The following is a 55372-nucleotide window of genomic DNA, read 5'->3' as shown; positions in this document are numbered from 1 at the left end:
TGGGCTCCGAGTCGGCCTCGGCGAAGGCTTCGCGGGCCAGCCGGAAACTGTCCACGGCTGCGGGCACACCGCAATAGATACCGACTTGAAGCAGGATTTCGCGTATTTGCTCACGACTCAGACCGTTACGCAAGGCGCCGCGTATATGCAGCTTGAGTTCGTGTGGGCGGTTGAGTGCGGAAATCATCGCCAGGTTGATCATGCTGCGCTCCTTGAGCGACAAACCGTCGCGGCCCCAGACATGCCCCCAGCAGTATTCGGTGACCAGCTCTTGCAAGGGCCGGTTGAAGTCGTCGGCGTTCTCGATCGATTTGTTGACGTAGTCCTGGCCCAGCACCTGGGTACAGTTCGCACTCGATGATCGCCGTGGCGTTGCCCAGCTCGCTCAGGTGCCAGTCGATGCCCTTGGCCTTGTCTTTGCCCTTGCCGGCGAAAGCGTAGGCTTCGGCGGTTTGCCCGGCGGCCAGCAGGTGAATGGCGAATTGCTTGCTGTCACGCAGGATCGGGTAGGTGTCGGAGGCGTAATTAGGGCAGAACAGCACCAGCGCCGGGTCGAGGGTGGTGACCACGGTGACGCCGGACGGAAAGGAGCCCATCACGTCTTTGTAAATGCCGGGTTCGATCATGGACTGGCGCTCCTAACGCATGACAAAGGGGTCGGGCATGGGCGCGGTGGAGAGGTTGATCCACACCGTATTCAGCTCGGTATACGCCAGCACCGAATCGATGCCGCTTTCACGGCCGTCTCGGCACGCTGGCCGCCCAGGCGCAGGGTGGCGCCTTCGGCCTTGGCCGCGGCGACCAGGTTTTCGACCACGGCCAGTTGCTGGGCGGTAGCCATCGGGCCCATTTCGCTGCTTTCATCCTGCGGGTTGCCGATCTTGATGCGTTTGGCCCGTTCGATCAGGCGCTCGACGAATTCATCGAAGATCTCCTCCTGCACCAGCAGGCGCGAACCGGCCACGCAGCTCTGCCCGGAGGCGGCGTAGATGCCGGCCACCGCACCATTGACCGCGCTGTCCAGGTCGGCGTCGGCGAAAATGATGTTCGGCGACTTGCCGCCCAGCTCCAGCGACAGCTTGGCGAAGTTCTCGGCGCTGCTGCGCACCACATGGCGGGCGGTGGCGGCGCCGGTGCTCGGGCCGTAGCCGGTGACAACGTTGACCACCCCGGGCGGGAAGCCGGCCTCAAGGGCCAGGCGCGCCAGTTCGAGGATGGTCGCCGAGGCGTGTTCGGACGGTTTGATGACAATGGTATTGCCAGCCGCCAGGGCCGGTGCGAGCTTGATCGCGGTCAGGTACAGCGGGCTGTTCCAGGGGATGATCGCCGCCACCACACCGATCGGTTCGTGCACGGTGTAGGCAAACAGGTCGGGCTTGTCCAGCGGCAGGGTGCCGCCTTCGAGCTTGTCGGCAAGGCCTGCGGTGTAGTGGAAGAACTCCGGCAGGTAGCCGACCTGGCCGCGGGTCTCGCGGATCAGCTTGCCGTTGTCACGGCTTTCCAGCTGGGCCAGGCGTTCTTTATGGTCGCTGATCAGGTCGCCCAGGCGGCGCAACAGCTTGCCCCGGGCAGTGGCGGTGATGCCGCGCCAGGCAGGGCTTTCGAAGGCTTTTTGCGCGGCGTGCACGGCCAGCTCGACATCGGCTTCAGCGGCATCGGGCAGTTGCGCCCAGGCCTGGGCGGTGGACGGGTCGAGGCTGGCGAAGGTCTTGCCGCTGAGCGCATCGCGCCACTGGCCGTCGATGCACATCTGGAAAGGTACAAGTGTCATGCAACGATCCCCTTGGCTGAATCGGAGAGGGTTCGGGTGTGCCCGAGAAAGTCCAGGAGCATCTGGTTGACCAGGCGCGGCGACTCTACTCGTAGGTAGTCAGGTAACCCTGCGGATCGTTGCTGGCCAGGGTCTGGCGAATAGCGGCGATCTGCGCGGGGTTGGCCGCCTGGTATTCGCGGCTGAACCAGCGCGCCAGGGCTGCTTCGGCATTGGCGTCGGGGCTGTGTTCGGCGGCCTGGGCAGTGCGTGCAATCACCCCGGCGCGCTGTTCGGCGCTGCGGTTGAACACGCTGTTGAGTACCACCAGCGCGGCCAGGCGCTGTGGGTAATGCAGGGCGAAGGCGCGGGCCACCAGGCCGCCCATGGAGAAGCCGATGATGGTCGCCTGAGGTACTTGCAGGTGTTCGAGCAGCTCGGTCAGTTGCGCGGCATAGCCGGGCAGGCCGGTGCCTGCGGCCGGGCTGTGGCCATGGCCGAGCATGTCGTAGGCGATTACCCGGTAGTCGCTGGCCAGGCCAACGATCTGCCCGCCCCACATTTCTTTGTTCAGGCCCACGCCGTGGATCAGGACCACGGGTTGGCCTTGGCCGGTCGCCAGGTAACTGGTGCCGGCCGGGGTGCGTTCAGCAGTAGGCTGAATCATCGGTCGCTCCTAGGGCGTCATTATTGTTATTGCGCTTTTTCAGCGGCCAGCTCTTCCAGGTCGATGTAGCGGTTGCCAATGCGCGGGTGCAGGCGGCCACCGTCGGCGCAACCGAGCACCACGACGATCTCGTCGGCGCGCGGGGCGTCTTCGATCTGCATCTCCAGGGTGATGTAGTGCGAACGCAGGCCTTCGTCGTCCTTGTGCATCATCGGAATCTGGATCGAAGTGCCCGGGCCGCCGCGCTTGTTGGTGAAGCTCAGGTAGCTCTTGGCCTTGACCGCTTCGCGGTAGTGGTTGCCAAAACGCAGGGAGTGGATCACCGCCGAGGCGTGTTCGATCTCGCCATCGGCGCCGACCACGGCCGCTTTGCCGTACGCCTCGATCTTGTCGGCACCGCCGATGGCCGCGCACAAGCGCTCGACCATCTGGGCGCCGAGGTCCGAGCAGTTGGCGCGGATTTCGGGTTTCAAGTCTTCGACAAAACCGCGACCCAGCCAGGGGTTCTTGATCACCACAGCCAGGCCGACCATGGTCACCGGTTTGTCGCTGGCCTTGCCGCCTTCAATCAGGGTCTGTTCGCTGTAGGTGACGATCTTGCGGATTTCGAAACTTATTGTCTTATGGTATACCATGATATTTGGCGCGCAAGGGCATGCTGCAAATTTCTCTGCTTGGGGGACAGGTGGGAGGTAGAAAAGCATCGCGGGGCAAGTCGAGTCGTCGCCCCGCGATCAGCGCTTACTTGCGCGCTTCAAGAATCAAATTGAACGGCGTCTCGGTCGCCCGGCGAAAGCGCTTGAACCCGGCCTCTTCAAACACTGCCCGCAGCCTCGCTTCCCCCGCCTGGGCGCCAAGCCCCAGGCCAACTTCCTGAGACAGCGAGTTCGGCGTACAGATAAAGGTCGAGGCGGCATAGAACAGTCGCCCGACCGGCGTGCTGTTTTCATCCAGGGTGTCGTTGGCATACGGCTCGACCAGCAGCACCGTGCCATCGGCTTTGAGCGACTCATAGGCATGGCGGGCAGCGCCGACCGGGTCGCCCATGTCGTGTAGGCAGTCGAAGTAGCAGATCAGGTCGTAGTCGTTGCCGGAGAAGTTCTTGGCGCTGGCCTGGACGAACTCGGTACGTTCGGCCACCCCCCCTTCGGCAGCACGTTGGTTGGCGATAGTGATGGACGGGCCGTGGTAGTCAATGCCGCTGAAACGCGAGGCCGGGAACGCCTGGGCCATGATCACTGTCGAGGCGCCGTGGCCGCAGCCGACATCGGCGACCTTGGCCCCGGCCTGCAGCTTGTCGATTACCCCGGTCAGGCTCGGCAGCCATTCGGCCACCAGGTGAGCACGGTAGCCGGGGCGGAAGAAGCGCTCGGTGCCGCTGAACATGCACGGGTGATGGTCGCCCCAGGCCAGGCCGCCATCGCCGCGCATCGCGGCGACCAGTTTGTCTTTGTCATGAAACAGTGCGGCGATCACCGAGGCGCCGCCAGCCGCGTACACCGGTGAATCTTCAATGGCCAGGGCCATGGCCTGTTCTTCCGGCAGGCGAAAGCGCCCGTCGCTGTGTTCCATGTATCCGGAGGCTGCCTGGGCGCTCAGCCATTCGCGTAGCAGGCGGGCATTGCAACCGGTCTTGTCGGCCAGTTGTTCGGGGCTGATGAATTGGCTGTCGGCCATGGCCCGGTACAAACCGAGCTCATCACCGAGGATCAGGTTGGCAAGCATGGCGGCGGCACCCATGTCGGTCACCAGCTTGCCCATGAAGTCATTGAGTCTGGCTTCGTCCATTGCGTGTTCTCCTGCAGAAGTCCAACGTCAACGGGGTTGCCAGCGGGGCCGGCAACCTCGGGCCAATATGTTGCGGGGGCAACTTTTAAGTCTAGTTCGCTTCGAAGAACGCCAGCACTTGTGTGCTGAACGCTTCGTCCGCTTCTTCCATGACGAAGTGCCCGCAGTCGGCGATGACGCTGCCACGCAGGTTGTCGGCATGGGCCTGCAGGGTCTGTAATGGCACCTCGCCAGTAGCATGCTCGGCGCCGATGGCCAGCACCGGCATGCCCAGGCGTTTGCCGGCGCGTTGGCGGTTCTGGGCGATGGTCTGGCTGATCGAGCGGTAGTAGGCCAGCCCGCCACTCAAGCCGCCGGGCTTGCTGTAGGCCTTGATGTAGGTATCGACGGCAACGCGGTCGACATGGTGCGCCCAGCGCTCGAACATGAACGTCAGGTAGCGGTCCTCGCGGCCAGTGATCAACGCTTCGGGCAAGTCCTGTAGCTGGTTGAACAGAAAGTGCCAGATGAAGATGTTCTGCTCGGCACTGACAAAGATTGGCGGCGCCTCGGCCAGGCCTGGAATCACCGCTTCGCTGAGCACCAACTGGCTGACGGCGTCGGGGCAGTCGCTGGCCAGCGCGTAGCCAACCCACATGCCCACGTCATGGCCCGCCAGCCGGTAACGCTGATGCCCCAGTTGGCCCATGGCCCGGTGCAACAGCGCGGCGATGTTGCCGGTGTCATGGCCTTCGGCGGCCGGGTCGGAGAGGCCGGTGCCCGGCAGGTCGACGGCAATGGCCTGGTACCCCTGGCGGGCCAGGGCTTTCATCACATGCCGCCAGGCGTACCAGGTCTGCGGCCAGCCCGGGATCAGCAGCACCGGCTGGCCGCGGCCCAATTGCACGCAATGCAGGCGGCGGCCGGGTTCCAGGATCAAATAGCGATGTTCGAAGTCGGCTTCGGGGGTTACTGACATCTGTTGCACTCCATGTGAAAGAGAGGGATTCAAGCCAGGCCCAGCAGGGTCCGGATCTGTTGCGGGTCGACCGGCGCGCCGGCGAAGTCGTCGAAGGTACGGGTGGTGACCTGGATGATGTGCTCACGGATGAACGCTGCGCCTTCGCGGGCACCGTCTTCCTGGTCCTTGAGGCAGCATTCCCATTCCAACGTGGCCCAGCCGGGGAAGTCGTACTGGGCCAGCTTGGAGAAGATCGCCTTGAAATCGACCTGGCCATCGCCCAGGGAGCGGAAACGCCCGGCCCGTTCGCTCCAGTCGCAGTAACCGCCGTAGGTGCCCTGGCGGCCCGTTGGGTTGAACTCGGCGTCCTTGACGTGAAACATGCGGATGCGCGCGTGGTAAATGTCCAGGTAGTCGAGGTAGTTCAGTTGCTGCAGGACGAAATGGCTGGGATCGAACAGCAGGTTGCAGCGCGGGTGTTGGTCCACCAGGTCGAGGAAGCGTTCGAAGCTGCTGCCGTCGTGCAGGTCTTCGCTGGGGTGGATTTCGTAGCAGAGGTTGATGCCGTGTTCTTCGCAGGCATCGAGGATTGGCCGCCAGCGCCGTGCCAGCTCTGCAAACGCCGCCTCGATCAGGCCCGCCGGGCGTTGCGGGAAGGGGAACAGGTAAGGCCAGGCCAGCGAGCCGGAGAACGTGCCGATGTCGGTCAGGCCCAGGCGTTGCGAGGCCTTGATTGCCAGGTGCAGTTGCTCCAGTGCCCAAGCGGTGCGCGCCTGGGGGTTGCCGTGCAGGGCGGGCGGGGCGAAGTTGTCGCACAAGGCGTCGTAGGCCGGGTGTACCGCGACCAACTGGCCGAGCAGGTGGGTGCTCAGTTCGCTGACCTGCAGGCCGTGGTCAGCAAGCATGCCGCGCAGATCATCGCAGTAAGTCTGGCTTTCGGCGGCACGTTCCAGGTCAATCAGGCGCCGGTCCCAGGCCGGCACCTGCAAGGCCTTGAAACCATGGCCGGCAGCCCAGCGGGCGATCTCGGGGAGGCTGTTGAAGGGGGCTTGCTCCGCGCTGAACTGGGCCAGGTGCAGGCTGGGTCCTTTGAGGGTACGCATGGTGATTTCCTATTGTTTGTCGATCGACAAACAATAGGGCGGCAACAGGCTTGCGTCAACTGTCTTGCAGGGTAGAATCCGCCACACCTGATTTGATGGACACACAACCCATGGCCGGACGTCCCCGGGAATTCGATCGCGACCAGGCCTTGCACAAGGCCCTGGCGACCTTCTGGCAATACGGCTACGAAGGCACTTCGATGGCCTTGCTGGTCAGTGCCCTGGGCATTGCCTCGGCGCGCATCTACGCCGCCTTTGGCAGCAAGGAGCAGCTGTTTCGCGAAGTGGTGGCGCTGTACTTGGCCGAGCAGGGCGGCTTTGCCGAGCGGGTCATCAACCGTGGCCTGCCGGTGTGCCAGGCGCTGGAGCAGATCCTCCTCGATGCCATCGCGACCTACACGGCGGCGGACGGCCCGCGTGGCTGCCTGGCGGTGTCATCGACCGCCAGCGGCGGGCCGGATATCACCGGCGTGCTCGACTGGATGAGCGAGCTGCGCCGCCAGCGCACCCAGTCGATCATCGACCTGCTGCAGCAGGCCCACGGTCGTGGCGAACTCAAGGCCGATGCCGATCCGCAGGCGCTGGGCGACCTGTTTGCCACCTTGCTGCACGGCATTGCCATCCAGGCCCGCGATGGCATTGCCGCGCCGCGCCTGCAGGCGATGATCACACCGGCGTTGAGCGCGCTGCGCGCCGCCCGGGCCTGATTCAGCGCGCCTGGCCGGAGGCCCGTTCCCGCAGGGCCTTGCTGACATTCGCCTGGATCTTGTAGGCCGGCGCTTCGACCGCGTCGAAGTCGCGTGAATAGCGCCGGGCGAATTCCGCCACCCCCCATTGCTGGTACTGCTGCACATGGTGCAGTTCGTGGGCCCAGAGCGCGACGTTGTCCTGGGCGTCGGCTTCGTTGCGAAAGACGATGATGTCGATCAGGGTCACGGCGTTGACGTCGGGGTTTTGCAGCAGGGCATTGGCGCTGTCCAGCGCCTCTTGGTCGCCAACCTTGTAGCGCGCGGCATCGAGCACCTGGAAGTCATAGAACGGCTCGAGCTGGGCACGGATGTGCAACGGGATCGGCAGCACCGTGCCGGCCGCCGCGGTGTCGCGTGCCTGTTGCAAGGCCATGGCCAGGGAGCTGCTGGCCATGCGCCCGAGGTCGTCGAGCACGGTGCCGGCCTGGCCGGGGTCGATGGGCGAGCAGATGCAACTGCCCAGACAGATTTCATACTGGCCGACCGGGCAGGCGGCGAGGGCGGTCAGCGGGGTGCTCAGGGCAAGGCTCAGCAGTAGCGACTCAAGGGGCTTCATGCAAGGCCCCGGTAATAAAGTCGCAGGAGGCCTTGAGCACGTCTTGCTGAATCGGCTCGCTGGCCAGCATGCGCGCAATCACCAGAGCGCCCACGCACTGGCTGAGCAGCGCCCAGGCCAGGGCCGGGTCTTTCAGGGTCTGCGCCCAGGCGTGCTGCAGCTGGCACAGCCAGTGTTCGGCTTCGGCGCGCACCGGTAACTCGGCGCGGGCGATCTCCGCGCCCAGGGCCGGAATCGCGCATCCGCCTTCGACATTGTGCAAATGGGCCATGCTCAGGTACTGCTCCAGGCAGCGCTCCAGCCGTGCGCGGTTTATCGGTTGCTGGGCGATGGGGCTCTGTGACAGTTCGCGGCGCACCACTTCGCTGAACAGGTCGTCCTTGGATGGGAAGTGGTTGTAGAAGGCGCCGCCGGTCAGGCCGATGGCCTTCATCAGCCCGGCCACGCCGGTGCTGCCGAAGCCCCCGCGCTTGGCCAGGGCGCCGCTGCTTTCCAGCAATTTTTGCCGGGTTTGTTCCTTATGGGTGGTGGAGTAGCGCACGCCGACAATCTCCGCTGGGCTGGCTTGACGAAGCCTGGATCATAGCATAGCGTTCGTTTACTAAATGATCGTTTACTAATGGAGGCGACAGATGACCCAAGGCAAGAAGGTGGTACTGGTGGTAGGGGCCGGCGATGCAACCGGCGGCGCGATTGCCAGGCGTTTTGCCCGCGAGGGGTATGTCGCCTGCGTGACCCGGCGCAGCGCCGACAAGCTGCAGCCGCTGGTGGACGAGATCCGCGCCGCCGGTGGCGAAGCCTACGGTTTTGCCTCGGATGCGCGCAAGGAAGAGGAGGTCGCGGCGTTGGTCGAGGAGATCGAAAGCAGCCTTGGCCCGATCGAAGCCTTTGTCTTCAATATCGGCGCCAACGTATCCTGCAGCATTCTCGAGGAGACCGCGCGCAAGTACTTCAAGATCTGGGAAATGGCCTGTTTCGCCGGCTTTTTGACCGCTCAGGCGGTCGCGCGGCGCATGGTCACCCGCGAGCGCGGGACTATCCTGTTTACCGGTGCCACCGCTGGTTTGCGCGGCGCTGCGGGTTTTGCCGCCTTTGCCGGTGCCAAGCACGGTATTCGCGCCCTGGCCCAGAGCATGGCCCGCGAGCTTGGGCCGCGCAATATCCATGTCGCCCATGTGGTGGTGGACGGGGCCATCGACACCGCGTTCATCCGCGACAGCTTCCCCGAGCGATATGCGCTCAAGGACCAGGACGGCATTCTCGACCCGCAACACATCGCCGATAGCTACTGGTTCCTGCACAGCCAGCCTCGCGATGCCTGGACCTTCGAGCTCGACCTGCGGCCGTGGATGGAACGTTGGTAAGCCCCTCACCACAACAAGAAAGGAAGCGCTGCAGATGAGCAAGACCGTCGAATTCTTCTTTGACCTGGGCAGCCCGGCCAGCTACCTGGCCTGGACCCAGTTACCGCAACTGTGCGCCGAACACGATGCGCAACTGCTGTACCGGCCGATGCTGCTGGGCGGGGTGTTCCAGGCCACCGGCAATGCCTCGCCGGTGATGGTGCCGGCCAAGGCCCGGCATGTGTTCGTCGACTTTCAGCGCTATGCCAAACGCTATGGCGTGACCCTGGCTTTTCCACCGGGCTTTCCGATCAATACCCTGGGCCTGATGCGCGCGACCGTTGCCGTGCAGCGCTATCAGCCAGAGCGTTTCCAGGCCTACCTGAGCGCGATGTTCGAGGCCCTGTGGGTTCGCCAGCGTAATCTTGGCGACCTGCAGGTCCTGGCGGGTGTGTTGCAAGAAGCCGGTTTCGACCCCGAGCAGTACCAGGCCTGGACCGCCGCGCCCGAGGTCAAGGCCGCGCTCAAGGATGCGACCGAGGAAGCCGTGCGCCGTGGCGTGTTTGGCGCGCCCACCTGTTTTGTCGGCGAGCAGATGTTCTTTGGCCAGGACCGCCTGGAGTTCGTCGTCGAGGCGCTGGTGGAGCAGGACAGTCAAGTGTAGCGGCATTATTTTCACTAACTGTATGGTCGAGGTGGATCAGGACTCCGTTAGTGTCAGTACAGCCAATAAAAAAACTGGATGCCTGCCATGCTCGGCTCACTGGACCTGATCACTGCCTTCGTGTTGTTCGCCTTTGTCTCCTCGATCACCCCGGGGCCCAACAACACCATGTTGCTGGCCTCCGGGGTGAACTTCGGCGTGCGCCGTTCGATTCCCCATGCGCTGGGCATCAGCGTGGGCTTCATGGTCATGGTCCTGGCGGTGGGTTTCGGCCTGGGCGAGGTGTTCAAGGCCTACCCGCCGATCTACACCGTGCTGCGCTATGTCGGCGCCGCCTACCTGCTGTACCTGGCGTACAAGATCGCCACCTCCGGGCCGCTGTCGGTCAGCAATCCCGAGAGCCGCAAGCCCTTGGGCTTCTGGGGCGCGGCGGCTTTTCAGTGGGTCAACCCGAAAGCCTGGGTCATGGCTGTGGGCGCGATTACCACCTACACCCCGGCCCAGGGTTACGTCACCAACGTCATCGTCATTGCCTCCGTGTTCGCCCTGGTCAACCTGCCCAGCGTGTGCGTCTGGGTGATGTTCGGCAGCGCCTTGCGCACGGTGCTGCAGAACCCGCGCTGGCTGATGCTGTTCAATCTGTTGATGGCGGCGCTGCTGGTGATATCCCTGTACCCCTTGCTGTTTGTAGAATCGAGCTTTTCCTGACATGAGTGCGCTGGCACATGCAGTTGATTCCCTGGTCCCATGACACAAGTGCTGGCTTCACCCTGCGCGGCTGGCGCTCCCCAGCCAGTGGCAAACCGTTGCTGCATTTTCTCCACGGCAACGGTTTTTGCTGCCTGGCCTACCAGCCATTGCTGGCGCGCCTGGCCGAGCGGTTCGACCTGTGGCTGTGCGATGTCCAGGGCCATGGCGACAGTGATCATGGTGGCCCGTTCGCCGGCTGGAACCGCAGCGCGCAGCTGGCCATCGAAGCCTTCGAGGCCGGGCGTGGCGAATACGGCGAGGTGCCGCGGTTTGCCGTCGGCCACAGCTTTGGCGGGGTACTGACCGGCTTGATGCTGGCGCAGCAACCGCAGTTGTTCCAGCGCGCGGTGCTGCTCGATCCGGTGCTGTTCACCCGCGCGATGATGGGCATCATGGGCGCCGCCGCCCTGGTTGGCCTGCACCGTCGACATGCCCTGGCACGCAAGGCCGCTACCCGCCGCAGCCACTGGCCGGACCGCAGCGCGGCGCGGGCGTCGCTGGAGGGGCGGGGGATCTTCAAGGGCTGGAGCGATTCGGCGTTGCAGGCCTATATCGAACACGCCATCGGCGATTGCGGCGAAGGCGTGGTGCTCAAGTGCCGGCCCAGCCGTGAGGTGGAAATCTTCAGCTCCTTCCCGCGGCGCATGTGGGCTTCGCTGACCCAGGTGACAACCCCGAGCCTGGTGCTTTATGGCCAGTCCACCTATCCCTTCGTGCCGCAGTCGGTGCAGCGCTGGGCCCAGACCAACGACCATGTCACTGCCAGCCAGGTGCCGGGCGGACACTGCTTCATGCAGGAAGACCCGGCGGCGTGCTGCGAGCAGGTCGAGACCTTTCTGTTGAAGTGATCTAGTCGTTGTCCATTTTGCGACGATAGATGGCCTGATCACGAGCGAACGACAACGCGCCATTCCCTAAGCTGCCCCTCCACAGACAACAACAGGAGAGGCAGCATGGGACAGGCGCGTTGGCCGTTGCTGTGCGCAGGCATGTTACTGAGCGGGGCGTGTAGCCAATTTGACGAGGGCCGGGCGTTGGCACCGGCACCGCGGCCTGACGTCGAACTGAGCCGTACCGCCGGCACGCATGCGCAGACGTTGCCGCAGGATTGGTGGTCGCTGTACCACGACCCGCAGCTGGATCGGCTGGTGCAAGCCGCCCTTGCGCATAACCGCGAGCTGGCCGCTGCCCAGGCTAATGTGCAGGTATTGCTCGGTGGCTTGCGCAGCGCCGCCGCCGGCCGCTGGCCAACGACGCGGCTGGGGTATGGCTATCGCTATGGCCGCGATGGTGATGACCAGACCCTGGCACAAGCCAGCGACCGCCATGCTGACAGCCAGTGGCAGCATGAAGCGCAATTTGGCCTGGACTACGAACTTGACCTGTGGGGCCGGGTTGCCGCCAGCATCGTGGCCGCGCGCGCCGATGCCGAGGCGGCGCAGGCTGCCCGTGATGGGCTGCGGGTCAACGTGGCGGCCCAAACCACACGCGCCTACTTGCGCGTGTGCGCCCTCGGCGCTCGCCGCGAGGTGCAGCTTCAATCAGTGGCGTTGCTGCAAGGCAGCCTGGCCCTGACGCGTCAGCAACAGGCCGCCGGGGTCCTCACGGCGCTGGACATCAGCCGCCAGCAAAGCCTGCTGGAGCAGACCCGGGCACTGTTGCCCCGGTTGCAGGGCCAGCGCCAGGCCGTCTTGTTCGAGCTGGCGGTACTCAGTGGCCAGCCGCCGCAGCACCTGGATCAACAGGCCAGCCATTGCCAGCGCCTGCCCAGCATTGCCCGGCCATTGCCAGTGGGCGATGCCTGGAGCCTGTTGCAACGCCGCCCGGACATCCGCCAGGCCGAACGCCAGTTGTTCGCCGCGCGGGCACGGATCGACACGGCCAAAGCGCAGCTGTATCCGCAGGTGCAGTTTGGCGCGGCGCTGGAGTCTTCAGCGGCCACCTTCGGCGCCATGGGCGACAGCAAGGCGCTGACCTTTGCCATCGGCCCCATGATCAGTTGGCGCTTTCCCAACCGCGCGCAGGCCCATGCCCGGGTCGAGCAAGCACACGCGAGCAGCGACGGCGCACTGGCGCGCTTCGACAGCGTGGTGCTGGGGGCTTTGCGCGATGTCGAGCAGGCCTTGGCGCTGTATGCCGGCGAACGCCAGCAGCGCGCGGCCCTGGCCCGCGCCACCGCCCAGAGCCAGCGCGCCTTCGAGCTTGTCCGGCTGAACCTGGACGCTGGCGCCGTGGATGGCCTGGCGCTGCTCGACAGTCAACGCACCCTGGTCCGCCAGCAGGCCGAGCTGGCCGAAGCCGACTTGCGCCTGTTGGAGCGCCAGGTCGAGCTGTTCCGTGCCCTCGGTGGCGGCTGGCAGCGTGCCGACACTCCTCAATCCCTTGCCTTGCACACCGGAGCCCACCCATGAACCAAGTCGTTACCCCCGATCCGCAGCTTGTCGGCGCGCAATTGACCCGCCGCCGGCACGCCCGCTTTGCGCTGGGCACCGCCGGGCTGTTGGCCGTGCTGGCCTATGGCGGTTACTGGTGGAGCAGCGCACGCTTTTTCGAACAGACCGATGATGCCTACGTGCGCGCCGACTGGGCGCCGGTCAGCGCGCGGCTGGCAGGTTATGTGGCCGAGGTGCGGGTGGCCGACAATGCCAGGGTCAAGGCCGGCGATGTGCTGGTGCGCCTGGATGCCCGCGACTACCAGCAGCGCCTGCGCCAGGCCCGCGCGCAACAGGCCGCCAGCGCCGCGGCCGTGCAGGCACAACAGGCGCGCCTGAGGACCTTCGCTGCGCAACTGGACGAGCAACGCCAGGCCATCGCCCGCGCCCAGGCCGAGCATGCCGCCTGTGCAGGCGAAGCGCGGCGTGCGCAGCTTGACTGGCAGCGCTACCGGCAATTGGCCGGGCAACAGGCCGCCAGTGCCCAGCGCCTGGAAAGCGCCACCGCCAGCCGGGTCAAGGCTCAAGCGCTGGTACGCGCGGCCGCCGCCGAGCTTGAGCGTCAGCAGGCGCGGCAGCAGGTACTGAGCAGCCAACGGCAACAGGCGCAGGCCGATCTGGCCGCACGCCAGGCCGCGCTCGAACAGGCCGAGGCCGAGCTGGGCCTGGCCGAGAACGCCTTGGCCGACACCGAAATCCGCGCACCTTTCGATGGCGTGATCGGCCAGCGCAAGGTGCGCCAGCAGCAGTACGTCACCCCCGGTTTGCCGTTGCTGGCAGTGGTGCCGGTGGCCCAGGCCTATGTGGTCGCCAACTACAAGGAAACCCAGCTTGAGCACCTGCGCCCCGGCCAGCGGGTCAGGCTTGAGGTCGACACCTTCGGCCGCCACTGGCAGGGCACGGTCGACAGCGTGTCGCCCGGCTCCGGTGCGGTGTTCGCGCTGTTGCCGCCAGACAACGCCACCGGCAACTTCACCAAGATCGTCCAGCGCTTCCCGGTGCGCATCCAGCTCGATCCGCCGGCCGCCGGTGAAGCGCAACTGCTGCCGGGCATGTCGGTGATCGCCACGGTCGATACCCGGGAGGCCGATCATGGCCGCTGAAGACAAGGTCTCGCTGCGCGCCTGGGTGGCGGTGATCGGCGGCCTGTTCGGCTGCTTCATGGCCGGGATGAACGTGCATGTCACCAGCGCCGCCTTGCCGGAGATCGAAGGCGCGCTGGGGGCCAGCTTCGAGGAAGGCTCGTGGATCTCCACGGCCTACCTGGTCGCGGAAATCAGCATGATCCCGCTCACTGCCTGGCTGGTGCAGGTGTTCTCCCTGCGCCGGGTGATGCTGGTGGGCTCGGTGGTGTTTCTGCTCAGTTCGGTCAGTTGCGCCCTGGCGCCGAGCCTGCAGGCGATGATCGCCCTCCGGGTGATTCAGGGCGCCTCCGGGGCGGTGCTGATCCCGCTGTCGATGCAGCTGATCATCACCGAACTGCCGGCCAGCAAGATCCCGCTGGGCATGGCCTTGTTCAGCCTGTCCAACAGCGTTGCCCAGGCGGCCGGGCCATCGATTGGCGGCTGGCTCACCGACGCGTACTCATGGCGCTGGATCTTCCTTCTACAGTTGCTGCCGGGCGTGGCGCTGATCGCAGCGGTGGCCTGGTCGATCGGCGCTCAGGCCGGTGACCGCAGTAAACTGCGCCAGGCTGACTGGCTGGGCATCGCCGCCATGGCCCTGGGCCTGGGGGCGTTGCAGATCGTCCTGGAGGAGGGCGGACGCAAGGACTGGTTCGACTCCTCGTTCATCATCGGTTTCAGCCTGTTTGCAGGTGTCGCCCTGGTGCTGTTCATCCACCGGCAGTTGTGGGGTGAGCGGCCCTTTATCAACCTGCGCCTACTGGCCAGTTACAACTTTGGCGTCGCCAGCCTGGCCATGGCGGTGTTCGGTGCGGCGACGTTCGGCCTGGTGTTTCTGGTGCCCAACTACCTGTCGCTGGTGCAGGGTTACAACGCCCGCGAGATCGGCATCAGCCTGATCGCCTATGGCCTGGTCCAGTTGCTGCTGGCGCCATTGCTACCGCGGCTGATGCGCTGGCTCAATGCCAAGCTGCTAGTGGCCAGCGGCTTTGCGATCATGGCCTTGGGGTGTTGGCTGGGGGCGCATTTGTCGGACGATGCCGCCGCCAACGTGATCATCCCCTCTACCGTGGTGCGCGGCCTCGGCCAGCCGCTGATCATGGTGGCGCTCTCGGTGCTGGCGGTCAAAGGCCTGGACAAGGCCCAGGCGGGTTCGGCCTCGGCGCTGATCTCGATGCTGCGCAACCTCGGCGGCGCGGTGGGCACGGCGTTGCTCACGCAGTTGGTGTCCCAGCGTGAGCGCTTTCATTCCGAGCGTATCGGCGAGGCGGTGACGATGTTCGACGGCGCCTTGCAGCAGCGTCTGCCGCGCGGGCTGGTCGATGTGCAGGCGCCGCAGGTGATGCAGACGCTGAGCCTGATCGATCATAGCGTGCGCCAGCAGGCTAACCTGATGGCTTATTCGGATGCCTTCTACCTGTCGTGCCTGGCCTTGGCCGCCTGCGCCCTGGCCTCGTTGCTGCTGCGTCAGACAGACGGCTGATCAGTCCGGCTGCGCCGTGCCATAGGCCTGGGCTTTGCCGAAATAGGCTGAGGGCGATACCCCCAGGGTGCGGCGGAACATGGCGCTGAAGGCGCTGGGGCTGTCGTAGCCCAGGTCCAGCGCCACATCGAGGATGGGATGCCCGGCGGCCAGCGAGTCGAGGCTGGCCAACAGGCGCATGCGTCGCAGCCACTGGATGAAGCTCAAGCCGGTTTCACGCTGAAAGGCGCGGGTCAGGGTGCGGGCGCTGGTGCCGATCAGGCGGGCGGCGCGCGCAAGGTTCCAGTCTTCACTGGGCGCATCCCGCAGGGCCTGGCACAGCTCGGCCAGTTGCGGATCGCGGGGGGTGGGCACGTGCAGGGCCATGATCGGCAGCACGCGGATCTCATCGAGGATCAATTGCATGACCCGCTCGTCGCGACCTGCGCGCGGGTAGTCGGCGGGAATGTCCATGGCGCTGATGATCAACTGGCGCAGCAGCGGCGAGATGTCGATCACCTGGCAGCCCTGGGGCAGATCCGTGCGCGCTTGTGGGTCGATGAACAGGGTACGCATGCGTACCGCGCCGGCCATCTTCAGGTCGTGTTCGACCGCCGTCGGCACCCACACACCACGCCCTGGCGGCACCACCCAACTGCCCTGCAGCGAGTTGACCGTGATGACCCCGCTCAAGGCGTGGATCAACTGTGCGCGGTTGTGGCAATGGGCAGCGATGCGTTCGCCGTGGCGGTAGTTTTCGGCCAGGGTGAGGATGGGCGGGTTAGTCACGGTGGTAGGCATTCATCCGCTGACCCGAAGGTGGCATAGTTGTTGGATCCAAGGTTCTAAAATGCCATTATTGATGGGTCCTTCTATCTGAATCAAGAGTTACGCATGGCCCAGGCGCTCAACACCCTCGTCAGTTTCGCCACCAGTTGGGGAACCCGTTTCGGCGGTATAAACAGTTTCAACTATGACCTGTTGGGGGCGTTTGCCACCTTGTGCTGCCGGCAAGTCGAAACTGTCTGCGTCGTGCTCTGGGCAAACGACGAGGATGTTGTCGATGCGGCAAACAAGCAGGTTCGCCTGATTTCGCTCGGACTGGAAGGGCAGAAGCATTTTTCTCACGAGCTGAAATCGAACGTACGCAACGCGCTTGATGCTAAAAAAGTGAGCTTGGGGAAGGATACGGTCTGGCTGGGCCATGATCGTATTACCGGGGACATCGCCGTGGCTGCGGCGCGCGAATGGAAGGGGCGGTCGGCGCTGATCCACCACATGAGTTACAGCCATTATGAAGCGTTCGCGGAAAACAGCGTGGATGCTCGCGGTAAGGAGGATCAGCAGCGGGCGTTGTTTCAATCTGCCGATGTGGTCATGGCCGTAGGCCCACTGTTAAGAGATGCGCTTCTCGATCTGCGCGAAGACGGCGCCGTTGCGATGCTGGTGCCCGGGTTGCCGGAAATTGATGCGAAAGGAGCGGCGCCGCGTAATTTCAAAGCGATCCTGAGTGGGCGCTTGAGTGAGGACGCGCGCAAGATCAAACAGGCTCATCTGGGGGTCGCAGCTTTCTCCCAGGCCATACGAGTCGCGGACACCACGCCTCATCTGGACAACGTGTTCCTTGCCAAAAGGCAGCCGAGCTTGTTGCTGCGTGGCGTCGACTTCGAAAAAAGCGAAAGTGAACAGATCGCCGAAGCAGAACTTGAACTGCGCTGCTTCGCCGAGCAGCACGCGGACCGTGCGTACAACCTTAAGGCGCTGCCATTTACCACAGATCGCAAGGCGTTGTTCACGGATATCCGCAACGCCAGTGTGGCGATGATGCCGTCCTGGCATGAAGGCTTCGGCTTGGTTGCCTGGGAAGCTATCGCGGCGGGTGTGCCAGTTGTCATCAGCGACAAAAGTGGTGCTTACCAGATGCTGGAGGAATGGCAGGAAGGTTTGTACAAGGGGCATGTAACGTCTATCGATGTGCGGGGTAGCAATATCGATCCTTTTTACAAGGAGCAGGACATACAACAGTTGGTCGGCGCGTTGAATGTGGTCGGCAATGATTCGTCCAAGCGCAGGCAGGCCGCTAGTTTGCGTGAGGCGCTGGCAGCTGAGTTTACCTGGACCGCGTGTGCCAGAGCCTGTGCGAACGCATTGGGTTGGGACATTTCTGAATCGGCAACTACATCAGTTCCCAGCGTGTCCACAGCGGCGCAAACGCCACTTGAATTTGACTGGCTCAGTTGCCCTGGCCGATCGAGCGCCGCAATGGGCCACAGCGATAGCCAACTGCTGCGCGCGGAAGCGGCTGTGGTGCCTTTTGACAAAGATCGCGAGCCGTTCTTGAAGCTTCAGTTGGACTGGGTCAAGGCCCCCACCCATTCATTGGCAATCAGGCTACTCACCGGTGCTGGAGGGGTGGGGAAAACCCGCCTGGCATTAGAGTTGTGTAAGCGCTTGCGGGAGAGTGGCTGGCTCAGCGGCATACTGTCCAGCGAGTTTACCGCCAGCAGCATGGCCCGGGTGGCTGATCAGCTGAAGGCTGCCAAGCAACCTTCGCTGATTGTGATCGACTATGCCGAAACCCGACAGGACGTATTGCTGGCACTGATTAAAATCTTGCACAACGGTCGGTTCGAACAGCCGATACGTATACTGCTTCTTGCCCGAGATGGCGGCGAATGGTGGCGGCGGCTGCCAGAACACGACAGCGAGTGTGAAGGCGTGCTTAGCGGGTCGCAAACGAGCGGCCCTTATCAACTACCTATGCTTCATGAGTCTGTGGCCAGTCGTCAGCGCGCGTATCAGGAAGCCTCGCTGGCATTTGCTCAGCATTTGAACATCGGCGCAGTTGATCTTCAGCCCAATCTTGAAGCCGACCATTTTGATCGGCCGTTGTTCATCCAGATGGCGGCGCTGATGACGTTGCGAGGGGAGTCTGCAAAGTCAGCCGAGGGATTGCCCAGGGCGGTGCTCAACCATGAGTCGGAATATTGGCAGAAGACCTTGGCAGCACAGGGGTTGGCGGACGTCCAGTCGCTCCGTCAAGCGACAATGCTGATGACCTTGTCGACGCTAGTCAGTGGCATACCGACCGCTCGGGTACTCGATGATATTCTCGATTTGAAAGCTGAGGAACGCGCCAACCTTAAGCGTCTCTACGATGTCTTGACCCCGCTCTATCCTGATCGACAAGGGCTGCAAGCACTGCGCCCTGACTTGTTGGGAGAAGCGCTGGTGGCGAAAGTATTGCTGGAGCACGGCGGTTCTGTGTTCGAGCGCGTGCTGGCCGAGGGCAGCGGCAGCCAGGTACGTTCTGCATTAACGGTTGTTGCACGGATGCTGCGCTATCGGGAGGATCTTGCGCCTGCGGTGTCTGAGGTGATTGATCGGCAGTTTTCAGCCACCATGGACGGGTGGATTGCTGTTTGTCTGGAAACCCGCAGCCCACTGCCTGGCATCCTGGAAGGTATTTTTTCGCAGATGAGTCCTAAGCGAAAAATACAAGTGGCCGGTGCGTTGAAGGACAAATTACAGGTTGAAATGATCGCGTTACTTGGATTGCGCCAGCAGGTAGGGGAAGTGCTGGTCGGACACTTTAGTGACAAAAATGACAAGGCTGGACGTAAGGGCGATGTTGCACGGTCGTCCGCCTTGAAATGGCACTCGAAAACGCTTCGCTACATTGGTCAGTCGGTGGTGGCGAAGGACACAATGGAGCAGGCATTGAGTGTCTCGCGATCCATTGCTCAGCGAGATCCAAGGCATACCCCGACCCTGATAGACCTTCTTTGCGACATCTCTCAGCATCGTGCCGAGTTTGGCATGTCGGACAGTGCCATGTCCGCGATTGAGGAAGCGCTGGTGTTGGTTCGCAAGCATCGCACGATCATGGTACAGCAACGGGCAAAGGTGCTTGGCTTGTATGCACTGCGACTGGATGAGTGCGGGCAGGGCGACAAGGCCATTGACTACGTCAAGCAGTCCTTGGAACTGCATCGAAGTGCCAGCCAGGCCAACAGTTCGCAGTACCATAAAAATATGGGGATTGCGTACAATCGTTACAGTAATTTGTTGGGGAACAACGGATGCGATGAAGATGCCCTTCAGACCGCCAAATGTTCATTGGAGTCTTACCGTCAGCTTATCGAATGCCGCGGATACCCTGATGATCCGGACTGGGTTATCGCACTGAATAATTATGCCAATCGGTTGTCGCAGCAGGGCGACATGGAAGAGGCCATTTCGTATATCGAAGAAGGGCATTCGATTGCCTCCAGGCTGGCGGAGGCCAAACCTGAGCGCTTCACAATTGATCTGGCTGACGCGGGGTACAGCTACTCGTTGATTCTCGGCGAGCATGGTGATATTGCCAAGGCGCTTGAGGTGGGCGACGTTGCGTTGAAGGGCTATCAAGGGCTGAATGAAGCTCATCTGCTGTATCGGCACGGCATCGAACGAGAGAAATGTCGATTGTTAGTGGCCATGTGGCGCTGGCTGGACTCCGGCCAGGACCTGTATGCCGAAGCGAGAAAACCTTTGGAAATGGAAACGCATCCCGAGGCTCAAGGTATTGCTTTTCAGCGCTTGTGGTTGTGTGCGATAGCGGTTCCCGATCAGGCGCATTTGCAAAGCGCTTTCGAGCATTGGGAAAGCCTTAATCGTGCTGATCAACATGCGTGGAAAACAGGCTATTTCTTGATATCGGCATTGGCTGAACATTTTCTGGGTGCAGACGACGCACCCTCCGAATGGCGTACGGAATTCCTGACGTATCTACAAAAGCGCAACGGTCATTTGCCGTTTTGGATGAGCGAAACGCTCAAACGTCTGGGTTGCTCGTTTCCAACGCCATAAGGAAATAGCGGACATCCCCTTACGCTATATCACTGGCCTCGAACTCCGCCGCGAGAAAATCCAGCAAGCTGCGCACCGACGGCAGCAATCCGCGGCGCGAGGCAAACACCGCATGCACCACGCCGCACTCCGGTGCCCAGTTCGGCGTGGCTTGCACCAGCCGGCCGGCTTCGAGTTCTTCGCGAATCACCACCAGCGGCAGGTGCACCACACCCACGCCGGCCACGGCGGCCTGGCGCAATACCACCAGGTCATCGGTCACCAGCCGCGGGTTGTGCCGCAGGCTGGCGCGGGCGCCGTCGGGGCCGAGCAGGTGCCAGTGATAGTCGCGCTGCGGATAGCCCCAATGCAGGCTGGGCAGGCTGCTGAGGTCGGCAGGCACCGGCCGCTGCGGCAGGCGCTCAAGCACTGACGGCGCCGCGACCAGGTACTGGGTGCTGCGCGCCAATACCTTCATCACCAGGTCGCTGCTTTCCAGCGGCGGTACGCGCACACGCAGGGCGATGTCGATGCCTTCCTGGATCAGGTCGACCTGACGGTTGGTGCTTTCGATATACAACTGCACCAGCGGACACTGGACCATGAAGCGGGTGAGCATGGCCCCCACCCAGAAATCCAGCAGCGCCGTCGGGCAACTCAAGCGCACAATGCCCTGGGGTTCGGCACGGTTGCGCTCGATCAGTTCGGCGGCGCCCTCGGCTTCGACCAGCATGGCCAGGCAATGGCGATAGTAGGCCTGGCCGATTTCGGTCACTGAAAAATGCCGGGTCGAGCGCTGGATCAGGCGCACGCCCAGGCGTTCTTCCAGCCCGGCAATGCGCCGGCTGAGCTTGGACTTGGGCATGTCCAGGGCGCGGCCGGCGGGGGCAAAGCCGCCGTGATCGACCACCTGGGCAAAGTAGTAAAGGTCGTTGAGGTCTTCCACCAGTGTTCTCCAAATGGAACGCTGAGGGCAGTTTAACCGATCTACCGCCGATGTCGTTGCGCTCGTATGGTTATAGCCATGCACGAGAGGAGGCATCTGATGAAAAAGATCCAAGGCGTCTACAGCAGCCCGCACCCGCATTGGGTGGGTGATGGCTTCCCGGTCCGTAGCCTGTTTACCTACGATAACCTGGCCCAGCACATCAGCCCGTTCCTGCTGCTGGACTATGCCGGCCCCCACGACTTCACCCCGACCACCGCACGTCGCGGGGTCGGCCAGCATCCTCATCGCGGTTTCGAAACCGTGACCATCGTTTACCAGGGAGAACTGGAGCACCGCGACTCCACGGGTGCCGGCGGCCTGATCGGCCCGGGCGATGTGCAGTGGATGACCGCTGCCGGCGGGATTCTCCACGAGGAGTTCCACTCGCCAGCCTTCGCCGCCAAGGGTGGCACCCTGGAGATGGTCCAGCTGTGGGTCAACCTGCCGGCCAAGGACAAATCGGCGCCGGCCGGTTACCAGACCCTGCTCAGCACTGACATCCCACTGGTGCCGCTGGGTAACGGCGCTGGCACCTTGCGGGTGATTGCCGGTGCGTTCCGTGGCCATCAGGGCCCGGCGCAGACCTTTACGCCCATGGATGTCTGGGACCTGCAACTGAAGGCCGGCGCGCCGCTACGCCTGCCTAGCGCCGCCGGGCGCAGCACGGCGCTGGTGGTGTTGCGTGGCCAGTTGCTGGTCAACGGCGAGCGCCAGGTCGGTGCCGCGCAACTGGTGCTGTTCGACCGCGCCGGTGACGAGCTACTGCTTGAAGCACAAAGCGATGTATCGGTGCTGCTACTGAGTGGCGAGCCGCTGGACGAGCCGATTGTCGGTTACGGCCCGTTCGTGATGAACAGCGATGCCGAAATCGCCGAGGCCTTCGACGATTTTCGTGCCGGGCGCTTCGGCCAGATGAGCGGGCAGGCCGGGCCGCGTCACCACAACTAGTCTCATAAACCCGAAGGAGAATATGCCATGAGTACATTTGCCAACGTTGCCAACTTCAACGGCCAGGTCCCGCGCATTGACCCCGATGACGCTGCGATGCTGCTGATCGACCATCAGAGCGGCCTGTTCCAGACGGTCAAGGACATGCCCATGACCGAGCTGCGGGCCAATGCCATCACCCTGGCCAAGATCGCATCGCTCGCCAAGATCCCGGTCATCACCACCGCTTCCGTGCCGCAGGGCCCCAACGGCCCGTTGATCCCGCAAATCCACGAAGCCGCGCCGCACGCCCAGTACGTGGCACGCAAAGGTGAAATCAACGCCTGGGACAATCCTGAATTCGTTGCCGCCGTAGAGAAGACCGGACGCAAGACCCTGATCATCGCCGGCACCATCACCAGCGTGTGCATGGCCTTTCCGAGCATCAGTGCGGTCAATGCCGGCTATAAAGTATTTGCGGTGATCGATGCCAGCGGCACCTATTCGAAGATGGCCCAGGAAATCACCCTGGCGCGCATCATGCAGGCCGGTGTGGTGCCGATGGACACCGCCGCGGTGTGCTCGGAAGTCCAGCGCACCTGGAACCGCGAAGACGCCCAGCAGTGGGCCGAAGCCTACAGTTCTGTGTTCCCGCATTACCAATTGCTGATCGAAAGCTACCTCAAGGCGCAACAGGTGGCCCGCGACAACGAACTGCTCGATTCCCAACGCTGATCCCTCATGTCCGGTGCCCGGCACCGGCGTCTCAACGCAAGGAGTAAGACCATGACCAAGCCCTACGTCCGTCTGGACAAGAACAACGCTGCCGTCCTGCTGGTCGACCACCAGACCGGCCTGCTGTCGCTGGTTCGAGACATCGACCCGGATCGCTTCAAGAACAACGTGCTGGCCGTTGGCGACCTGGCCAAGTACTTCAAGCTGCCGATCATCCTCACCACCAGCTTTGAAACCGGCCCCAATGGCCCGCTGGTGCCCGAGCTCAAGGCGCAGTTCCCCGAGGCGCCGTACATCGCCCGCCCCGGGCAGATCAACGCCTGGGACAACGAAGACTTCGTCAAGGCGGTCAAGGCCACCGGCAAGAAGCAACTGATCATTGCCGGGGTGGTGACTGAAGTGTGTGTGGCCTTCCCGGCGCTGTCGGCCCTGGAAGAAGGTTTTGACGTGTTCGTGGTCACCGATGCTTCCGGTACGTTCAACGAGCTGACCCGCGACTCGGCCTGGAACCGTATGTCGCAAGCCGGCGCGCAGTTGATGACCTGGTTCGGCCTGGCCTGTGAGCTGCACCGCGACTGGCGCAACGACATCGAAGGCCTGGGTACCTTGTTCTCCAACCACATCCCCGACTACCGTAACCTGATGACCAGCTACAACACCCTCACCAACGGCAAGTAACGCCGTGCACTGATCGGCGGCCGGGCGCTAGCGTAGCCCGGCCGTCGTCGTATCGACATCCCCCTGAAGGGCAGACCTTTGGGGCGCCGAAATTCTGCGAAACCTCTGGCGTCGTGAGGTTTGCGCAGGTGATGATCGGCGCATGAAATCTCCCACCTTGGCTGGCCATCGTCGCACCGTGCGGCCGGGCAGCGTCATCAGCTTCTGGCTGCCCTATCAGCCACCGTTGCACTGGCCGTCGCTGCTGGGGTTTCTTGCCGCGCGGGCGATCACCGGAGTCGAGACGGTCGTGGCGGGGGTGTATGCGCGCAGTTTTGATCTTGTCCAGGGCCAGGGCATCGTCCAGGTGTCTCAGGCGCGTGGGCAGCGGCTGAAAGTCACCGTGTTCGGCGCCTCTGCGCGAGCGCTGCCAGGTGTGCTGGCCAGGGTCCGACGGGTGTTTGACCTGGATGCCGAACCGCACAAGATCCAGGCGCAGCTCAGTCGCGACCCGTTGATGGCGCAACTGATCAACCTGCGTCCGGGGCTGCGTGTGCCGCGCGGCTGGGACGCGTTCGAGCAAGCCATGCGTACCGTGCTGGGCCAGCAGATCAGCGTGGCCGGGGCCATCACCCTGGCCGGGCGGATGGTGGCGGGCTACGGCCAGCGACTCCCCGCGCATGTGCCGCAGTTGCCCGGCTTGACCCATGTGTTCCCCAGGGCCGAGGCCATTGTTGACGTCGACTTAAGTGGCCTGGGTATGCCGCGCTCCCGGGCCGCGACCTTGTCGACCCTGGCCCGGGCTCTGCGGGAGGACCCGCAGTTGTTCGGCCCGGACCGTGACCTGGAGGCCTGGGTCCAGCGCCTGTGCCGTTTGCGCGGTATCGGCCCGTGGAGCGCCCACTACCTGGCCCTGCGCCAGATGGGCGCGGCCGATGCCTTGCCGCTGGGGGATGTAGCCCTGATCAAGGCCTTGCGCCTGCTGGAAGGCCCCGAGGCGCAACTGGCACAGCGCGCTCAGGCCTGGCGCCCATGGCGTGCCTATGCCGCCCAGCACTTGTGGGCGTCGCTGAGCTGACCCAACCTTTGAACGACAGCCGAGCGGCTCCTGCGATCGATCATTGCCGCCGTGTATGGGGTGAAGGCGTGGCATCAGCAATTACAATTGGCATCGAGGGCTGGCCGGGTACTAACTCAAAGTCGGGCCTTGCGACACGAGGATCGAATCATGTCACTGATTGGTGTTTCTACGCTTGAGCTGTGCCATTTGATCGAACAGGCATTTCTGCCTGACCGGTGCGTCGCGTCCTGCATCGATGGTGAGCATCTGACCCTTCAACTGGGGCAGGGCGATACCCTCGGCGAGTGCCTGACCGTCACCGGTATCCATGTGCACAGCCTTACCACCTGCCATGAGCTGGCCGCCCTGGTTGCCCAGGTGCGTGAAGAACAGCGCCTGGGGCGTAGTCATATTCCCCTCACGCCCCAAGCGATGGTCTGAAGACTCTGCCCTGTTGCCCGCTCAGCCAAGGCTGGCCGGGCGCAGGTATTCAGGGCTGAGCACGCTGAACCAGAACAGGATCATCGACACCAGGATGGTCACCAGCACCAGCAACCCCACCGTCCAGACACTGGTCGAATACAGCAGACCGTCTTCCTTGCGCAGGCGCAGGAAGGTCGGCAGGCCAATGTAGAGCAGAAAGGTCGCATAGGCCGATGCCACGGCCAGCACGATCAGCGCCAGCCAGCGTCCGGGGTAGAGCCCGGCGACACCGGCGACGAAGTATGGTGTAGCGGTGTAGGCGGCAAAACCGATGCACTGGTTGAGCGTAGGACGTGCATCGAAGGTGCGTGACATCCAGCGAATGAACCCGCCCATGATCATCAGCCCGAGCACGCTGCTGGCATACAGCAGCACGCCCAGCTCGGCGGCGCTGGTCACACTCAGGCGTACCCGCTCGGTGCCGGCCAGGCTCCAGCCAATGCTGGTGGTGCCAATGAACAGGCACAGGGCGGGAATCAGCGCCATCAGCAGCAGGTGCGGCAGGTAGTGACGCGGGTGCAGTTCTTCTTCCCGGCGAATTTCCATCCAGGCGTCGTCGGGGTGGGTGAAGAGTTGAACCAGATGGGTACTCATGGTGACCTCCGAGGGTGAGCAGAGTAGAAAACACCTCTCCCTGTTCTATGGAGACCTGGCCTGCGTTGGGGGTTCATTTTTTTGCTCGAGATAGCGCTTGGCTGAACGGCCTTCATCGCTGGCCAGCCAGCTGCCACAGGCCTGTGGTAGCCGGCCTTGCCGTGTTATTGCAGTTCCAGCTGCAACTGCAAGCCGCCGTCTTCGCAGCGCCGGTGATACTGGACAATCCCGCGATAGGTGCGGCCTTCCCAGACAAACGCGACGCTGTGCGAACGCTCAAGCTTGTCGGGTACGGGCGCCTGTACCTGCATGCGCAATCCAGGCAGGCCATTGATGTTAAGCGGTGCCAGTTGTACTTCACATTCGGCGCTGTGGGCGACGGGGCCGAACAGCGTGTCCTGGACGAAGTCGATCTGCACACAGGTCGGGCAGGCTGGGCTGACCTTTCTCATACCAGGAGCCTCCTTCAGTTCTTGCAGTGCGCGTTCTGCAGTTGCTTGGCCATGTCCTGCACCTGCAACATCATCTTGCGCGCCTTGCTAGCGAGGGCGGCGTCATCCGGGACGCTGAAGCCAGGTTGCCTGGCAAGATCGAGCAGGTGCCGATCAGCTTTAGTGTGATCCTTGATCATCTGCTGGGCAAATGCCTTTTCCTGGATCGATTGGGTTTTTTCCAGGGCCAGCTGATGGCTGGGGCCAGACGCCGTGCAACACAGCCTGATCAAGCCGCTACTGGCGTTTCATGCAGATGGCGCCAGCGCAGAGCGCCATCGGTGTTGTGTTCGAAGACCACGGTCGAGCGCCGTACTGAGCGGTTGCCTGCCGCGTCGGCCTGCCACTCGCGATAGCTGACCACCGACAGGTTCGGGCCTTTGGCGATCAACTGCAGCTCATCGATGCCGATTTCCAGGCCCGCACGCTTGCCATAGGCGTGCTGAAACACACCGTGCAGGCCTTGGTAATCGATCACCTGGCCGGGCAGGGTGATCATTGAGAATTGCCGGCTGAAACGCGCCATCAGCGCGTCGAACTGGTCAGCCGGGGCGTTGCCCGACAGCCATTGCTCGATGGCGACGTGGGCATCGATGACTTCCTTGAATGCGGGGTTGTTTGGGTTCATGGGCAGGGCTCAGGTAGGGCTGGTGTAAAGCTCCAGGGCGCGAGCCCCGGGCAGTTTGAATACCATCGGCAGCGGCAGCAGGGTCAGCAGTGCAGCGAGGATGAAGCTGTGCGCGAATGCGTGCGGCGCCGGCAGCAGTTGATTGAGCGTGGCGCCGAGCACGGCGACACCAAGGCAAAAGCTCAGTTGCCGGTTGAGGTTCCACAAGGCGCTGGCCTGGCCCATCTGCTCCGGCGCGATGGCCAGGAACGCCAGGCTTTGCGCACTGCTGCTGCACAGGCTGCTGCCAAGGCCCAGCAGGGCGAAAATCAGCGCCAGCCAGGCCGGATGCGCAGCGACCCACGGCGAGGCCAGCCACAACAGTGCCGCGCACTGGACCAACATCCCGGCGCTCAGCAGGCGCTTGGGCCCGGTCAGGTTGAAGCGCCAGCGGACAACGGCAATGGCGCCCAAGGCGCCCAGCGCCCAGGGCAGCATCAGCGCGCCGGTGGCTGTGGCGTTCAACCCAAGGCGCTGTTGCAGGTACAACGCCGCCACCAGGTTGGCGCCGATGAACACGCCCGGCACGCACAGGTAAATCAGCATTGCCGTGCGCAGCAGCGGCTGGCCGAGCAGGCGCAGGTCGAGCATTGGCTGTGGGGCAGGCAAGGGCAGGTTCGCAGGCAGCCAGGCCAGCACCAGTACGCCTGCAATCAAGGTCAGCGGCAGCATGGCCAAGAAGATCCAGCGCCACGAACCCTGATCGACCACCACGCCACCCAGTGCCGGCGACACGGCCGGGACCAGCAGGGCCACCATCATCACCAGCGAGGTCAGGTGGTGGCGCTGCTCGGGTGCATATAAGCGATAGGCCATGGCCTGGCCCACCGGAATCAGCAGACCGCCACCGAGGCCTTGCAGCAGGCGCCAGGCGAGCAGGCTCTCGATCGAACCGGCGCTGCCCGCAAGGGCCGACCCCAGGCCGAACAGCGTCAGCGATAGCAGCAGCGTCTGGCGCTCGCCCAGGCGCGCGGCCAACCAGGTGCCCAGCGGGATCACCAGGGTCAGGCCGAGCATATACAGGTTGCTGGTCCAGCTCAGTTGCGCCACCGAGGCGTGCAGTTCCTGGCCCAGCGCCGGGTAGGCGGCGTTGAGGGCGAACATGTTGAGCAGGTCAAGGGTGAAACCCAGCAGGTAGACCAGGGTGACTTTCGCACGATAAGGCATGAGCAGTTCGATGGGCCGGAGAAAAACGCAGTCTAGAGGCTTGCAGGTGCTTGAATAAGACGCAAAAGCCCGGCAGATTGGTCTAATTATTTTGACAATGGCGAAGGCATTGCATGGTCAGCCTCGACCGATTCGAACTGTTTTGCGCCGTGGTCCAGGCCGGCTCCTTCACGGGGGCCGCCGAGCGCTTGCAGCAAACCCGCGCTGCGGTCAGCTTCAGCATCAAGCAGTTGGAAGCTGAACTGGGGGTCACCCTGCTGACCCGTACCACCCGCCGGATCGCCCTGACTGACGCCGGTGAGCGCTTTTACCAGCGCTGCCTGCAGGTGGTTGAAGACGCGCGCATCGCCATCGACGAGGCGCGCGCCGAACACAGTGGCTTGCAGGGCAGCTTGCGGATTACCTCCACGGTCGAGTACGGGCTGAAAGTCCTCGCCCCGGCACTGCAGGCGTTCTGCCGGCTGCACCCGGGGCTGAGCGTGCGCCTGGAAACCCATACGGCGCAGGTTGACCTGGTGCGCGAGCGCTTCGATGTCGCCATTCGCCTGGGCCAGGCGCAGGACTCCAATTATCGGGGTGTGTGCCTGGCGACCTACAACGTGCGCCTGGTGCTGGCGCCGAGCTTGTTGGCGGTTCATGGGGCTCAGCTGATCAACGCCCCCGAGCATCTGGCTAACGTCGCGCAACTGGTGCACAGCCGTTTCGAGCAGAGCAATCGCTGGGAACTGCTGGGCGACAAGGGGCGCCGCGCAGTGTTCGCGCCGCAGGGCACGCCGTTGCTGGTGGCCGACAATGCCTCGATCCTGCGCGCCTTTGCCCTGCAGGGCGCGGGCGTGGCCTTGTTGCCTGACTGGCTGGTGGCCGATGACCTGGCCAGCGGGCAGTTGCTCGACGGCCTGCCCGGGTACCGCTTCGCGGCGCAGAGCGTGTATGCCCTGTATCCGTCCAGCCGCCATGTACCGCGCAAGGTTCGCGCCTGGATCGATTTCATCAAGGCCTGGCTGGCGATGCCCGAGCCGGGTCGCCGAGGTTGTTGAGACAGTCCCCCAGTCGCCGGGCAGGCCGCTTTGTTTGATGCGTTACTCGAAACAGCGTGCCGATACGCTCATGTGAACACCAGTTCGAACGGTTGCAGCAGGCGTGCCAGGGCCTCGCGGTCGAGGACCGGCGGGGTCTGCTCGTCGGCCTGCAGCTGGCTGGTGTGGGCGGCGACGGCCTGCTGCTTGAGGGCCAGCACCGCGCGGTCGAGGAACAGCTTGTGGGCGCGCTGCCAGGGCAGGCGCGGGTCGCTGGGGCGGGCCCAGTGCCAGGCCCAGATCGGCACTTCGATCAAGCGCGCACCGACGGTTTCGCAAGCGCGGGCACAGGCGCGGCCGACCGCTTCATGGTCGCAGTGGCCGTCCAGGCGCCAAGTGGTCAGTACCCGGTCGCTGGCGCGCAGCAGTTGCACCAGGCGTTCGGCCAGCCAGCGTTCATGATTGGCCACGGCGCCGTCAGCCAGGCCCAGGCGCAGCCAGTTCAGCCGGGTCAGGTCCAGGCCCAGGCGGCGCAGGGCGTCGGCGCTTTCCCGCGGGCGTTGCTGGCGCAGGCGTTCGCTGGTCCAGTGGCGCGAATCAGGATGGCTGGCTTCGCCGTCGCTGACCGAGATCAGCAGCAGATCCTGCTCGCGGCCACGCATGCCGGCCAGCACGCCGCCGCAACCGAGCACTTCGTCATCCGGGTGCGGGGCGACCACCACCAGACGGCTGCCACGCGGCACCAATTGATCGTGGGTGATGGCCGGCACCGCTTGCAGGGTCGTGGAAGATTGCCAGTGCGCCAAGGGCGTGCCCGGTGCCTGGATCGGGTTTTGCGGTCGCTGCAGGGTCATAGCCGCCAGCCTCCCTCGAGGGGTGTACTCAATTGTCGGCCCCGGGGCCAGCGACGGGCCCTTGGGGGTGGCCCAGCTTTTCAGGATGCAGTACTGGAGTGCATGTGGCCCATCGCCGGCAAGGCCGGCTCCCACAGGTTTCGAGTGCACCGCTATCCTGTGGGAGCCGGCCTTGCCGGCGATCGACCGCGAAGCGGTCGCCGTATCAGCCTTGTTTCTTGATAATCGCCTCACTGATGCTCGCCGGCGCTTCAGCGTACTTGGTGAACTCCATGGTGTAGCTGGCCCGGCCCTGGGTCATGGAGCGCATCTGCGTGGAATAGCCGAACATCTCGCCCAATGGCACTTCGGCACGTACCACCTTGCCCGCCGGCGTTTCGTCGCCTTCCTGGATCATCCCGCGACGGCGGCTCAGGTCGCCCATGATGTCGCCCTGGTACTCCTCGGGGGTCACCACCTCGACTTTCATCACCGGCTCCAGCAGCACCGCGCCGCCTTTTTGCGCCAGTTGCTTGGTGGCCATTGATGCTGCGACCTTGAAAGCCATTTCGTTGGAGTCGACATCGTGGTACGAGCCATCGAACACCGTGGCCTTCAGGCCAATCAGCGGATAACCGGCCAGTACGCCGTTCTGCATCTGCTCTTCGATGCCTTTCTGGATCGCCGGGATGTACTCGCGCGGCACCACGCCGCCGACCACTTCGTTGACGAACTCCAGGCCCTCTTTGCCTTCCTCGCCCGGGGCGAAGCGGATCCAGCAGTGACCGTACTGGCCGCGTCCGCCAGACTGACGGACGAACTTGCCTTCGATCTCGCAGGTGTTGCGGATCTTCTCGCGGTAGGCGACTTGCGGCTTGCCGATATTGGCCTCGACGCCGAACTCGCGCTTCATGCGGTCGACGATGATGTCCAGGTGCAACTCGCCCATGCCGGAGATGATGGTTTGCGCCGTCTCTTCATCGGTGCGCACCCGAAACGACGGGTCTTCCTGGGCCAGCTTACTCAGGGCGATGCCCATTTTCTCCTGGTCGGCCTTGGTTTTCGGCTCGACCGCCACCGAGATCACAGGGTCCGGGAAGTCCATGCGTTCGAGGATGATCGGCTTGTTGATGTCGCACAGGGTGTCGCCGGTGGTGACGTCCTTCATGCCGATCAGCGCGGCGATGTCGCCAGCGCACACGTCCTTGATCTCGGCGCGCTGGTTGGCGTGCATCTGCACCATACGGCCGATCCGTTCCTTCTTGCCCTTGACCGAGTTGAGCACGGCATTGCCTGAGCTGAGCACGCCGGAGTAGACCCGGGCAAACGTCAGGGTACCGACGAACGGGTCGGTGGCGATCTTGAAGGCCAGCGCCGAGAACGGTTCGTTGTCGTCGGCGTGGCGCTCCAGGTGCTTGTCTTCGTCGTCCGGGTCGGTGCCGTTGATCGCCGGGATTTCCGAGGGCGCCGGCAAGTAGTCAATCACCGCGTCGAGCATCAGCGGCACGCCTTTGTTCTTGAACGACGAGCCGCAGATCGCCGGCACGATCTGGTTGGCCAGGGTACGCTGGCGCAGGCCGGCCTTGATCTGTTCGTTGCTCAGCTCCTGGCCGTTGAGGTACAGCTCCATGAACTCGTCATTGGCCTCGGCGGCAGCCTCGATCATGTGTGCGCGCCACTCGCTGGCAAGCGCCAGCATGTCGGCGGGAATCTCTTCTTCGCGGTAGCTGGTGCCCTGGTCGTCCTCGTTCCAGTAGATGGCCTTCATCTTCACCAGGTCGATCTGCCCGGCGAAGTGCTCCTCGGCGCCGATCGACAGCTGGATCGGCACCGGATGATGGCCCAGGCGCTGGTCGATCTGCTTGACCACGCGCAGGAAGTCGGCGCCCTGGCGGTCCATTTTGTTGACGTAGGCCAGGCGCGGCACATGGTACTTGTTGGCCTGGCGCCAGACCGTTTCCGATTGCGGCTCGACACCATCGGCGCCGCTGAACACCACCACCGCGCCGTCGAGCACGCGCAGCGAACGCTCCACCTCGATGGTGAAGTCGACGTGGCCGGGGGTGTCGATGATGTTGAAGCGGTACTTGTCGGGAAATTGCTTGGTCGAACCCTGCCAGAACGCCGTGGTCGCCGCCGAGGTGATGGTGATGCCGCGTTCCTGCTCCTGGGCCATCCAGTCCATGGTCGCGGCGCCGTCGTGCACCTCGCCCATCTTGTGGTTGACCCCGGTGTAGAACAGGATGCGTTCGGTGGTGGTGGTCTTGCCGGCGTCAACATGGGCAACGATGCCGATGTTGCGGTACAGCTCGATGGGAGTGGTGCGCGCCATGAGGGGTCACCTGTGTGTGATGCGGATGAAGAGGGTATTCCCAAGGTAGCAGAAGTGCGGCGGCTTGCACGGCGGCCCATGGCTGAAGCAGGTTCATCCATGGCCTGAGTAACCATCGGTTGTAAAGCCTGCGGCGCTGACGCTTAATCCTTCTATCCGCTTGCCGATGGAGTCGCCCAATGCCGCTGGAACAATCCGTTAATGCCTGGTGCCAGAGTCATCCGTTGATCGCCGAACTGGTGGCGTTGCGCCCCACCAGCTGGTTCAACCCGGCCCTGGCACCGAGCGCCGAGGCCCTGGGGGACGTGGCGCTGACGGCTGCGGATATCCGTGAAGCCAGCGCCAGGCTCGAGCGCTTCGCCCCGTACATTGCCTCGGCGTTCCCCGAGACCGTGCCCAGCGCCGGTATCATCGAATCGCCCTTGTTGCCGCTACGCGCCCTGCAGGCGGTGCTTTGTGCCGAACAGCACCTTGCGCCAGCCGGTGAGCTGTGGCTCAAGGCCGACAACCTGTTGCCGATTTCCGGTTCGATCAAGGCCCGCGGCGGCATCTATGAAGTGCTCAAGCATGCCGAAGACCTGGCCCTGGCAGGCGGTTTGCTGCGCCCGGGCGACAGTTACGCCACACTTGACAGCGATGAGGCCCGGGCGTTCTTCGGCCAGTACAGCGTGGCGGTCGGCTCCACCGGCAACCTCGGCCTGTCGATCGGCATCATCAGTGCGCGCCTGGGCTTCAAGGCGACGGTGCATATGTCCGCCGACGCCCGTCAGTGGAAAAAAGACCGCCTGCGCGCCTGCGGCGTCGAGGTGCGTGAGTACAGCGCCGACTACAGCGTGGCGGTGGAGCAGGGGCGCCAGGAGGCCGAGGCCGATCCGCGTTGCCATTTCGTCGATGATGAAAACTCGCTGAACCTGTTTCTCGGTTACGCCGTGGCCGCCGAGCGCCTGCAGCGCCAGTTGGCAGAGCAGGGCATCCAGGTCGACGCCGAGCATCCGCTGTTCGTCTACCTGCCCTGTGGCGTCGGCGGTGGCCCAGGTGGCGTGGCCTTCGGCCTCAAGCATATCTTTGGCGATGCGGTGCATTGCCTGTTCGCCGAGCCGAGCCATTCACCGTGCATGTTCCTCGGTGTGTACACCGGCTTGCACGACAGCGTCTCGGTGTACGACTTTGGCATCGACAACCAGACGGCCGCCGACGGCCTGGCGGTTGGCCGCCCCTCGGGCTTTGTCGGCCGCTCGCTGCAGCGCCTGATCGACGGCTACTACACCGTCAGCGACGACACCCTGTACCGCCAGCTTGCGCAAATGCACGCCTGTGAGGGCATCGAGCTTGAGCCCTCGGCGCTGGCCGGGGTGTCGGGGATGTTCAGCGTGGTGCAAGAGCAACAAGGCTACCGTCAGCGCCTGGGCTTGAGTGATGAGCGCATGGCCCGTGCCACCCACCTGGTCTGGGGCACCGGCGGCAGTATGGTGCCGCGCGACGAAATGGACCGCTACCTGGCCAAGGGCCGTGCCGTGCTGGCCGGGCGCTGAGCATGCTCAACCTGCCCGATCGCCTTGGCATGCGCTTGAACGGCGCCCAGTTCGCCAACCTGCATACCTTCCTTGCGGTCGCCCGGCACCTGAGCTTCAGCCAGGCGGCGCAGGAGCTGTGCCTGACCGCCAGCGCCGTCAGCCATCGTATCGCCCGCCTGGAACAGGCGCTGGCGCTGCGCCTGTTCGAACGGCTGACCCGGCGCATTCGCCTGACCGCTGAAGGTGAGCGGCTCTATCAGGTGCTGCAAGGCTTCGAGGCGCAACTGCAGGAAGCCCTGCAGCCGTTGACGGCGCAGGTCAGCGGGGCCCTGAGCCTGTATGTGCGGCCTTCGGTGGCCCAGCACTGGCTGGTGCCGCGCCTGGCGGATTTTCAGCAGCGTTATCCGCAACTGAGCCTGGACATTCGCACGGGCAACGACCCGGTGGATTTTCGTACCCGGCCAGTAGACCTGGCCTTGCTGTACGGCCACGGCGAATTTCCGGGGCTGGTCAGCCGATTGCTGATGGACGAGCGGGTCGCCCCGGTGTGCAGCCCGCAGTACGCCGAACGCCACGGCTTGATTGGCCACCCCGAGCGCCTGGCCCAGTGCACCTTGCTGCACGACGCGCTGGCCTGGGAGCACGCGGCTTTTGACGCTGAGTGGCAACGCTGGGCCCGCGAACAGAACCTGCAACAGCACCTGCCCGCCAGCCACCTGACCTTCGATCGCTCCGACCTGTGCAGCGCCGCTGCCCGCCACCATGCCGGCGTGGCCATGGGGCGCCAGCGCCTGGTGCAACCGTTGCTTGACCAGGGCGCGTTGATCCTGCCCCTGGGCGGCTTCAGTCAGGCGGCGGGGCAGGGTTATTACCTGGTGCATCCGCCGCGCGAGCCGCTGGCGCAGCGCGTGCGGGTGATGATTGAGTGGTTGCGTGAGTGTGCGCTCAGCTGACCTCGGCCGTCGTGCACAGGCGTGCCAATGGTGTGAGCTCGCGGGCAAAATGTTCGATGGCCAGCACGTAGCCGTGGGTGCCGAAGCCGGCCAGCACCGCCTTGGCCACCAGCGACACATAGGAGTGGTGGCGGAAGGCTTCACGGCGGTGGACGTTGGAGATATGCACTTCGATCACTGGTACCTCGGCGGCAATCAAGGCGTCATGAATCGCCACCGAAGTGTGGGTCCAGGCACCGGGGTTGATGACGATCCCGGCGACCCGGCCACGGGCCTGGTGAATCCAGTCGATCATCTGCCCTTCGTGGTTGGTCTGCTGGAATTCCAGCTTCAGTTCCAGCCGGCTGGCCGCCTGCTGGCAGAGGCTTTCGACATCGGCCAGGGTCTCCCGGCCGTAAACCTGCGGTTGGCGCAGGCCGAGCATGTTCAGGTTGGGGCCATTGAGCACGAGCAGGGTTTTCATGGTGCAGGTTTCCAGTCTGGGTGTTGGCGCGCAGGGCGTCGTAGGTGGGTAAAAAGGGCTCAGAGGCTGTCGGTGGCGACGATCTGGCCGCTACGCGCGGCGCTGCTGATGGCCTCGACAATCTGCACATTGCGCAGACCGTCGCGCACGCTTACCAGCGGCGGCTCGTGGCCGCGAATCACCTGGCAGAAGTGCGCCAGCTGGCGGGCCAGCGGGTCGGCGCTGTGCAAGGGCACCACGGCGCTGGTGAAGGGCTTCCACCACGAGCGGTCGGCGGGCTGCTCGTAGTATTTCAGGCGCATGCTCGGGATCGACAGTGAGCCCCGGGTGCCGCTGATCACATAGCAGTCTTCGTCGGCGTAGCTGGGGTAGTCGAGGTTCTCGCCCGTGGTCTGCTCCCAGCTGCGGGCGCAGGCGGCGGTGTCGGACAGCATGAAGGTGCCCAGGGCGCCACTGGCAAAACGCAGGCTGATGGCCACGCTGTCTTCCACGGCAAAGCCGCGGGTGGCGCTGGAGGCCTGGGCCTGCACGGCAACAATCTCGCCGCACAGCGAACGCAGGTTGCCGATCTCGTGGATCATGTTGATCAGCACCGGCCCGCCGCCGATCTGGCGGCGCCAGGGCGCAGCGTCGAAATAGTCGTCGGGTTTGTAGAACAGCGCGCTGCCCATCACCGCTACCAGGTCGCCCAGCAGGCCTTCGGCGATCACCTCGCGGGCCTTGGCCAGGATCGTGCTGTGGGCACGATGATGGCCGACCAGCAGCCGCGCACCGGTTCGCTCGGCGATGGCCAGCAGGCGCTTGCCTGCTTCCAGCGTGTGCGCCAGCGGTTTTTCGATCAGTACGCCAATGCCGTGTTCAACGCAGGCCAGGGCGCCTTCGACATGCAGGTGATTGGGCGTGGCCAGGATCACCGCGTCCGGGCGCTGCTCGGCGAACAGCTGCTCAAGGCAGGGGTAGAGGGCAACGCCGTGGCTGGCCGCGAGTTCGGCGGCGGCCGGGGCCGGGTCGACCAGGGCGGCCAGTTCACACTCGGCGCTGGCCTGGATCAGTTCGATATGCCGGCGGCCAATCAGGCCGGCACCGGCGACGGCAATGCGGATCGTGTGCATGGCGCTCTCGTTATTGTTATGCGGACCGCGACAACAGTTTTGTGAGAGGCTAATAAAAAACTCCCAGGAGATAATCGGGCCAGATGAAGAATCAGAATGCGCTATTAGCGAATAATGACCCGCTGCTGCGCGACCTGCAGTTGTTCTGCGAAGTGGCGCGGCGCTCCAGCTTCATCGCCGCCGCCACCGAGATCGGCCTGTCGCCGGCCCATGTCAGCAAGCGCATCGCCACCCTGGAGACGCTGCTGGGGGTCAAGCTGTTCAACCGCACCACACGGCGGGTGAATATCACCAGCGATGGCGAAGCGGCGTTCATCTGGGCGCAGAAGATCCTCGAGAATGTCGAGTCGATGCTCGAGGCGTTGTCCGGGGCCCACAGCGAACCGCGCGGCACCTTGCGCATCAGTACCAGCCTGCGCCTGGGCCGCGAGCACATCGCGCCGATCCTGTCGCTGCTGCGCAAGCGTTATCCGACCCTGGATATCTGGCTGGAGCTGCTCGACCGGCGGGTGGACCTGATTGGCGAGAATTTCGATATCGACATCCGCGTCGGTGAGGTGCAGGAAAAACACCTGATCGCCCATCGCATCGCCGAGAACAAGCGGGTGCTCGCGGCCTCGCCGGCGTACCTGGCGCGCCGCGGCCAGGTGCGGGTACCGGCGGAACTGGCCCAGCATGATTGCCTGTTGTTTCGCAGCCGCGACGATCGCTTCGGGGTGTGGCGGCTGATCGGCCCGGGCGGGCCGGAAACGGTCAAGGTCACCGGGCCCATGGCGGCCAACCACAGCGATATTGTCCGCCAGTGGGCCATGGACGGGCACGGCATCATCATGGCCTCGTACTGGGACGTGGCGGGCAGTTTGCAGGAGGGGTCATTGGTTCGGGTGTTGCCGGCCTATCACCAGCCGGCGGATGTCTGGGCGGTGACGGCGGCGCGTTCGGACAGTTCGGCGAAGGTGCGCAGTTGCGTGGCATTTTTGCGTGAGCAGCTGGCGCAGGGGCCGTTTGCGTTGGCGGTGGGTGGGTGAGGGCGCATTTGGCAGGACAGGCCTAATCGCTGGCAAGCCAGCTCCCACAGGTGCTGTACAGACCACAGAACTGTGGGAGCCGGACTTGCCGGCGATGGGCTGCGAAGAGCAGCCCCGGGTACTCAATCGCCGGCCTGCACCTGCAGCATCCATTGCCCATCGACGTCACGCACCAGCCCGCTGGCCAGGAACAACGGCAGCAAGCGCTTGTGCAACTGCGGCTCGACGAAGCCCTTGACCGCCGTCAGGTCCAGCGCACCCAGCGCTGGCAGATCGGCCTTGGTGTACGAGAGCCAGGCCTTCTTCAGTGCATTGAGCACATCGCTGCCCGCGGTGTTGGCAAAGCGCCGGTTGAGGGTCTGGCCGTCGAGAACGAAGGTGTGCTGGTATTCGTAACCGCTCTCGTCACCGCCGCTGGTGCGGCAGCGGATGCAGGTGCACGGGCCGTCGCCGAAGGCTTTGACCAGGTAGTTGTTGAAATCCACCACGGGCTTGAGCCCCAGGCGCTTGTCGACCTCGAACATGTCCGAGGTCAGGTTCTGTTCAGCACTCAATGTCATTCCTCTGACAGGTTTTTACCGGGGGGCACAATACCAGCCGGGGCGGGCCGAGGGTACCTTCGTGCGTCGCCTCGTCGAAGGGCGCGGGCTTTTTCCGTGCAGCTCCTTTACCCTATGCGCCCGCACGCGTCAGCTGACGCGGTTTTCCCTGTCGTTGGAGTTCGACCATGTTGTACAAATACACCGCCACCGTGACCGTCAGCGACGACCTGCATGAAGATGTCGAGGCCGTGGAAAACCCCGGGATCAAGATCGGCCTGGAGGCCGTCAGCGAGACGCTGAAAAAGGTTCACTTCATCAATACCCTGGCCGCTCCCGACAAGCCGACGCATATCTGCGTGACCCTGGAAAACGGTCTGAGCTACTACGGCCCGATCGTTAACGGCCATGCCGAGCTGGAAGGCGGCTGGATCGCCTTCGAAAGCGACATGCTCACCCCGGAAGAACTGGGCCTGTAATCAGCAGGGCTACAGCACCGTGGCCCAGAGCAACCCGGCCAGGTACAAGGCCACGCCGAACACCCCATGAACCAGCAGGCTGCGCGCCCGCGCCGCATTCGGCTTGGGGGTTTTCGAGGCGAAGACGCCCGCGCCCATGCCGGGCTGCATGATCAGGTAAGGCGCCGCCACGGTCACCAGGCCGAGCACGAACGCAGGCACAAACTGCGGCTGTTGTGCCCATGCCACACCGCAGATTGCCAGCAGCAACCCGGCGAAAATCACCCCGATGGTGTAATGCGCACTCCAGCCAATCAGCCGTTCATTGGCCAACGCAGGCGCCTTGGCGATGCTTTGATGGACGAACTGCCCGCGCGGCATATGCCCGATCCAACGTCCGACCAAACCCCAGTTCGGTCCGGCCATGCCCAGCACGCGCTGCTGGAACAGTGACCAGAGGTCGGCCAGGGCCGTGGCGGTTACGCCGATCAATACAGCAAGAACGATTCCTTCAGGCATGGCGTACTCCATTTAAAAACATTCAATAGATTGATTGAATGATTGGCCAATGCTACCTTCCTGTCAATGACCGATATGAAAACCCAGCAGCACCAGCACATCGCCGAACTGGCGCGGACCCTTGGCCACGCCCATCGCCTCAACCTGCTCGAACAGATCGCCAGCGGCGAGCTTGCCGTCGAGCAACTGGCCCAGCAGTGCGAGCTGTCGGTGGCCAACGCGTCCCAGCATTTGCAGCACTTGCGCCGCGCAGGCTTCGTGCAGACCCGCCGCGACGGCAAGCGTGTGCTCTACCGGCTTGGCGTCGGGCCAATTGCTGATGTGTTGGGGGCACTCGCTCAACTGGCCGCGTTCAATCGCGCGGCGATTCGCGAGCTGATGAGCGATAGCGTGAGTGCGCCCGAGCACCTGGAAGCGATCAGCAGGGAAGAGCTGCTGGAGCGTTTGCAGGATCACAGCGTGACCCTGCTCGATGTGCGCCCGGCCGAGGAGTTTGCCCAGGGGCATTTGCCAGGGGCGATCAATATTCCGTTCGCTGAACTGCAGCAGCGCCTGGGCGAGCTGCCGGCCAGCCAGGAAGTGGTGGCCTATTGCCGCGGGCCTTGGTGCGTACTTTCCCGCGATGCGGTGACGGCCCTCAAAGCCGGGGGCTTGAGGGCGCGTCACTTTCTTCAGGGCATCGAGCAGTGGCCTGGGCCGCTGCAGGATTAACCCAGTTCGGCCAGGCAGCGCTCAAGGATGTCCAGGCCTTCTTCGAACACTTCAGCCTCGATGGTCAGCGGCGCCAGCAAGCGGATGATGTGCCGCGCCTTGCCGCTGGGCATCAACAGCAGCCCGGCGCTCCTGGCCGCTGCCAGCAATTGCGCCAACTGCGCGGTGGCCGGTGTGCCGTCGGCGTTGACCAGTTCGATGCCGCGCATCGCCCCGGTGCCGGTCAGGCGGCCCAGATAAGGCGAGAGCTTGCTGGCCTGCCAGCGCTCGAAGCGGCTTAGCAGTGCGGCCTCCTGGCGTTCGCCCCAGGTCGAAAGGTTGGCGTCGCTCATTTCATCCAGGGTCGCCAGGGCGGCGGCGCAGGCCATCGGGTTGCCGGAGTAGGTGCCGCCAAGGCCGCCTTTGGGCAGGTTGTCGAGCAGCGCCTTGCGGCCGACCACGGCGCCCAGCGGCATGCCGCCGGCGATGCTCTTGGCCAGCAACAACAAGTCCGGCTCGATGCCCAGGCGCGGGAAGGCGAAGCGCTGGCCGGTGCGGCCAAAACCCGACTGGATTTCATCGATGATGATCAGGATGCCGTGCTGGTCGCAGAAGCTGCGCAAGGCGCGGGCAAACTCGGGTTCCATGGCCAGAAAGCCGGCTTCACCCTGGACCGGTTCGAAGATGAAGGCGGCCACCTCATTGACGTCGATCTCGACACTGAATAAGCGCTCCATGGCCTTGAGCACCTGCTCGCTGCTGACGCCGGTGTCCTGGCTGGGGTAGGGCAGGTGATACACCGGCCCCGGCAGTACGCCGACGCGTTGCTTGTAGGGCGCAACTTTGCCGTTGAGGTTGAGGGTCGCCAGGGTGCGGCCATGAAAGCCGCCATCGAAGGCGATGATTGCCGTCTTGCCGGTGGCACCGCGGGCGATCTTCAGGGCGTTTTCCGCCGCTTCCGCACCGCTGTTGGTGAGCATGCCGCTAAGCGGGTAGGACACCGGCACAAACGTCGCCAGGCGATTCATCAATTCGAGGTAGGGTTCATGCGCAGCAGCGTTGAAGGCGTAGTGCGTCAGGCGTGTGGCCTGCTGCTGGATGGCAGCGACAATCCGCGGGTGACAATGGCCCAGGTTCAGTACGCCGATACCGCCAACAAAATCAATATAGCGTTTCCCGTCGGTGTCCCAGACTTCCGCGTTTTTACCGTGTGACAGTGTAATAGGGTGAACGACGGAAATAGACTGGCTGATCGTTTCGTGACTCATTTGCCCGCGGCCTCACTGGAGTTTCTTATTATCTAAGCGAGGCCCGCTAATACTGTGCAAGCGAAATAATGGATTGCAATCATTCCTGCAGGTCGTGAACTTTATCGCCCTGGCTTATCCTTTCGGCAATCCACCCGACAAAGCACGCACTTTGGGCTCTTCGGCGGGTATCCAGGTGAATGCGCGGAGCAGAGCGGTGGTGGAGGGCGACAGGCGTTTGCACATGGGCGGGGTCAACCTGGCGAAAAAGAGATGAGGTCATTCCGTTGCGGAATCATGTACTTCTAAAAGGTCGTTTGTGAACAGCGGCCCTATAGATTAATACTGACCTGCATCAATGATTTCGACCCGCATCCGCTGTAGGAGAATAATAAGATGGTTGCTGAACTACTGACCCGTTTGGGCGTGCCTGAAGGTTTATATAACGGCGGCACACACGCTGTTTGTACCCCCATCGACGGCAGCCAGATTGCAGCGCTTACCCTGCAAAGCAAAGCCCAGGTGACCGCCAAGATCGATCAGGCCGAAAAAGCCTTCCAGGCCTGGCGCAACGTCCCGGCCCCGCGCCGCGGTGAGTTGATCCGCCTGTTTGGCGAAGTGCTGCGTCAATACAAGGCCGAGCTCGGTGAACTGGTGTCGATCGAAGCCGGCAAGATCACCCAGGAAGGCCTGGGCGAAGTGCAGGAAATGATCGACATCTGCGACTTCGCCGTCGGCCTGTCGCGCCAGCTCTACGGCCTGACCATCGCCTCCGAGCGCCCGGGCCACCACATGCGTGAAACCTGGCACCCGCTGGGTGTGGTCGGGGTGATCAGCGCCTTCAACTTCCCCGTAGCGGTCTGGGCCTGGAACGCCACCCTGGCGCTGGTGTGCGGCAACGCCGTGGTGTGGAAACCGTCGGAGAAAACCCCACTGACCGCGCTGGCCTGCCAGGCGCTGTTCGAAAAAGCCCTGAAGGCGTTCGGCGAAGCGCCAGAAGGCCTGAGCCAGTTGATCATTGGTGATCGCGACGCCGGCGAAGCGCTGGTCGACGACCCGCGCGTGCCGCTGGTCAGCGCCACCGGCAGCACCCGCATGGGCCGCGAAGTCGGCCCGCGTGTCGCCGCGCGTTTCGGCCGCAGCATCCTGGAACTGGGCGGCAACAACGCGATGATCCTTGCGCCCAGTGCCGACCTCGATCTGGCCGTGCGCGGCATCCTGTTCAGCGCCGTCGGTACCGCCGGCCAGCGCTGCACCACCTTGCGCCGCTTGATCGTCCATCGTTCGATCAAGGACGAGGTGGTGGCCCGGGTCAAAGCTGCTTACGCCAAGGTGCGCATCGGTGACCCGCGTAAAGACAACCTGGTCGGCCCGCTGATCGACAAGGCCTCGTTCGCAGGCATGCAGGATGCCCTGGCCCGTGCCCGTGATGAAGGCGGCCAGGTGTTCGGCGGTGAGCGTCAGCTGCAGGAGCAGTACCCGAATGCCTACTACGTGGCCCCGGCGATCGTCGAGATGCCAGGCCAGAGCGCGGTGGTGCGTCATGAAACCTTCGCACCGATCCTCTACGTGCTGGCCTACGACGAATTCGAGGAAGCCCTGCGCCTGAACAACGAAGTGCCGCAAGGTTTGTCGTCGTGCATCTTCACCACCGACCTGCGCGAAGCCGAGCGCTTCCAGAGCGCGGCAGGCAGTGACTGCGGGATTGCCAACGTCAACATCGGCACCAGCGGTGCGGAGATTGGCGGGGCCTTTGGCGGCGAGAAGGAAACCGGCGGTGGCCGAGAGTCGGGCTCGGATTCGTGGAAGGCCTACATGCGTCGGCAGACCAATACCGTGAACTATTCCCGCGAGCTGCCGTTGGCGCAGGGGATTGTGTTCGACTGAATACCGAGTCGGCCCCATCGCTGGCAAGCCAGCTCCCACAAGGACTCTGTGGGCGCTGGCTTGCCAGCGATGGCCGCGCCACCGATCCCGCCAGTGGAACAATAAAAACGCTTTCACCCTACCAGTTGAGGGTTACCCATGGCATCGCTACAACAAAAGAAACAGCGTTCGCTGCAACACGGTCTGACCTCGCGCCAGGTGTCGATGATCTCCATTGCCGGGATCATCGGCGCCGGCCTGTTCATCGGCTCGTCCACCGCCATCGCCACGGCCGGGCCGGCGATTCTGATCTCCTACACCATGACCGGCCTGCTGGTGCTGCTGGTGATGCGCATGCTCGGGGAAATGGCCATCGCCAATCCCAACAGCGGCTCGTTCTCCACCTACGCAAGCCAGGCCATTGGGCCCTGGGCCGGGTTTACCATCGGCTGGCTGTACTGGTGGTTCTGGGTGCTGATCATTCCGGTCGAGGCGATTGCCGGCGCCGATATCCTGCACGCCTACTTCCCCGGCGTGCCGTCGTGGCTGTTCGCCTTCCTGATCATGATCGTGCTGTCGGGCACCAACCTGATCAGCGTGAAGAACTTCGGTGAATTCGAGTACTGGTTCGCGCTGATCAAGGTCATTGCCATTCTTGCCTTCATCGGCGTCTGCACCCTGGCGGTGTTCGGCGTCTGGCCGTTGGCCGAGGTCTCGGGCGTGCAGCAGCTGTGGGCCAGCGGCGGCTTTATGCCCAACGGTTTTGGGGCGGTGCTCGGTGGCGTGCTGGTGACCATCTTCTCGTTCTTCGGCGCCGAGATCGTCACCATCGCCGCCGACGAAACGGCCAACCCCAAGGACAAGATCCGCAAGGCCACCAACCTTGTGGTGTACCGCATCGCGATCTTCTACATCGTCTCGATCTTCTTCATCGTTTCACTGGTGGCCTGGAACGACCCGGGCTTGAAGGCGGTGGGCTCGTTCCAGCGCGTGCTGGAGGTGCTCAACGTGCCCGGCGCCAAGCTGATGGTCGACCTGGTGGTGCTGGTGGCAGTGACCAGTTGCATGAACTCGGGCCTGTACACCGCTTCACGCATGCTTTATTCGCTGGGCTCGCGCGGCGAAGCGCTGAAGATGACCAAGCGCATCTCCGGCAATGGCGTGCCGACCGTAGCGGTAATCCTGTCGACCTTCGCCGGCTTTGCCGGTTGCCTGGTCAACTATGTGTTCCCGGGCAAGGTCTTTGGCTTCCTGCTGTCGACCACCGGCGCCATCGCCTTGCTGGTGTACCTGGTGATTGCCGTGTCGCAGCTGCGCATGCGCGCCATCACTGACCGCCAGGGCACCGAGCTTGCGTTCAAGATGTGGCTGTTCCCCTGGCTGACCTGGCTGGTGATCGGCCTGATCACCCTGGTGCTCGGCTACATGCTGATCAGCCCGGCCTACCGCTATGAAACCCTGATGACCGCAGGGGTGACCCTGGCCATCCTGCTGATCTCGCTGACCCGGCGCAAAACGCCGGCCGATGCGCCGGTCGGCAGCCCGGCGGTGTCGGGCAAAGGCCTCTAGCGCGGCGCTTGGCAAGGCAAAAGCCCATGACCGGTTCATGGGCTTTTTCAGGCTGTGGCGTTACTATCGGGGGCGCTTTCCCGCCAATAACAGACAATCAGGAAGCCTATGAGTACCCAAGCCTTATCCCTGCAGGAACTGGCCGCCCCCGAAGGCGTCTGCTACGGCTGCGGCTGTTCCCACCCCAGCGGCCTGCACCTGAAAAGCCACTGGGACGCCGATGGTATCCACCTGCTGTGCCGCCACTCACCCGACGGCACCTTCCTCGGCTGGCCGGGGCTGGTGTATGGCGGCTTGCTGGCGATGCTGGTCGACTGCCATTCCAACTGGACCGCCATGGCCTACCACTACCGTGCCGAAGGCCGGGAGCCCGGCAGCCTGCCGCGCATCGACTGCGTCACCGGCCAGCTCAGCCTGACCTACCTGAAACCCACGCCGATGGGCGTCGAGCTGTTGCTCAAGGCCCGGGTCGAAGGTGAGGTCGGGCGCAAGAGCCGGGTGATCTGCGAGGTCTGGGCCGACGACGTGCTGACCGTGACCGCCGATTCGGTGTTCGTGCGCGTCGATACCGAGAAACTCAAGCACAAGGCCCACGGCACGGCTTGAGTGCTCAGAAGGGCACGGCGATGGTCAACTGGCTGTAGACGTTGGTGCCGTTGCCGCCCACCTGGTTGCCGCCGTTATCGCTGCTCTTGCGCGGTTGGTACAGGCCCAGCAGCGGGCTGATGATCAGGTGCTCGCTCACCGCCCATTCGGCGTACAAATCCAGCTCGCGGCCGTCGAGGTTCAGCGTGCCGCGCTCGTGCAGGGTCTTGTAGTTGAACAGCAGCACGCCCAGGGTCAGGGACTCGACCGGGGTGGCCTTGAGGCCGACAAAGTGCACATCGTTGTTGCTGTTGAACGGGCCCGAATAGTTGCCCGTGACCTCGCCCTGGAACCAGGTGCCGTAGCCACGGTTCATGCCGTTGAACATCGAGTCCCAGCCTTCGGAATAGCGGCTGTAGCGATAGGTCAGGTCCGGGCGCCAGGGCACATCGGCAAAGGTGTAGCCGGCCTCGGCGTACCAGGCTTTCTCCGGCCCTGCGTTTTTGTTTTGCCTGGCGTACTCAAAGGCAAAATGCGCGTTCTCGACCCCGGCGTCACTGGCGCCGCGCAGGCTGTAGATGTCCATGCCTTCACGTTGCTTCTGGAATTCGCTGGCGTACCGATCATCGACATTCAGGCCACGGATGTAGGTCAGCTCCAGGGTGCCGGGGGCGGCGCTGTAGGCCAGGGTGCTGGCGGCCAGTTCGCTGTTGGCCTGGGCGCGGTTATCCGACTTCATCCATAGCAGGCTGGCGTGCAGGCCATCCTTGCCGCCCAGGCGCAGTACTGCGGTCTTGTCGAAGGCATGGCGGGCGGCCAGGTAATAGGCGCCGCCACGGTTGAGCTCGCCATCGGCCGGGCCTTTGCCGAAGTTCAAGCCGTCGTCGTTGATGATGAAGCCATCGCCGAGGGTGATGACCTGGCGGCCGAACGACAGGTCCAGGCCATCGTCGCCCAGTGCCGGGATCAAATTGCCCGAGCGCCAGCCGGCGAAGGCTTCGTCGAATTTAGTGGTGCGCTCGCTGCCATCGCTGATGCCGGCGGCATCGCCGTCGCCCCAGGTCGCCGAACTGACCAGGTTGGCGGTGCCGTAGACTGTGCCCAGCTCGCCCAGGCGCTGGTCGGCACTCAGGCCATATTTTATGAAGCCCTCGCGCCAGGTCGAGCCGCCGGTGGTGCCGTCGTAGTTCTTGCGGCTGTTGAACAGGCCATACACGGCGAGGAAGTTGGCGTTCAGGTGCGTGTCGTCATCGGCATACAGCTCAAGTGCCTGAACCGGGGGCAGGGCCAGCAGCAGGCTCAGGCTGGAGCCCTTGAGAAAATGGGGGAGGCGGGTGGTCATGGCGCAGGTTCCCTAAAGGAGGCGTTGGTGGCCGCCATTTAGGGTGGGAAGGCCCCGGCAGGTCTTTGCTTTGCCTGCCAGGGCGGTTGATCCTGCTCGCCAGCAGGGTTAGCGCAGGGTGCCGGCCATCTGCCCGAACACGTCCAGCACAGCGCTGGCCAGGTCCTTGCTGCGCAGGCCGTTCCAGCCGGTCTGGGGGTTGGGGGCGTCGTCGTGGTCCTTGAACGGCATTTCCAGGGTCAGCGACAGGCAGTCAAAGGCCTGGCCGACGCTGTTGCAGGCCAGGGTCATGTTGGCTTGGCCAGGGGCGGAAAGCGGATAGCCATGCACCTGCTGGAAGTCCACGGTGCGCTTGCACAGGCTGTCGCGGAAGGTGGCTTCCAATGCAGCAATACGCGCGGTATAGCCGGGGTTGCCTTCGCAGCCGGCGGTGAACACGTGGGGGATTTCTTCGTCGCCATGCACGTCGAGGAACACGTCGACGCCATGCAGTTTCATCTGCTGCTGGGCGAACAACACTTCCGGGCTTCTGTCGATACTTGCATCCTGCCAGGCGCGGTTCAGGTCCTGGCCCTTGGCATTGGTGCGCAGGTGGCCGTGGAGGGCGCCGTCGGGGTTCATGTTCGGGATCAGGTACAGGTCGGCCTCCTGCAGCAAGGCCTGGATAGTCGGGTCATTGTGTTGCAGGCGGTCGATCACCCCTTCCATGAACCATTCGGCCATGTGCTCGCCTGGGTGCTGCTGGGCGATGATCCACAGTTTGCGCTTGCCCGGCGCCCCGCTGCCGGCACGCAGCAACTGGATGTCGCGGCCCTCGACGCTGCGGCCGGTGGCCAGCAGTTCGACGCCGGGAAGGCTTGTGGCGCGTTCAATCAATTGATTGTGGCGCGCGCGCGGGTAAGGCTCGAAGTAGGCAAACCAGGCCTGGGACTGCTCGGCCTTGAGGCTGAACTCAAGGGCCTTGCCATCGAAGCGAGTGGGCACCCGGAACCATTGTTGCTGATCGTAGGAGGCGACAGCCTGGTAGCCGCTCCAGGCCTCGTGGTACGACGAGGCGCCGGCGTTTTCCAGGATAAAGCCATGGGTCTGGCCCGGGGTCAGCCCGGCGGCCTTGAAGTGAAACCACTGGAAGTGCTCGCTGCGGGTGTCGGGGCGAATCGCCAGGCGCACCCGCGCAGGGTCACTGGCATCCTTGACGAGGATGTTGCCGGAATCGAAATCGCAGTCGATGTGCAGGGGGGACAGCGTCACGGTCATCACCAGGCTCCATGTAGAGTTGTTGTGACACTTACTCTACACGCCTGGATCAGGACCAGAAACCGATCGCTGCCAGGGCGGCCAGGCCCAGGCCGATGGCCACCGAGCAACCGCCCAGGGTCAAGGCTGCCCGTGGTTGCCGGTACCAGCCGTCCTCGCCCAGTTGGCGGGCCGGGGCCAGCAGGGTGCGCCAGCGCAGCTCGGTGGCATGGAAGGCCTCACGGTGCTCGGGGGCGCTGTCCAGCCAACGGCGAAAGTCGATGCGTTCGCTGGCGGTCACCTGCGGGCTTTGCAGGCGTACGTACCATTGGCCGGCGATGTTGGCCAGGGCGTCGCGCTCTTCGCGGGCGGCGTGCAGGGCCTGGTTCATGTGGCGCTCGACGGTGACCGCGGGCAGGTTCAGGCGTTCGGCGATGCGGGCGAACGACAGTTGGTCGAGGCGGCTGAGCAGGAACACCTGTTGAACGCGGCGTGGCAGCTTTTTAAGGCGCTGCAGCAGGGCATCGTCCGTCAGGTCGTGGGAAAGGGAATTGTGTTCAAGGGGCAGCAACAGACGGGTCATGTACAAGCTCCTTGCTGGTCGGTGGAGTGGGGGCGTCTTCCGTGACGCTGCAACAGCTTATTCGTAACGAGATTGATTCTCAAGTGCTAATTCTGCAAAGCGCTGTTACAACCATTCACTGTGCGACATTCATTTGCTATCATCGCGGCCATTCGAGCAACACCCCTCTTCATTAGCCTGAAGACCAAAAAAAAGACCCGGCAAAAAGCCGGGTCAAAAACCGTGATTAGCCTGATGAGGAGATAATCTGAGAGTCCGACCTAAGGGCTTTCAGTTTATCCAACCAGTCTCGCGACCAGTTGTGAGCAATAATAATCGTTATCATTTGCAAGTCAAATGAATTTTCTGTCATTCCGTAAAAATCTTTTACCGAATGCGCTCCCTCCAGACCGGCGGACACCAACACCCGCCTTCGGTCGACTCCCCACGTAATCTGTAGATTGCTGCTCAGGCAGGGTCCTGGTTGGCCGCCTTGCGTTCGAGCATGGCCCTGGCCATGTTGATCATGTGCATTGACGCCAGCGCCAGGTCCCGGGGGACGCCTTGCAGGCCGTCAGCCGATTCGTAGGCGGTGGCGGCGGCGCAGCGCAACAGGTTGGTGGCGTGAGCCGTGGCCTGGGCGCCGCTGAGGCCTTCGCGGGCCACCATCAGCGGTTCGTCCGGGCCGAACTGCACGGGTGCGGGGTTGAGGTAGTAGTCCAGCGCACGCCGGGCGGCATCGCTGTTACTTAATGTTTCGCTATCAAGGCTGAGGTCCGTGTCAGGAAATGTCGGTTTCATTCGGCTGCCTGCTGTTTGGGTAAGCGATTAGAGGTGCCGGGAAATATTAATACGGCATGTAGTTATTGCGATTGTTTAAATACTACAATATGTGTATTGAGCGCCAGAAGGCAGTCCGTATCGTGCCAGCGATGGATAAATGGACTGACCTGGTCAAAGCCAGGATGCGTGAACTGAAGGTCACGCAGGAAAATCTCGCCGAACGCATCGGGGTCACCCAGGGCGCCGTGGGCCATTGGCTGCGCGAGGAGCGCGAGCCGAAACTCAAGGTGCTCAACCAGATTCTGGTGGAAGTGGGCCTACCGCCGTTGCAGATGGTTTTCCCTCATCAGGTCGCGGAAAACCACGGTTCCTACACAGTCTCGGGCAACCCGACTACTGTTACTGGCGCCGATGGCCTACAGCACGATCTGTATTTTCGCTATCCGATTCTGAGCTGGGGCAATCTTGACCCGGTCGAGATAGCCGAAGACTGCGCGCTGCAGTCAACCGACTATAAAGCGCAGGGGCGGGCGTTCTGGCTCAAGGTCGAAGGTGATGCGATGACGGCGCCACTGGGTGTGAGTGTGCCGGAAGGGATGTTGATCCTGGTGGACACCGCGTTGCCTGCCGAGCCCGGCACGCTGGTGATCGCGCGTTCGCCCGACAGCAAAGCGCCGCGTTTTCGCCAACTGATCGAGGAGGGTGGGCAGCGCTATTTAAGGCCGCTGAATCCGACCTATCCCAAGGTCCTGTGTACCGAGCAGTGTGAAATGCTGGGGGTGGTGGTGCAGGCGTTGGTGAAATTCTGAGACACCGCGTCGCCGGCAAGGCCGGCTCCCACAATGGACCCGCATGCACCGATATCCTGTGGGAGCCGGCCTTGCCGGCGATGGGCTGCGTTAGCAGCCCCAATGACTCAAGCCTCTTCCAGTTCCACCAGCACAGCCCCTTCACTGACCATTTCGCCTTCCTGGCAGAACAACGCCTTGACGGTGCCGGCATGGGTCGCGCGGATGCTGTGTTCCATCTTCATGGCCTCAAGCACCACCAGTTGCGTTCCGGCTTCCACTGCCTGACCGACCTCCACCAGGACCCGCACGATGCTGCCGTTCATGGGTGCTCCCAGGCCGCCCTGATGGCTGTGGCTGGCGTCGGCTTCGGCGATCGGGTCGTAGCGGTTGACGCTGTGCAGCTCACCGTCCCATTGCAGGTACAGGGTGTCGCCACGGCGGATCGCCAGGTGCCGACGGCGCAGGCCGTCCTGATCGATCAGCAGGTGCTCACCGTCGAGCTTCAGGTTCGACGCCGCCGTCTGGTTCAGGTTGATGGCCCGGGCTTCACCGTTGCAGGTCAGGTGCAGGCTGATCTGCGCCGCAACACCTGCGCGAAAGCCGTTGTTGGCGGCCCAGGGTGAATGACGGTCGTCCGCGCGCGGTTGCAGCGGCTGGCTCTGGATGCAGGCTTCAGCTGCCGCCTGCCAGAATGCCGCTGGCAACGCTTGCGGCGCTGGCAGCAGTTGCTCCTGGTAGCGCGGGATAAACCCGGTATCCAGCTCGGCCTCGGCAAACGCCGGGTGGGCGAGGATGCGCCGCAGGAAGGCAATGTTGGTCTTCGGCCCGCCAATGGCGAACTCGTCGAGCATCGCCAGCAAGCGCAGGCGCGCCTGTTCACGGGTTTCGCCCCAGGCGATCAGCTTGCCGAGCATCGGGTCATAGAACGGCGAGACGTCGTCGCCTTCGCTGACGCCGCTGTCCACCCGCCGACCGTCGCCCGGCGCCGACTCGCGGTACAGCGCCAGATGGCCGGTGGCCGGGAGAAAATCATTGGCCGGGTCTTCGGCGTACAGCCGCACTTCGATGGCATGGCCGTTGAGCGGCACCTGCGCCTGGGTGAGCGGCAGCGGTTCGCCACAGGCGACGCGGATCTGCCAGGCTACCAGGTCCAGGCCGGTGATCGCTTCGGTGACCGGGTGCTCGACCTGCAGGCGCGTGTTCATCTCCATGAAGAAGAACTCGCCACGGGCATCGAGCAGGAACTCCACGGTGCCGGCGCCGACATAACCGATGGCCTGGGCGGCCTTGACCGCCGCTTCGCCCATGGCCTGGCGCTGGGCGCTGCTCAGGCCCGGGGCAGGGGCTTCTTCGACCACCTTTTGGTGCCGACGCTGGATCGAGCAGTCACGCTCGTTGAGGTACAGGCAGTTGCCGTGCTGGTCGGCGAATACCTGGATCTCCACGTGGCGGGGCTTGAGCACATACTTTTCCACCAGCATGCGCGCATCGCCAAACGATGACTGGGCTTCACGCTGGGCCGAGGCCAGGGCTTCGCCGAGCTGGCTTTCGTGCTCGACCACCTTCATGCCCTTGCCACCGCCGCCGGCGGTGGCCTTGAGCAGCACCGGATAGCCGATCTTCTCGGCGGCGGCGCGGAAGGTTTCCAGGTCCTGGGCCTCGCCGTGATAGCCCGGCACCAGTGGCACGCCGGCCTGTTCCATCAGGGCCTTGGCCGCCGACTTGCTGCCCATGGCATCGATGGCGCTGGCCGGTGGGCCGAGGAAGATCAGCCCGGCCTGTTCGATGGCGCGGGCAAAGCCTGCGTTCTCGGACAAAAAACCGTAGCCGGGGTGGATTGCCTGGGCACCGCTGGTTTTTGCCGCAGCCAGCAGCTTGTCGATGTCCAGGTAGCTTTCAGCGGCCTTGGCGCCGCCCAGGTCGACGCGAATGTCGGCCTCGCGGCTATGCCGTGCCTCGCGGTCAATGGCGCTGTGCACGGCCACGGTGGTCAGGCCCAGGGCCTTGGCGGTGCGCATCACCCGGCAGGCGATTTCGCCGCGGTTGGCAACCAGCAGGGTGGTCAACGGGGTGCGGCTCATGGGCGCGGCTCCTTGTTCGACGGTTTGCCCTGCCAGGCCGGGCTGCGTTTTTCCAGGAAGGCGCGCAGGCCCTCCTGACCTTCGGGGCTGACGCGGATGCGGGCGATGGCGTTCTCGCAGTAGCGGCGGATGGCCGGGGTCAGTTCGCCATGGCCGACTTCGCGCAGCAGCTCCTTGCTGGCGCGCATGGCTTGCGGGCTGTTGAGCAGCAGGTTGTCGATCCATTGGCCGACCTGCTGTTCCAGCTCGGCGGCCGGGTAGGCTTCGGCCAGCAGGCCCAACTCGCGGGCGCGCTCGCCGCTGAAGCGTTCGGCGGTCAGGGCGTAGCGGCGCGCGGCACGCTCGCCCATGGCCTGGACCACGAACGGGCTGATCACCGCCGGGGCCAGGCCGATGCGCACCTCGGACAGGCACAATTGCGCGTCACTGGCGCCAATGGCCATGTCACAGCAGCTGATCAGGCCCAGGGCGCCGCCAAAGGCTGCGCCTTGCACCACGGCCAGGGTCGGCACCTTGAGCCGCGCCAGGTTGTACATCAGCTCGGCCAGCTCGCGGGCGTCATCAAGGTTGGTGTTGTAGTCCAGCGCCGCCGACTGCTGCATCCAGGCAAGATCGGCGCCGGCGCTGAAGTGCCGGCCGCGGCCGCGCAGCAGCACGAAACGCAGGCTGCTGTCGGCGCCGATGTGGTCGATGGCGATGATCAGCTCGCGGATCATCTGCGCGTTGAAGGCGTTGTTCTTGTCTTCCCGGCTCAGCCACAGGGTGGCGAAACCACGGGGATCCTTGATCAGTTCAAGGGTAGTGAAGTCGCTCATGGTCACATCCGGAAAATGCCGAAACGGCTTTGTTCGATCGGTGCGTTGAGGGCCGCAGACAACGCCAGGCCCAGGATCTCACGGGTTTGCGCCGGGTCGATGACGCCGTCGTCCCACAGCCGCGCACTGGAGTAGTAGGGGTGGCCCTGATGCTCGTACTGATCGAGGATCGGTTGCTTGAGGCGTGCTTCATCCTCGGCGCTGAAGGGGTGGCCACTGCGTTCGCTCTGCTCGCGCTTGACCTGGGCGAGCACGCCGGCGGCCTGTTCGGCGCCCATCACGCCGATCCGCGCGTTGGGCCACATCCACAGGAAGCGCGGGTCGTAGGCGCGGCCGCACATGCCGTAGTTACCGGCGCCGAAGCTGCCGCCGATGATCACCGTGAACTTCGGCACCTGGGCGCAGGCCACGGCGGTAACCAGCTTGGCGCCGTGCTTGGCGATGCCGCCGGCTTCGTACTTCTGGCCGACCATGAAACCGGTGATGTTCTGCAGGAACAACAGCGGGATGCCACGCTGGCAGGCCAGCTCGATGAAGTGCGCGCCTTTTTGCGCCGCTTCCGCGAAGAGGATGCCGTTGTTGGCCAGGATCGCCACCGGGTATCCGTGCAGGTGGGCAAAGCCGCACACCAGGGTGGTACCAAACAGCGCCTTGAATTCATCGAACACCGAGCCGTCGACCAGCCGCGCAATCACCTCGCGCACATCGAACGGCTGCTTGGCATCGGCCGGGACTACCCCGTACAGCTCTTCGCTGCTGTACAGCGGCGCCACCGGGGCACGTTGCTGCAACTCGCCAAGCTTGTGCCAGTTGAGGTTGGCCACGCAGCGCCGGGCGATGGCCAGGGCGTGCTCGTCGTTGTCGGCATAGTGGTCGGCCACGCCGCTGGTCTTGCAGTGCACGTCGGCGCCGCCGAGGTCTTCGGCGCTGACCACTTCACCGGTGGCGGCCTTGACCAGTGGGGGACCGGCGAGAAAGATCGTCGCCTGCTGGCGGACCATGATCGCTTCGTCGGCCATGGCGGGCACATAGGCGCCACCGGCGGTGCACGAACCCATGACCACGGCGATCTGTGGAATGCCGAGGGCGCTCATGTTGGCCTGGTTGAAGAAGATCCGCCCGAAGTGCTCGCGGTCGGGGAACACTTCATCCTGGCGCGGCAGGTTGGCGCCGCCGGAGTCCACCAGGTACAGGCACGGCAGGCGGTTCTGCAGGGCGATGGCCTGGGCGCGCAGGTGTTTTTTCACCGTCAGCGGGTAGTAGGAGCCGCCTTTGACCGTGGCGTCGTTGGCGACGATCATGCATTCGACGCCTTCGACCCGGCCGATGCCGGCGATCACGCCAGCGGCCGGGACGTCTTCGCCGTACACCTGATGGGCGGCCAGCTGACCGATTTCGAGGAAGGGCGAGCCGGCGTCGAGCAGGCGGTCGATCCGATCGCGCGGCAGCAGTTTACCCCGCGAGGTGTGCCGTTCCTGGGCCTTGGGCCCGCCGCCCTGGTGAACCTGGGCGATCAGGCTGCGCAGGCCATTGACCTGTTCAAGCATGGCCGCGCTGTTAGTGGCGAACTCCGCCGAGCGCGGGTTGATCTGGGTGTGCAAGGTAGCCATGGCGCGATTCCTTGTGCTCAGCGGGTTTCGTTGAACAATTCGCGGCCGATCAGCATCCGGCGGATTTCGCTGGTACCGGCGCCGATCTCGTAGAGCTTGGCGTCACGCAGCAGGCGGCCGGCCGGGAACTCGTTGATGTAGCCGTTGCCCCCCAGGATCTGGATCGCCTCAAGGGCCATCTGGGTGGCGCGCTCGGCGGTATAGAGGATGACCCCGGCGGCGTCCTTGCGCGTGGTTTCGGCGCGATCGCAGGCCTGGGCCACGGCGTACAGGTAAGCGCGGCCGGCGTTGAGCTGGGTGTACATGTCGGCGATCTTGCCCTGGATCAGCTGGAACTCGCCGATGCTCTGGCCGAACTGCTTGCGGTCGTGGATGTAGGGCACGACCAGGTCCATGCAGGCTTGCATGATCCCGGTCGGGCCGCCGGAAAGCACCACGCGTTCGTAGTCCAGGCCGCTCATCAGCACCTTTACGCCGCCGTTGAGCACACCGAGGATGTTCTCATTGGGTACTTCGACGTTGTCGAAGAACAGCTCGCAGGTGTTGGAGCCGCGCATGCCGAGCTTGTCGAACTTGTTGCTGCGGCTGAAGCCCTTCCAATCGCGCTCGACGATAAAGGCAGTGATGCCGTGGGCGCCTTTTTCCAGGTCGGTCTTGGCGTAGATCACATAGGTGTTGGCGTCGGGGCCGTTGGTGATCCAGGTCTTGCTGCCGTTGAGGACGAAATGGTCGCCGCGCTGTTCGGCGCGCAGTTTCATCGACACCACGTCGGAGCCGGCGTTGGGCTCGCTCATGGCCAGGGCGCCGATGTGCTCGCCGCTGATCAGCTTGGGCAGGTACTTGGCTTTCTGCTCGGCGTTGCCGTTGCGGTTGATCTGGTTGACGCAGAGGTTGGAGTGGGCGCCGTAGGAGAGGGCGACCGAGGCCGAGCCGCGGCTGATTTCTTCCATGGCCACCACGTGGGCCAGGTAGCCAAGGCCGGCGCCGCCGTATTCTTCCGGGACAGTGATGCCGAGCAGGCCCATGTCGCCGAACTTGCGCCACATGTCGGCGGGGAACAGGTTGTCCTGGTCGATCTGCGCGGCGCGCGGCGCCAGTTCAGCGGCGACGAAGGACTGGACCTGGTCGCGGAGCATGTCGATGGTTTCGCCCAGGGCGAAGTTCAGGGTCGGATAACGCATGCTGGCACCTTCTGTGTTTGTTCTTGGATTAAGGGTGCTTGTGCTGGCCTTATCGCGGGTCAAGCCCGCTCCCACAGTTCTTGTGGGAGCGGGCTTGACCCGCGATAGCCTCACAACACAAACCCTGGTTGTCAGTAACCTTTACGTTAACGTAAACCTGCCATTGCTCACTGTCAATCTCGTCATGACCTTTACGTTAACGTAAATTTGAGCCAGAGTAAGACCCGCTTGAGTCAGCTCCCAGAACAACCACAAAAAGGGACCGCCATGAATCAACCGAGCTATACCCAGGGCCGCCAGGACAAGCCGTTGCTGGCCAT

General features: G+C 63.8%; 54 protein-coding genes and 3 pseudogenes (2 of these 57 cut by a window edge). 25 read left to right on the top strand and 32 right to left on the bottom strand.

The genetic code is table 11. The features are described from left to right. The 8 genes and pseudogenes from NLX68_RS19860 to NLX68_RS19825 all read right to left on the bottom strand — a co-directional run. Positions 1–337, bottom strand: partial view of a carboxymuconolactone decarboxylase family protein gene (locus NLX68_RS19860; RefSeq protein WP_254285481.1) — the 5' portion only. The gene continues 53 nt to the left of window position 1, outside the view; only the first 337 of its 390 coding nucleotides appear in the window; the start codon lies at positions 335–337; its stop codon lies off the left edge, out of view. Positions 338–341: 4 nt separating this feature from the next. Beyond that, positions 342–626, bottom strand: a pseudogene (locus NLX68_RS19855) (flavin reductase family protein); the annotation flags it as partial. Between the two features lie 12 nt (positions 627–638). Next, positions 639–1771: pseudogene (locus tag NLX68_RS19850) on the bottom strand (aldehyde dehydrogenase family protein). Beyond that, a pseudogene (locus NLX68_RS19845) lies at positions 1768–2417 on the bottom strand (alpha/beta fold hydrolase). Before NLX68_RS19845 ends, NLX68_RS19850 begins: the two co-directional pseudogenes overlap by 4 nt. 26 nt (positions 2418–2443) lie before the next feature. Then, positions 2444–3034 carry an amino acid synthesis family protein gene (locus NLX68_RS19840; RefSeq protein ID WP_254285490.1) on the bottom strand — a complete coding sequence of 197 codons (591 nt, stop codon included), beginning with the start codon at positions 3032–3034 and terminating at the stop codon, positions 2444–2446. Between the two features lie 124 nt (positions 3035–3158). Beyond that, positions 3159–4205, bottom strand: coding sequence for a class I SAM-dependent methyltransferase (locus NLX68_RS19835; protein ID WP_254285480.1), 1047 nt, complete (start codon positions 4203–4205; stop codon positions 3159–3161). Between the two features lie 91 nt (positions 4206–4296). Further along, positions 4297–5163 carry an alpha/beta fold hydrolase gene (locus NLX68_RS19830; RefSeq protein ID WP_254285479.1) on the bottom strand — a complete coding sequence of 289 codons (867 nt, stop codon included), beginning with the start codon at positions 5161–5163 and terminating at the stop codon, positions 4297–4299. A gap of 29 nt (positions 5164–5192) precedes the next feature. Continuing rightward, entirely contained in the window at positions 5193–6248 is a 1056-nt protein-coding gene (locus NLX68_RS19825) for a sugar phosphate isomerase/epimerase (RefSeq protein ID WP_254285478.1), read from the bottom strand. Between the two features lie 110 nt (positions 6249–6358). On the opposite strand from NLX68_RS19825, the gene NLX68_RS19820 reads away from it, so the two are divergent. Continuing rightward, positions 6359–6955: a TetR/AcrR family transcriptional regulator gene (locus tag NLX68_RS19820; protein ID WP_254285477.1), complete on the top strand. Its 597-nt coding sequence runs from the start codon at positions 6359–6361 to the stop codon at positions 6953–6955. Between the two features lies 1 nt (position 6956). On the opposite strand, the gene NLX68_RS19815 is transcribed toward NLX68_RS19820, so the two are convergent. Next, a complete protein-coding gene (locus NLX68_RS19815) occupies positions 6957–7553 on the bottom strand; it encodes a DUF4157 domain-containing protein (protein ID WP_254285476.1) in 597 nt (198 codons plus the stop codon). Continuing rightward, positions 7540–8094 carry a TetR/AcrR family transcriptional regulator gene (locus NLX68_RS19810; RefSeq protein WP_254285475.1) on the bottom strand — a complete coding sequence of 185 codons (555 nt, stop codon included), beginning with the start codon at positions 8092–8094 and terminating at the stop codon, positions 7540–7542. The genes NLX68_RS19815 and NLX68_RS19810 overlap by 14 nt, the downstream gene beginning before the upstream one ends. Positions 8095–8185: 91 nt before the next feature. Here NLX68_RS19810 and NLX68_RS19805 point away from each other — a divergent pair, with 91 nt between their 5' ends. The 7 genes from NLX68_RS19805 (at position 8186) to NLX68_RS19775 (ending at position 15349) form a co-directional block, all read left to right on the top strand. Beyond that, complete coding sequence (locus NLX68_RS19805) at positions 8186–8917, top strand: SDR family oxidoreductase (RefSeq protein WP_254285474.1); 732 nt, start codon at positions 8186–8188, stop codon at positions 8915–8917. 34 nt (positions 8918–8951) lie between these two features. Continuing rightward, positions 8952–9560: a 2-hydroxychromene-2-carboxylate isomerase gene (locus tag NLX68_RS19800; RefSeq protein ID WP_254285473.1), complete on the top strand. Its 609-nt coding sequence runs from the start codon at positions 8952–8954 to the stop codon at positions 9558–9560. A gap of 78 nt (positions 9561–9638) precedes the next feature. Next, positions 9639–10268 carry a LysE family translocator gene (locus NLX68_RS19795; protein ID WP_189638184.1) on the top strand — a complete coding sequence of 210 codons (630 nt, stop codon included), beginning with the start codon at positions 9639–9641 and terminating at the stop codon, positions 10266–10268. 17 nt (positions 10269–10285) lie between these two features. Next, positions 10286–11158 (top strand): alpha/beta fold hydrolase, encoded by an 873-nt coding sequence (locus NLX68_RS19790; RefSeq protein ID WP_254285472.1) that lies wholly within the window; start codon positions 10286–10288, stop codon positions 11156–11158. A gap of 105 nt (positions 11159–11263) precedes the next feature. Continuing rightward, positions 11264–12721: an efflux transporter outer membrane subunit gene (locus NLX68_RS19785; RefSeq protein ID WP_254285471.1), complete on the top strand. Its 1458-nt coding sequence runs from the start codon at positions 11264–11266 to the stop codon at positions 12719–12721. Beyond that, positions 12718–13845, top strand: coding sequence for an HlyD family secretion protein (locus tag NLX68_RS19780; RefSeq protein WP_254285470.1), 1128 nt, complete (start codon positions 12718–12720; stop codon positions 13843–13845). The genes NLX68_RS19785 and NLX68_RS19780 overlap by 4 nt, the downstream gene beginning before the upstream one ends. Continuing rightward, a complete protein-coding gene (locus NLX68_RS19775; protein ID WP_254285469.1) occupies positions 13835–15349 on the top strand; it encodes an MDR family MFS transporter in 1515 nt (504 codons plus the stop codon). Before NLX68_RS19780 ends, NLX68_RS19775 begins: the two co-directional genes overlap by 11 nt. Here the strand turns inward: NLX68_RS19775 and NLX68_RS19770 are convergent, their stop codons facing one another. Continuing rightward, positions 15350–16129, bottom strand: coding sequence for a helix-turn-helix transcriptional regulator (locus tag NLX68_RS19770; RefSeq protein ID WP_302056265.1), 780 nt, complete (start codon positions 16127–16129; stop codon positions 15350–15352). It lies immediately after the preceding gene. Between the two features lie 93 nt (positions 16130–16222). Between NLX68_RS19770 and NLX68_RS19765 the strand changes: the two genes are divergently transcribed. After that, a complete protein-coding gene (locus NLX68_RS19765; RefSeq protein ID WP_254285467.1) occupies positions 16223–20179 on the top strand; it encodes a glycosyltransferase in 3957 nt (1318 codons plus the stop codon). A 19-nt stretch (positions 20180–20198) separates the two neighbouring features. Here NLX68_RS19765 and NLX68_RS19760 read toward each other — a convergent pair whose 3' ends face one another. Then, positions 20199–21107 carry a LysR family transcriptional regulator gene (locus NLX68_RS19760; RefSeq protein ID WP_254285489.1) on the bottom strand — a complete coding sequence of 303 codons (909 nt, stop codon included), beginning with the start codon at positions 21105–21107 and terminating at the stop codon, positions 20199–20201. A 96-nt stretch (positions 21108–21203) separates the two neighbouring features. On the opposite strand from NLX68_RS19760, the gene NLX68_RS19755 reads away from it, so the two are divergent. The 5 genes from NLX68_RS19755 to NLX68_RS19735 all read left to right on the top strand — a co-directional run bounded on the left by NLX68_RS19755 (position 21204) and on the right by NLX68_RS19735 (position 24966). After that, entirely contained in the window at positions 21204–22094 is an 891-nt protein-coding gene (locus NLX68_RS19755) for a pirin family protein (RefSeq protein WP_254285466.1), read from the top strand. Between the two features lie 27 nt (positions 22095–22121). After that, on the top strand, positions 22122–22808 hold the full coding sequence (locus NLX68_RS19750) for a hydrolase (RefSeq protein WP_254285465.1): 687 nt from the start codon (positions 22122–22124) through the stop codon (positions 22806–22808). Between the two features lie 51 nt (positions 22809–22859). After that, a complete protein-coding gene (gene ycaC / locus NLX68_RS19745; RefSeq protein ID WP_254285464.1) occupies positions 22860–23486 on the top strand; it encodes an isochorismate family cysteine hydrolase YcaC in 627 nt (208 codons plus the stop codon). Positions 23487–23628: 142 nt separating this feature from the next. Further along, positions 23629–24543: a DNA-3-methyladenine glycosylase gene (locus NLX68_RS19740; RefSeq protein WP_254285463.1), complete on the top strand. Its 915-nt coding sequence runs from the start codon at positions 23629–23631 to the stop codon at positions 24541–24543. A gap of 150 nt (positions 24544–24693) precedes the next feature. After that, positions 24694–24966 (top strand): DUF1652 domain-containing protein, encoded by a 273-nt coding sequence (locus NLX68_RS19735; RefSeq protein ID WP_254285462.1) that lies wholly within the window; start codon positions 24694–24696, stop codon positions 24964–24966. A gap of 21 nt (positions 24967–24987) precedes the next feature. Here the strand turns inward: NLX68_RS19735 and NLX68_RS19730 are convergent, their stop codons facing one another. From NLX68_RS19730 to NLX68_RS19710, 5 genes are all read right to left on the bottom strand, one after another. Beyond that, the gene (locus NLX68_RS19730; RefSeq protein WP_254285461.1) at positions 24988–25602 is read right to left on the bottom strand and encodes a Yip1 family protein; all 615 of its coding nucleotides are present in this window, start codon (positions 25600–25602) and stop codon (positions 24988–24990) included. Between the two features lie 164 nt (positions 25603–25766). After that, on the bottom strand, positions 25767–26054 hold the full coding sequence (locus tag NLX68_RS19725; protein WP_254285460.1) for a hypothetical protein: 288 nt from the start codon (positions 26052–26054) through the stop codon (positions 25767–25769). Between the two features lie 14 nt (positions 26055–26068). Beyond that, entirely contained in the window at positions 26069–26326 is a 258-nt protein-coding gene (locus NLX68_RS19720; RefSeq protein ID WP_254285459.1) for a DUF4142 domain-containing protein, read from the bottom strand. Then, positions 26323–26721 carry a DUF4440 domain-containing protein gene (locus tag NLX68_RS19715; protein ID WP_254285458.1) on the bottom strand — a complete coding sequence of 133 codons (399 nt, stop codon included), beginning with the start codon at positions 26719–26721 and terminating at the stop codon, positions 26323–26325. Before NLX68_RS19715 ends, NLX68_RS19720 begins: the two co-directional genes overlap by 4 nt. A gap of 9 nt (positions 26722–26730) precedes the next feature. Further along, the gene (locus NLX68_RS19710) at positions 26731–27927 is read right to left on the bottom strand and encodes an MFS transporter (protein WP_254285457.1); all 1197 of its coding nucleotides are present in this window, start codon (positions 27925–27927) and stop codon (positions 26731–26733) included. Between the two features lie 113 nt (positions 27928–28040). On the opposite strand from NLX68_RS19710, the gene NLX68_RS19705 reads away from it, so the two are divergent. Next, the gene (locus NLX68_RS19705) at positions 28041–28964 is read left to right on the top strand and encodes a LysR family transcriptional regulator (RefSeq protein WP_254285456.1); all 924 of its coding nucleotides are present in this window, start codon (positions 28041–28043) and stop codon (positions 28962–28964) included. 68 nt (positions 28965–29032) lie between these two features. Here the strand turns inward: NLX68_RS19705 and NLX68_RS19700 are convergent, their stop codons facing one another. Next, positions 29033–29797, bottom strand: coding sequence for a PIG-L deacetylase family protein (locus NLX68_RS19700; RefSeq protein WP_254285455.1), 765 nt, complete (start codon positions 29795–29797; stop codon positions 29033–29035). 205 nt (positions 29798–30002) lie between these two features. Further along, the gene (gene fusA / locus NLX68_RS19695) at positions 30003–32108 is read right to left on the bottom strand and encodes an elongation factor G (protein ID WP_254285454.1); all 2106 of its coding nucleotides are present in this window, start codon (positions 32106–32108) and stop codon (positions 30003–30005) included. A gap of 179 nt (positions 32109–32287) precedes the next feature. On the opposite strand from fusA, the gene NLX68_RS19690 reads away from it, so the two are divergent. Together NLX68_RS19690 and dsdC are read left to right on the top strand one after the other, a co-directional pair. After that, positions 32288–33640, top strand: coding sequence for a D-serine ammonia-lyase (locus NLX68_RS19690; protein WP_254285453.1), 1353 nt, complete (start codon positions 32288–32290; stop codon positions 33638–33640). A gap of 2 nt (positions 33641–33642) precedes the next feature. Further along, a complete protein-coding gene (dsdC, locus tag NLX68_RS19685; RefSeq protein WP_254285452.1) occupies positions 33643–34575 on the top strand; it encodes a DNA-binding transcriptional regulator DsdC in 933 nt (310 codons plus the stop codon). On the opposite strand, the gene aroQ is transcribed toward dsdC, so the two are convergent. Beyond that, positions 34568–35038 carry a type II 3-dehydroquinate dehydratase gene (aroQ, locus tag NLX68_RS19680; protein WP_254285451.1) on the bottom strand — a complete coding sequence of 157 codons (471 nt, stop codon included), beginning with the start codon at positions 35036–35038 and terminating at the stop codon, positions 34568–34570. The two genes, dsdC and aroQ, sit on opposite strands and share 8 nt — an antisense overlap. A gap of 59 nt (positions 35039–35097) precedes the next feature. Continuing rightward, the gene (locus NLX68_RS19675; RefSeq protein ID WP_254285450.1) at positions 35098–36150 is read right to left on the bottom strand and encodes a Gfo/Idh/MocA family protein; all 1053 of its coding nucleotides are present in this window, start codon (positions 36148–36150) and stop codon (positions 35098–35100) included. An 83-nt stretch (positions 36151–36233) separates the two neighbouring features. Between NLX68_RS19675 and NLX68_RS19670 the strand changes: the two genes are divergently transcribed. After that, positions 36234–37178, top strand: coding sequence for a LysR family transcriptional regulator (locus NLX68_RS19670; protein WP_254285449.1), 945 nt, complete (start codon positions 36234–36236; stop codon positions 37176–37178). Positions 37179–37300: 122 nt separating this feature from the next. On the opposite strand, the gene NLX68_RS19665 is transcribed toward NLX68_RS19670, so the two are convergent. Next, positions 37301–37732 (bottom strand): hypothetical protein, encoded by a 432-nt coding sequence (locus NLX68_RS19665; protein WP_254285448.1) that lies wholly within the window; start codon positions 37730–37732, stop codon positions 37301–37303. 173 nt (positions 37733–37905) lie between these two features. On the opposite strand from NLX68_RS19665, the gene NLX68_RS19660 reads away from it, so the two are divergent. Then, positions 37906–38196, top strand: coding sequence for a hypothetical protein (locus tag NLX68_RS19660; protein WP_010223794.1), 291 nt, complete (start codon positions 37906–37908; stop codon positions 38194–38196). A gap of 9 nt (positions 38197–38205) precedes the next feature. On the opposite strand, the gene NLX68_RS19655 is transcribed toward NLX68_RS19660, so the two are convergent. Continuing rightward, on the bottom strand, positions 38206–38694 hold the full coding sequence (locus NLX68_RS19655) for a DUF2938 domain-containing protein (RefSeq protein ID WP_254285447.1): 489 nt from the start codon (positions 38692–38694) through the stop codon (positions 38206–38208). A gap of 75 nt (positions 38695–38769) precedes the next feature. On the opposite strand from NLX68_RS19655, the gene NLX68_RS19650 reads away from it, so the two are divergent. Further along, positions 38770–39405, top strand: coding sequence for a metalloregulator ArsR/SmtB family transcription factor (locus tag NLX68_RS19650; RefSeq protein WP_254285446.1), 636 nt, complete (start codon positions 38770–38772; stop codon positions 39403–39405). Here the strand turns inward: NLX68_RS19650 and NLX68_RS19645 are convergent. Further along, the gene (locus NLX68_RS19645) at positions 39402–40652 is read right to left on the bottom strand and encodes an aspartate aminotransferase family protein (protein ID WP_254285445.1); all 1251 of its coding nucleotides are present in this window, start codon (positions 40650–40652) and stop codon (positions 39402–39404) included. The two genes, NLX68_RS19650 and NLX68_RS19645, sit on opposite strands and share 4 nt — an antisense overlap. Positions 40653–41027: 375 nt before the next feature. On the opposite strand from NLX68_RS19645, the gene NLX68_RS19640 reads away from it, so the two are divergent. The 3 genes from NLX68_RS19640 to NLX68_RS19630 all read left to right on the top strand — a co-directional run bounded on the left by NLX68_RS19640 (position 41028) and on the right by NLX68_RS19630 (position 44672). Continuing rightward, a complete protein-coding gene (locus tag NLX68_RS19640) occupies positions 41028–42518 on the top strand; it encodes an aldehyde dehydrogenase family protein (RefSeq protein WP_254285444.1) in 1491 nt (496 codons plus the stop codon). A gap of 138 nt (positions 42519–42656) precedes the next feature. Beyond that, on the top strand, positions 42657–44066 hold the full coding sequence (locus NLX68_RS19635) for an amino acid permease (protein ID WP_051636752.1): 1410 nt from the start codon (positions 42657–42659) through the stop codon (positions 44064–44066). A 108-nt stretch (positions 44067–44174) separates the two neighbouring features. Next, positions 44175–44672, top strand: coding sequence for a PaaI family thioesterase (locus tag NLX68_RS19630; RefSeq protein WP_010223767.1), 498 nt, complete (start codon positions 44175–44177; stop codon positions 44670–44672). A gap of 4 nt (positions 44673–44676) precedes the next feature. Here the strand turns inward: NLX68_RS19630 and NLX68_RS19625 are convergent, their stop codons facing one another. The 4 genes from NLX68_RS19625 to NLX68_RS19610 form a co-directional block, all read right to left on the bottom strand. Next, on the bottom strand, positions 44677–45993 hold the full coding sequence (locus tag NLX68_RS19625; protein WP_254285443.1) for an alginate export family protein: 1317 nt from the start codon (positions 45991–45993) through the stop codon (positions 44677–44679). A 108-nt stretch (positions 45994–46101) separates the two neighbouring features. Then, on the bottom strand, positions 46102–47250 hold the full coding sequence (locus tag NLX68_RS19620) for a M14-type cytosolic carboxypeptidase (RefSeq protein WP_254285442.1): 1149 nt from the start codon (positions 47248–47250) through the stop codon (positions 46102–46104). A gap of 49 nt (positions 47251–47299) precedes the next feature. Further along, positions 47300–47812 carry a DUF4880 domain-containing protein gene (locus tag NLX68_RS19615; protein WP_254285441.1) on the bottom strand — a complete coding sequence of 171 codons (513 nt, stop codon included), beginning with the start codon at positions 47810–47812 and terminating at the stop codon, positions 47300–47302. A 447-nt stretch (positions 47813–48259) separates the two neighbouring features. Continuing rightward, complete coding sequence (locus tag NLX68_RS19610; protein WP_254285440.1) at positions 48260–48592, bottom strand: DUF3077 domain-containing protein; 333 nt, start codon at positions 48590–48592, stop codon at positions 48260–48262. Positions 48593–48723: 131 nt separating this feature from the next. On the opposite strand from NLX68_RS19610, the gene NLX68_RS19605 reads away from it, so the two are divergent. Beyond that, positions 48724–49383 (top strand): LexA family transcriptional regulator, encoded by a 660-nt coding sequence (locus NLX68_RS19605; protein ID WP_254285439.1) that lies wholly within the window; start codon positions 48724–48726, stop codon positions 49381–49383. A gap of 107 nt (positions 49384–49490) precedes the next feature. Here the strand turns inward: NLX68_RS19605 and NLX68_RS19600 are convergent, their stop codons facing one another. Genes NLX68_RS19600 through NLX68_RS19585 form a run of 4 tightly spaced genes read right to left on the bottom strand, consistent with a single transcriptional unit; the run spans position 49491 to position 55052 of the window. Next, positions 49491–51446, bottom strand: a complete 1956-nt coding sequence (locus NLX68_RS19600; protein ID WP_254285438.1) for an acetyl/propionyl/methylcrotonyl-CoA carboxylase subunit alpha — start codon at positions 51444–51446, stop codon at positions 49491–49493. Then, positions 51443–52261 (bottom strand): gamma-carboxygeranoyl-CoA hydratase, encoded by an 819-nt coding sequence (locus NLX68_RS19595; protein WP_254285437.1) that lies wholly within the window; start codon positions 52259–52261, stop codon positions 51443–51445. Before NLX68_RS19595 ends, NLX68_RS19600 begins: the two co-directional genes overlap by 4 nt. 2 nt (positions 52262–52263) lie before the next feature. Next, positions 52264–53871: a carboxyl transferase domain-containing protein gene (locus tag NLX68_RS19590; RefSeq protein ID WP_254285436.1), complete on the bottom strand. Its 1608-nt coding sequence runs from the start codon at positions 53869–53871 to the stop codon at positions 52264–52266. 17 nt (positions 53872–53888) lie between these two features. Beyond that, entirely contained in the window at positions 53889–55052 is a 1164-nt protein-coding gene (locus NLX68_RS19585; RefSeq protein WP_254285435.1) for an isovaleryl-CoA dehydrogenase, read from the bottom strand. 267 nt (positions 55053–55319) lie between these two features. On the opposite strand from NLX68_RS19585, the gene NLX68_RS19580 reads away from it, so the two are divergent. Beyond that, on the top strand, positions 55320–55372 hold the start of the coding sequence (locus NLX68_RS19580) for an AMP-binding protein (RefSeq protein WP_254285434.1). It continues 1621 nt past the right edge of the window; only the first 53 of its 1674 coding nucleotides appear in the window; it begins with the start codon at positions 55320–55322; its stop codon lies off the right edge, out of view.

The organism is Pseudomonas sp. SBB6, assembly GCF_024213215.1.
GTDB classification, from domain to species: domain Bacteria; phylum Pseudomonadota; class Gammaproteobacteria; order Pseudomonadales; family Pseudomonadaceae; genus Aquipseudomonas; species Aquipseudomonas donghuensis.
This window is presented reverse-complemented; position numbering and strand designations above follow the sequence as displayed.

Coding starts and splice junctions, on each gene's coding strand:
- NLX68_RS19835 (WP_254285480.1), bottom strand. CDS start 4,205: ATGGACGAAGCCAGACTCAATGACTTCATGGGCAAGCTGGTGACCGAC.
- NLX68_RS19830 (WP_254285479.1), bottom strand. CDS start 5,163: ATGTCAGTAACCCCCGAAGCCGACTTCGAACATCGCTATTTGATCCTG.
- NLX68_RS19825 (WP_254285478.1), bottom strand. CDS start 6,248: ATGCGTACCCTCAAAGGACCCAGCCTGCACCTGGCCCAGTTCAGCGCG.
- NLX68_RS19820 (WP_254285477.1), top strand. CDS start 6,359: ATGGCCGGACGTCCCCGGGAATTCGATCGCGACCAGGCCTTGCACAAG.
- NLX68_RS19815 (WP_254285476.1), bottom strand. CDS start 7,553: ATGAAGCCCCTTGAGTCGCTACTGCTGAGCCTTGCCCTGAGCACCCCG.
- NLX68_RS19805 (WP_254285474.1), top strand. CDS start 8,186: ATGACCCAAGGCAAGAAGGTGGTACTGGTGGTAGGGGCCGGCGATGCA.
- NLX68_RS19800 (WP_254285473.1), top strand. CDS start 8,952: ATGAGCAAGACCGTCGAATTCTTCTTTGACCTGGGCAGCCCGGCCAGC.
- NLX68_RS19795 (WP_189638184.1), top strand. CDS start 9,639: ATGCCTGCCATGCTCGGCTCACTGGACCTGATCACTGCCTTCGTGTTG.
- NLX68_RS19790 (WP_254285472.1), top strand. CDS start 10,286: ATGCAGTTGATTCCCTGGTCCCATGACACAAGTGCTGGCTTCACCCTG.
- NLX68_RS19785 (WP_254285471.1), top strand. CDS start 11,264: ATGGGACAGGCGCGTTGGCCGTTGCTGTGCGCAGGCATGTTACTGAGC.
- NLX68_RS19780 (WP_254285470.1), top strand. CDS start 12,718: ATGAACCAAGTCGTTACCCCCGATCCGCAGCTTGTCGGCGCGCAATTG.
- NLX68_RS19775 (WP_254285469.1), top strand. CDS start 13,835: ATGGCCGCTGAAGACAAGGTCTCGCTGCGCGCCTGGGTGGCGGTGATC.
- NLX68_RS19770 (WP_302056265.1), bottom strand. CDS start 16,129: ATGCCTACCACCGTGACTAACCCGCCCATCCTCACCCTGGCCGAAAAC.
- NLX68_RS19765 (WP_254285467.1), top strand. CDS start 16,223: ATGGCCCAGGCGCTCAACACCCTCGTCAGTTTCGCCACCAGTTGGGGA.
- NLX68_RS19755 (WP_254285466.1), top strand. CDS start 21,204: ATGAAAAAGATCCAAGGCGTCTACAGCAGCCCGCACCCGCATTGGGTG.
- NLX68_RS19750 (WP_254285465.1), top strand. CDS start 22,122: ATGAGTACATTTGCCAACGTTGCCAACTTCAACGGCCAGGTCCCGCGC.
- ycaC (WP_254285464.1), top strand. CDS start 22,860: ATGACCAAGCCCTACGTCCGTCTGGACAAGAACAACGCTGCCGTCCTG.
- NLX68_RS19740 (WP_254285463.1), top strand. CDS start 23,629: ATGAAATCTCCCACCTTGGCTGGCCATCGTCGCACCGTGCGGCCGGGC.
- NLX68_RS19735 (WP_254285462.1), top strand. CDS start 24,694: ATGTCACTGATTGGTGTTTCTACGCTTGAGCTGTGCCATTTGATCGAA.
- NLX68_RS19730 (WP_254285461.1), bottom strand. CDS start 25,602: ATGAGTACCCATCTGGTTCAACTCTTCACCCACCCCGACGACGCCTGG.
- NLX68_RS19725 (WP_254285460.1), bottom strand. CDS start 26,054: ATGAGAAAGGTCAGCCCAGCCTGCCCGACCTGTGTGCAGATCGACTTC.
- NLX68_RS19715 (WP_254285458.1), bottom strand. CDS start 26,721: ATGAACCCAAACAACCCCGCATTCAAGGAAGTCATCGATGCCCACGTC.
- NLX68_RS19710 (WP_254285457.1), bottom strand. CDS start 27,927: ATGCCTTATCGTGCGAAAGTCACCCTGGTCTACCTGCTGGGTTTCACC.
- NLX68_RS19705 (WP_254285456.1), top strand. CDS start 28,041: ATGGTCAGCCTCGACCGATTCGAACTGTTTTGCGCCGTGGTCCAGGCC.
- NLX68_RS19700 (WP_254285455.1), bottom strand. CDS start 29,797: ATGACCCTGCAGCGACCGCAAAACCCGATCCAGGCACCGGGCACGCCC.
- fusA (WP_254285454.1), bottom strand. CDS start 32,108: ATGGCGCGCACCACTCCCATCGAGCTGTACCGCAACATCGGCATCGTT.
- NLX68_RS19690 (WP_254285453.1), top strand. CDS start 32,288: ATGCCGCTGGAACAATCCGTTAATGCCTGGTGCCAGAGTCATCCGTTG.
- dsdC (WP_254285452.1), top strand. CDS start 33,643: ATGCTCAACCTGCCCGATCGCCTTGGCATGCGCTTGAACGGCGCCCAG.
- aroQ (WP_254285451.1), bottom strand. CDS start 35,038: ATGAAAACCCTGCTCGTGCTCAATGGCCCCAACCTGAACATGCTCGGC.
- NLX68_RS19675 (WP_254285450.1), bottom strand. CDS start 36,150: ATGCACACGATCCGCATTGCCGTCGCCGGTGCCGGCCTGATTGGCCGC.
- NLX68_RS19670 (WP_254285449.1), top strand. CDS start 36,234: ATGAAGAATCAGAATGCGCTATTAGCGAATAATGACCCGCTGCTGCGC.
- NLX68_RS19660 (WP_010223794.1), top strand. CDS start 37,906: ATGTTGTACAAATACACCGCCACCGTGACCGTCAGCGACGACCTGCAT.
- NLX68_RS19655 (WP_254285447.1), bottom strand. CDS start 38,694: ATGCCTGAAGGAATCGTTCTTGCTGTATTGATCGGCGTAACCGCCACG.
- NLX68_RS19650 (WP_254285446.1), top strand. CDS start 38,770: ATGAAAACCCAGCAGCACCAGCACATCGCCGAACTGGCGCGGACCCTT.
- NLX68_RS19645 (WP_254285445.1), bottom strand. CDS start 40,652: ATGAGTCACGAAACGATCAGCCAGTCTATTTCCGTCGTTCACCCTATT.
- NLX68_RS19640 (WP_254285444.1), top strand. CDS start 41,028: ATGGTTGCTGAACTACTGACCCGTTTGGGCGTGCCTGAAGGTTTATAT.
- NLX68_RS19635 (WP_051636752.1), top strand. CDS start 42,657: ATGGCATCGCTACAACAAAAGAAACAGCGTTCGCTGCAACACGGTCTG.
- NLX68_RS19630 (WP_010223767.1), top strand. CDS start 44,175: ATGAGTACCCAAGCCTTATCCCTGCAGGAACTGGCCGCCCCCGAAGGC.
- NLX68_RS19625 (WP_254285443.1), bottom strand. CDS start 45,993: ATGACCACCCGCCTCCCCCATTTTCTCAAGGGCTCCAGCCTGAGCCTG.
- NLX68_RS19620 (WP_254285442.1), bottom strand. CDS start 47,250: ATGACCGTGACGCTGTCCCCCCTGCACATCGACTGCGATTTCGATTCC.
- NLX68_RS19615 (WP_254285441.1), bottom strand. CDS start 47,812: ATGACCCGTCTGTTGCTGCCCCTTGAACACAATTCCCTTTCCCACGAC.
- NLX68_RS19610 (WP_254285440.1), bottom strand. CDS start 48,592: ATGAAACCGACATTTCCTGACACGGACCTCAGCCTTGATAGCGAAACA.
- NLX68_RS19605 (WP_254285439.1), top strand. CDS start 48,724: ATGGATAAATGGACTGACCTGGTCAAAGCCAGGATGCGTGAACTGAAG.
- NLX68_RS19600 (WP_254285438.1), bottom strand. CDS start 51,446: ATGAGCCGCACCCCGTTGACCACCCTGCTGGTTGCCAACCGCGGCGAA.
- NLX68_RS19595 (WP_254285437.1), bottom strand. CDS start 52,261: ATGAGCGACTTCACTACCCTTGAACTGATCAAGGATCCCCGTGGTTTC.
- NLX68_RS19590 (WP_254285436.1), bottom strand. CDS start 53,871: ATGGCTACCTTGCACACCCAGATCAACCCGCGCTCGGCGGAGTTCGCC.
- NLX68_RS19585 (WP_254285435.1), bottom strand. CDS start 55,052: ATGCGTTATCCGACCCTGAACTTCGCCCTGGGCGAAACCATCGACATG.